The following is a 56,836-nucleotide window of genomic DNA, read 5'->3' as shown; positions in this document are numbered from 1 at the left end:
GGCCGGGATGGTCCGTGCTCACGGGTGTGGCGCTGGGAGTCGGGATGCTGACCAAGCCTCCCTTCGCGTCCTACGTCCTCCCGCCGCTGGCCTGGTGCGCCTGGAACGCCTTCGCGGCCCCGGACCGCGGGCCGCGGCTCCGCCGGCTGCTCCTCGCCGTCGGGATCGGGCTCGTCATCGCGCTGCCCTGGTACGGTCCACGGCTCATCGGGCTGCCCATGCAGGTCCTCAACCGCTCGTTCAAGCAGGCGGCGGAGTCGGGGCATGCCCCCGCGCTCACCCCGGGGTCGCTGCTCTACTATCCGCGAGTGTTCCAGCCCCAGTTCGGGCTCCTGGCGGCTCCACTGGCGGCGTGGGGGCTCTGGGCGCTTCGTCGCATGCCGCGCGCGCGCGGCCTTCTCTGGTCCGCCACGCTGCCGCTCGTAGGTTTCCTTCTGATCCAGAACAAGAACCTGCGCTACACGCTGCCGCTCCTTCCCGCCGCCGCCCTGGTGGCCGCAGCTGGGCTCCAGCGCCTCGCCCCTGCGTGGCGGCGTGGGCTCACCTGGAGCTGCCTGGCGCTCGGGGTGGTGCAAGTCTCGTCTGCCGCCTTCGCGCTACCGCCGCCTCCCGCGGTGCCGCCGCTGCTGGGAACCGTGGTCTTCTCGCGGGCCCCCGACGGGGGCGACTGGCGTCATCGCGAGGTGCTCGAGGCCATCCTGCGCGCAGCCGGCGGGCGATCGGCCAGGGTGGCCGTGGTGCCCAATGACAACTACTTCTCCCTTTCCAACTTCCGCTACACTGCGGTCCGCGAACAGCTGCCGCTGACGCTGACGCGAGCCTGGGACGGCCCCCCCCTCGGTGTCGACTTCGTGATCCTCAAGACCGGGGATCAGGGGCCGGACTTCGCCTCCGAGAGGCCCGACCGCATCATGGCCGCCTTCGGCGGTGGCGATCGGTGGCTGGCGGCGGCCTTTCCCGTGATCGCCGAGTTCTCGCTGCCGGACGGGAGCCGTGGCATGGTCAGGATGAGGCGCCTGGAGCCGTTGGCGGGGATCAGCGCCGAGGAGGTGGCGCGGCGGCTGCGTCAATCAGGCGGGGGTTTCCTCAGCGACCACGCCCGCGAGGTGCTGGGCTTCACGGCGTCGCTCGAGTACCGGGCGGAGGCCCTCCTCCGCGGAGAGGTGGATCGGCTCGTCATCGAGGCCGACTCGGCGCTCGTGGGCGAGTTCGCCCGGAAACGCCCGGCGCTCCGGCTGCGCAACATCCGGCTGTCGGTGGGGGGCCTCCTCTTCAATCCCCGGCGCCTCGTCGACACGGGACGGCTCGAGGTGCTGGACCTCCAGGCGCTGACCGCCGAGCGGCTGACGGTGACCGAGACGGATCTGCTTCACTTCCTTCGCGCCCAGAAGCGTTTCACGCGCGTCGACCTGCGACTGGGGGACGGCTCGGCCGATGTGGGCCTCGGTTGGCCGGGGCCCGCCCTCTCGGGCCGCGTGCGTCTCGTGCCTGGCCTGGACGGGAGCCCCTTCGGGCTCCGCGCCGAGGCCCTGCGCGTGGGAGGTGTGGCGGTGCCCGGGCCGCTGACGGGCTGGGTGATGCGCCACCTGGACCCCGCGCCCCGTCTCAAGCGGCTGCCCATCAAGGTCTGGCTGGCGCCCGTGAGTATCCTTCCAGGGCGCATCGAGGTGGGTTCGTCGGAGAGCCCCGCCGGGAGCCCTCCCGAGGGGCGGAGGGGATGATGGCGGAAGCCGATCGCGAGACGAAGGCGCGGGCACGGGCCATCGTGCGCAAGCTGGGCGCGGCCTATCCCGATGCAGGCATCGAGCTACGCTGGACCACGCCGCTGGAGCTCCTAGTTGCGACGATCCTGTCCGCCCAGTGCACCGACGAGCGCGTCAACCAGGTGACGGCGCCGCTGTTCAAGCGCTACCGGACGGCCAGGGACTGGGCCCGCGTGCCCCCGGCGGCCCTGGAGCGCGAGATCTTCTCCACTGGCTTCTACAAGGCCAAGGCCAGGACCATCCGGGGCATGGCCCAGGCCCTCGTCGAGCGGCACGGGGGCGAGGTCCCGCGGACCGGGGAGGAGCTCACGGCGCTTCCGGGGGTGGGCCGGAAGACCGCCAATGTGGTGCTCGGCAACGCGTTCGGCATCCCGGCGCTCGCCGTGGACACCCACGTCTCGCGTGTCTCCCAGCGCCTTGGCCTCGCGAGGGGGACGGACGCCGAGGCCATCCACGAGGAGCTGTGCCAGGTCCTTCCCCGCGCGCAGTGGACCCGCGCGACCCACCTTCTGATCATCCACGGCAGGCGCGCCTGCCTTGCCCGCAACCCGGCGTGTTCCACCTGTCCGATCCGAACCCTGTGTATGTGGCCCGGCAAGACGGTCCGCCCGCCGCAGGGACCGCAGGGACGAAAGGGTTGACAGTCTGCGAAAGCCCTTTTAGTATGACGTGTTGCCGATCTCTGGCGCGAGATTTACCGGGGAAGCTCCGGACAGGAGCGAGGGACACATGCCGACCGTCATGCCGCGGGAGGACGCAATCGACCGGAAATGGTACGTGGTCGACGCCGGGGGGAAGGTGCTCGGACGCCTGGCCTCGCGGGTGGCCACCATCCTCCGGGGCAAGCACAAGCCGACCTTTGCGCCCCACCTGGACGTCGGGGACCACGTTGTCGTGATCAACGCGGAGAAGGTGCACCTGACCGGGCGCAAGCTCACCGACAAGATCTACCGATGGCACTCCGGGTACATCGGCGGGTTGCGCGAGGTGAGCGCCGAGAAGATGCTCAAGGCGCACCCGGAGCGGGTGATCGAGTGGGCCGTTCAGGGGATGCTGCCCAAGGGACGGCTGGGCCGCGCCATGGCGCGGAAGCTCAAGGTGTACCGGGGGTCGGAGCACCCGCATTCGGCCCAGAAGCCCGAGCCGCTCCCCGGGAGCGTTCGGACATCCTCGTAAGGGGAGGACATGGCTCAGACGATGGCGTATTACGGAACGGGGCGGCGGAAGACCTCCGTGGCCCGGGTGTGGCTCCGGCCGGGCGCGGGCACCATCATGGTCAACCGCCGACCCTTCGAGGACTACTTCCCGCGGGAGACGCTGCGGATGATCATCTGCCAGCCGCTCCAGCTGACGAGCACCCTGGGCCAGTTCGACGCCACGATCAACGTGGGCGGCGGCGGCCCGACCGGCCAGGCCGGGGCGGTTCGCCACGGCATCGCCCGGGCACTGCTTCTCTTCGACGACAAGCTCCGGCAGACGCTGAAGCGTGCGGGGTTGCTCACCCGTGATCCGCGGATGAAGGAGCGGAAGAAGTACGGGCAGCCGGGAGCCCGGTCCAAGTTCCAGTACTCCAAGCGGTAGCCCGGAGGCTGGTGGGTGCTTCGGGTCGCGGTCGCGGGCGCCAGCGGATACATGGGGGCGGAGCTCCTCCGCCTGCTCGGGGTCCACCCGCAGGTCCGGCTCACGGCCGTCACCTCGGAGCGGCTCTCCGGCGAGCGCCTCGATCAGTTCTTCCCCCACCTGCGGGGGCTCTGCTCTCTCGTCTTCCAGGAGGCCGACCCGGAGCGGCTCGCGGGCGAGGCCGACGTGGTGTTTCTCGCGTTGCCGCACATGGAGTCGCAGCGGGCCGTCCCCGTGCTGCGGCGCCGCGGCCGTCGCGTCATCGATCTGTCGGCTGACTACCGCTTGCGGGACGCCTCTCTCTACACGACCTGGTACAAGGCGCCGCACGTGGACGCCGCCGGCCTCGCCGAGGCCGTGTACGGGCTGCCCGAGCTGCACCGAAAGGCCATCGCCCAGGCGGGCCTGGTGGCCTCTCCCGGCTGCTACCCCACGGGCGCGATCCTGGCGACGGCTCCGCTGCTCAAGAGCGGGCTCGGGCGGCCGGAGGGCATCGTCGTGGACGGCAAGTCGGGGGTCACGGGCGCGGGGGCCCAGGGTCGCAAGACGGATCCCATGTACCTCTACACCGAGGCCAACGAGAACGTCCAGGCCTACGGCATCGCCACCCATCGACACACCCCCGAGATGGAGCAGGAGCTCTCGGCCCTCTCGGGCCAGCCGGTGGTGCTGAGCTTCACGCCGCATCTGATCCCGCTGAACCGGGGGCTGTTCACGACGGCCTCGGTTCCGCTCGGGAAGTCGGTCAGCACCACCGAGCTCGTGGCCCTCTACCGGGAGTTCTACGCCGGCGAGCCCTTCGTCCGGGTGCTGCCCGAAGGAGAGCGGCCGACCACCCGGCGGGTGCTCGGATCCAACTTCTGCGATCTCACCGTGGTGGTGGACCCGCGCACCTCGCGCGCCGTCTGCCTCTCCGCGCTCGACAACCTGGGCAAGGGCGGCTCCGCCAACGGGGTCCAGAGTCTGAACATCATGATGGGGTGGGACGAGCGGAGCGGTCTGGAAGCGCCCCCCGTCTACCCCTGACGGGCCCCGCCAGCCGCATGCCAGAGATCCAGTGGCTGGACGGGGGGATCACGGCCGTCCCCGGTGTCCTCGCCTCCGGCGTCGCCGCGGGCATCAAGGCCAGCGGAAAGAAGGACCTGGCGCTGATCTACTCCTCGGCGCCGGCGCGGGCCGCGGCGGTCTTCACCACGAACCAGGTCAAGGGCGCGCCGGTGCTCGTCTCGCAGGAGCACGTGCGCGGCCGGAAGGCCCAGGCCATCGTGGCCAGCAGCGGCTGCTCCAACGTCTGCACGGGCGAGCAGGGACTCAAGGATGCCCGGGAGATGACCCGCGTCGTCGGCGAGTTGCTCCACCTGCCCCCGCAGCAGGTTCTGATCGCCGCCACGGGCGTCATCGGGCAACCGCTGCCGATGGACCGGATCCGGGCCGGCTTGCCGAAGCTGGTGAAGGCGCTCTCTCCCCAGGGCAGCCGCGCCGCCGCCGAGGCGATCATGACGACGGACACGGTGCCCAAGGAGGCGGCGCTGCGCGTCGAGGTCGGCGGGCGTCCCGTCACGCTCGGGGCCATCGCCAAGGGGGTGGGCATGCTCGAGCCGCACCTGGCGACGATGTTCTGCTTCCTCGCCACCGATGCCGTCATCGCCGCCGACGCGCTGCACGGGGCACTCCGGCGCGCCGTGGATCGCTCGCTCAACCGGATCTCGGTGGACGGGGACCAGTCCACCAGCGACACGGTGGCCGTGCTGGCCAATGGACTGGCCGAGAATGCGCCGCTGGAGCAGGGCGGGCGGGGGCTGCGCCAGTTCCGCCGGGCGCTGGAGGCGATCACCGAGCGGCTCGCCCTGATGCTCGTCCGCGACGGGGAGGGCGCCACCAAGCTCGTGGAGATCGTCGTCCGGGGAGCCCGGACTCGACGGGAGGCGCTCGTGGCGGCACGCGCCGTGGCGAACTCGCCGCTGGTGAAGACCGCCTTCGCCGGAGCCGACCCCAACTGGGGGCGGATCATGATGGCCCTGGGCAAGTCCGCCGCCCGCGTGCTGCCCGATCGCCTGGCGATCCGGATCGGCGAGGAGCCCCTCGTGGAGCGGGGTATACTGCGCGCGGGGGCCCGCCTGGACCGGGTCCGCGAGATCATGGGCCGGCGGCAGTACACCATCGCCATCGACCTGGGTCTGGGGCGCGGCGAGGAGCGCGTCTGGACATCCGATCTGTCGGAGGAGTACGTTCGAGTGAACTCGAAGTACACGACCTGACATGGGCGGCCCATCGGCCGCCCGCAACCACGCACGGTCTCGAGCTTCGGTCCCCGGTGGCGCGGTCGCCCGCCGGGGGAGTGCTGCAGTGACCCCCGCGAGGGGGCGTGCGCCGCTCGGGATCGGAGGCCAACCGACGAAAAGAGAGGACCCATGGCGACGCTGACGATGAAGGAATTGCTCGAGGCCGGGGTGCACTTCGGCCACCAGACGAAGCGCTGGAACCCCAAGATGCAGAAGTACATCTTCGGCGAGCGCAACGGCATCTACATCATCGACTTGCAGAAGACCCTCAAGAAGTTCCGCGAGGCCTACGCATTCGTGCGCGATCTCGCCGCCGGCGGCGGCACGGTCCTCTTCGTGGGGACCAAGAAGCAGGCGCAGGAGGCGGTGCTGGAGGAGGCCACGCGCTGCGGGATGTTCTACGTGAACCACCGCTGGCTCGGCGGCACGCTGACGAACTTCGCCACCATCCGCAAGTCCATCGCGCGGCTCAAGAAGCTCGACGAGATGAAGGAGACGGGAGAGTACGAGCGCCTACCGAAGAAGGAGGTCCTCGGGCTCGAGCGTGAGCGCGAGAAGCTCGAGAAGACCCTGATCGGCATCAAGGCCATGGAGCGGCTCGCCTCGGCGATCTTCATCATCGATCCCAAGAAGGAGACCATCGCGGTGGAGGAGGCCAAGCGGCTGGCCATTCCCATCGTGGCCATCGTGGATACCAACTGCGATCCGACCGGCATCGACTACCCCATCCCGGGGAACGACGACGCGATCCGCGCCGTTCGGCTCATCACCTCCCGGATGGCCGATGCCATCAATGAGGGCCGCGGCACCCTGGCGAAGGAGGAGGCGGAGGAGACCCCCGCGGCGCCCGACCTGCCCGTGGTGACCGAGGCGGAGATGGCGGCCCCCGCCGAGGCCGGCGCCTGAGCCGGCGAAGCGGCACACGCGAACAAGGAGAGCGGCCCGCATGGCATCGCACGCTTCGCTGGTCAAGGAGCTCCGGGAGCGCACCGGGGCCGGGGTGATGGACTGCAAGGCGGCACTGGAGTCTTCCCAGGGGGACCTCCAGGGCGCCGTGGAATACCTGCGCAAGAAGGGGCTGGCCGACGCCGCGAAGAAGGCCCACCGTGAGTCCCGCGACGGGGTCGTGGCGTCCTACATCCACCCGGGGAGCAAGATCGGGGTTCTGGTCGAGATCAACTGCGAGACCGACTTTGTCGCCAGGACGGACGAGTTCCAGCAGCTCGTGCGGGACGTGGCCATGCAGGTGGCGGCCGCGAGCCCGGCGTACGTCTCGCGCGAGCAGGTGCCCGGCGCGGTGGTGGAGAAGGAGCGCGAGATCTACCGCCAGCAGATGGCCGGCCAGCAGAAGCCACCCCAGGTCGTCGACAAGATCGTCGAGGGCAAGCTCGAGAAGTTCTACACCGAGCAGTGCCTGCTCGATCAACCCTTCATCCGGGACGCCACGGGCAAGACCCGCGTCAGGGACCTGGTGGACCAGGCGACCGCGAAGATGAAGGAGCGGGTGGCGGTGAGGCGGTTCGCCCGCTTCCAGGTCGGCGAGGGCACGTAGTGGAGGCCGGGGGCCGCCACCCCGCCTATCGCCGGGTGCTGCTGAAGGTCTCCGGCGAGGCGCTCGCGGGCGGACGCGGATACGGGATCGATCCGGAGACCATCGGGCGGATCGCCGACGAGATCCGCGAGGTGGTGGACCTCGGGGTCCAGGTGGCGGTGGTCATCGGCGGCGGCAACATCTTCCGGGGCGTGGCCAGCGCCTCGGTCGGGATCGAGCGGGCCACCGCCGACTACATGGGAATGCTCGCCACCGTCATCAACGCGCTGGCCCTGCAGGACGCCATCGAGAAGGCGGGGGTGGCCACGCGGGTCCTCTCGGCCATCGAGATGCGGGCCGTGGCGGAGCCGTACATCCGCCGGCGGGCGATGCGGCACCTGGAGAAGGGCCGGGTCGTGGTGTTCGCTGCCGGGACGGGCAATCCCTTCTTCACCACCGATACGGCGGGGGCGCTCCGGGCCATCGAGATCGGCGCCGAGGCGATCCTCAAGGCCACCAAGGTGGACGGGATCTACACGGCCGACCCGGCCAAGGACCCGGGCGCCTCGCGGCTCCCGCGTGTGACCTACATCGAGGCGCTGAACCGCGGGCTGCAGGTGATGGACACCACGGCCATCTCTCTCTGCATGGAGAACAAGCTTCCCATCGTGGTATTCGACCTCACGCGCCGCGGAAACATCCGCCGCATCGTGATGGGTGAGCCGGTGGGCTCGGTGGTCTCGGCCGATTCGCCGTCTCCCCGGGAGTGACGGACCATGCACGATGCCCTGCTCAAGGACACGGAAGCCCGCATGCAAGCGGCGGTGGACCTGCTCGGGCGCGAATTCGCCGGCGTGCGGACCGGCCGGGCCAACACGGCCCTGCTGGATACCCTGCGGGTGGATTCCTACGGCACGCCCACCCCGATCAACCAGATGGCCTCCGTGTCCGTGCCCGATCCCAAGACGCTCCTCATCCAGCCGTGGGACGCCTCGCAGATCAGCGCCATCGAGCGCGCCATCCTCAAGTCCGACCTCGGGGTGACCCCGGCCAGCGACGGCAAGGTGATCCGGTTGAGCATGCCGTCGCTCACCGAGGAGCGGAGGAGGCAGCTCGCCCGGACCGTGGGCAAGCTGGCCGAGGACGCGCGCGTGGCGATCCGCAACGTCCGCCGGGAGGCCAACGACAAGCTCAAGGGGCTGGCCAAGGACAAGAAGGTCTCCCAGGACGAGGAGCGGCGCGGTCACGACGTGATCCAGAAGACCACCGATAAGTTCACCACCAAGGTCGACGAGCTGGCCAGGAAGAAGGAGCAGGAAATCCTGACCATCTAGGCGTGTTCCCGGGGCGCCTGCCCAGGCTCTCGCCCTGATTTTCGTGGAAGGGGGCCCGCCCCTCAGGTACACTTGAGGGCCATGGCGTTGACCCCCGGAACAGGCGCCCGCCCGGCGGAGCTCTCCCTTCTGGCCGACAAGGAGCTCCGGGAGCAGGTGCTGGCCCGCTCCCTTCCCCGCCACGTGGCGATCATCATGGACGGCAACGGCCGCTGGGCCACGCGGCGCGGACTGCCCCGCGTGGCGGGCCACCGCCAGGGCGTCAAGGTCGTCCGCGAGATCGTGCGCGCGGCGGGCGAGCTCGGCATCGAGTTCGTCACGCTCTACGCCTTCTCGTCGGAGAACTGGAACCGTCCCGTCGCCGAGGTGTCGACGCTGATGAGTATCCTGGAGCGCAACATCGGGCGGGAGCTCCCGGAGCTCATGGCCCGGAACGTCCGCTTTCGCGTCATCGGTCGCCCCAACGGCGTCCCTTCCGCGGTGCGGCGGCCCATCGACAGGCTCGTGCAGGCGACCGCCGCCAACACGGGGCTCACCCTGGTGATGGCCCTGAACTACGGCGGGCGCGACGAGCTGGTGGATGCCGCACGGCGGCTCGCCGAGGACGTCCGCTCGGGCGCGCTCAGGCCCGAGGAGATCGACGAGGCGCGGCTCTCGCGGGCGCTGTACACCGAGGGCGTGCCGGACCCCGATCTGCTCATCCGTACCGGCGGCGAGATGCGGGTGTCCAACTTCCTCCTCTGGCAGATCGCGTACACGGAGCTGTTGGTGACCCCGACGCTCTGGCCCGATTTCGGCCCCCGCGACCTCTGCCTGGCCGTCGCCGAGTTCCAGCGCCGGCACCGGCGCTTCGGTCGGGTGTAATGGCCCGCGCCCACGACTTGCCGCTCCGGAGCGAGGTGCAGGGAACCGGCGAGACACGCCGGGTGGCCCTCGCCAAGCGCGTCCTGAGCACGCTCGTCCTGCTGCCGCTGTTCGTGGCCGTCGTGGTGGTCGGGCCGGTGTGGCTCTTCGGCGTGCTGATCGTGCTCGTCTCGGGCCTGGGCCAATGGGAGTTCACCGGGATGTTCGAGCGGGCGGGAGTCCGCAGCTTCCGGCTTCTCGGGCTGGCGGGCGGCGTGCTCGTCACCGCCAGCTTCGCCCTGCCCATGTCCGAGCGGCTCGCGCTCACCGCTGTGCTCCTGGCCGTCCTCACCGCGTCGCTCCGGGGACGCGACGGGGCCCGGATCGACTGGCAGCCGGCGGCCGTGACCCTGTTCGGAATCTGCTACGTGAACTGGCTGCTCGGCTACGGCTTCTGGCTGCGGGATCTGGAGGCCGGCACGGAATGGGTGCTGCTGCTCGTGTGGGTGACGTGGCTCGGGGAGACCGCCGCCTATCTCGTCGGTTCGGCCGTGGGGAGGCGGAGGCTGGCGCCGGTGATCAGCCCCAACAAGACGGTGGAGGGGGCCGTGGCCCAGCTGGCGGTCTCGGTGCTGGCGGCGCTGGCGGCCCGGGCGTGGTTCTTCGGGGCGCTCACGCCTCGCGAGGCCGTGACCGTGGGCGTGCTGCTGGGCGTCGCCGGCCAGCTGGGCGACCTCGTGGAGTCAGCCCTCAAGCGGAGCGTTGGCACCAAGGACACGGGGCATGTCATCCCGGGGCATGGTGGCATGCTGGATCGCGTGGACAGCCTGCTCTTCAACGCCCCCGTGCTCTTCTACTACGTCGCCCACGGGAAGCTTCCGGGCGCATGAAGCGCATCATCCTTCTGGGCGCGACGGGCTCCATCGGGCGGCGCACGCTCGAGCTCGTGGACCAGTTCCCGGCGGAGTTCCGCGTGGAGGGGCTCGCGGCCCGGGGGTCCAACCCCGAGCTGGTCGCCGACCTCTGCCTGAAGCACCGGCCGCGGGCGCTGGCACTCACCGATGCCCGGGCCATGGACCAGGTGGCGCGCGCGCTGCCGCGGCCCCGCCCGGAGATCCTCTCGGGTCCCTCGGGGCTCGTGACGCTGGTGACGCAGGTCGAGGCCGACGTGGTCCTCTCCGCCATCGTGGGCGGAGCAGGGCTCCTGCCGACCATGGCCGCCATCCAGTCGGGCAAGGCCATCGCGCTTGCCAACAAGGAAACGCTCGTCATGGCGGGCCCCCTCATGACCCGCGCGGCGCGGGAGCGGCGGGTACCCCTCCTGCCCGTCGACTCCGAGCACAGCGCCATCTTCCAGTGTCTCGCGGGGCACAACCGCGCGGAGGTGTCCCGCATCCTGCTCACCGCCTCCGGCGGGCCCTTCCGCCGGCGGCCGAAGGCCGACCTGGCTCGCGTGACGGTAGCCGAGGCCCTCAAGCACCCGACGTGGAAGATGGGAGCCAAGATCACGGTCGACTCGGCCACCCTCATGAACAAGGGCCTCGAGGTCATCGAGGCGCGGTGGCTCTTCGACCTTGCGCCGGAGCAGGTGCAGGTGATCGTGCACCCGCAGTCCATCGTCCACTCGATGGTGGAGTACGTGGACGGCTCGGTGCTCGCCCAGCTCGGGGTGGCCGACATGGGCATTCCCATTCTCTACGCCCTGAGCTACCCGACCCGTCTGCCCGGAGCATCCGAGCGGCTCGACCTCACGCGCGTCGGCGAGCTGACCTTCGAGGCGCCCGACCTCGAGCGCTTCCCGTGCCTTGGGCTGGCGCGCCAGGCGCTCCGGGACGGCGACTGCGCCCCGGCCATCCTGAACGCCGCCAACGAGGTGGCCGTGGCCGCCTTCCTGGACGGGCGCCTCGCATTCTCCCGGATCTCCGCGCTGATCGAGGAGGCCCTCGCGCGCGTGCCGGGCCGGGGGCTCACGAGCGTCGAGGCATGCGTCGAGGCGGACGCCGAGACCCGCCGCCGCGTGGGGGAGTGGTTGCCCGCCGGCCGGGGGCCCGCCGCCCCCGCGGCGCTCGCCGACGGATGGGCCGGGCGATGACGACGCTCCTGGCGTTCGTGGTGGTGATCGGGGTCCTGATTCTGATCCACGAGCTCGGTCACTTCATCGTGGCACGGCTCTGCGGCGTGGGGGTGGAGCGCTTCTCCATCGGGTTCGGTCCGGTGCTCTGGCGCATCAAGGGCAAGGAGACCGAGTACTGCCTCTCCGCCGTCCCCATGGGCGGCTACGTGAAGATGATGGGGGACGACGAGAACCCGCTGGAGGGCGGCAAGGGGGAGCTGGTCGACCCCGCCAAGTCCTTCCACCTGAAGCCGCTGGTCGCGCGCTTCGGCATCGTGTTCGCGGGACCTGGCATGAACTTCGTGCTGGCGGCGGTGATCTTCGCCGTGGTGTTCATGGTGGTCGGACGGCCCGTCTTCCCCGCCGTGCTCGGGCGCGTGGCCGAGGACGGGCCCGCCGCGCGGGCCGGGCTCCGGCTCGGAGAACGCATGGTGGCCGTGGACGGCCAGCGGGTGCAGTACTGGCACGAGGTGCTGCGCGTGGTCCAGGACGGAGCCGGGCGCCCCATGGCCCTCACGGTTGCGGGCCCCGGCGGCGAGCGAACGGTCACGCTGACGCCCTCGCGCGTCACCACCCGCGACCTGTTCGGGGACGAGCGTCAGGCGTGGGATCTCGGGGCTCGCCCCTTCACGCCCGCCACCATCGGCGATGTGATCGCCGGCTACCCGGCCGCCAAGGCCGGCCTCAGACCGGGCGACACCGTGACCGCCGCCGAGGGAAAGCCGGTCCTGTCCTGGGACGATCTGGCCGAGACGATCTACAAGCGGGCGGGCCAGTCCACACGGCTCGAGGTACGCCGCGGCCAGGAGACCCTCGCGGTCTCGGTCGTGCCGGCCGCCGTCAAGGATCGCGGCCCCGACGGCAAGGAGGTGGAGGTCGGACGCATCGGAATCTCCCCGGCGCCCACGGGGGTCCACCTGCGCTCCAACCCCCTGGTGGCGGTCTGGGAGGGCGTGAGCCGCACCGCCGAGGTGACCGCGCTGACGGCGGTGGGGCTCTACAAGATCGTCCTGGGCCAGATCGACCGCTCCAACATCGGCGGCCCGATCCAGATCGCGGTGGCGGCCGGCGAGCAGGCGCGCCAGGGGCTGCCGAGCCTGGCGTTCTTCACCGCGGTGATCAGCGTCAACCTGGCGCTGCTGAACCTCCTGCCGGTGCCCATGCTCGACGGCGGACACCTGCTCTTCTTCGCGTGCGAAGCGGTCCTGGGACGCCCGCTGTCCCTGCGCAAGCGGGAGGTGGCGCAACAGGTGGGCTTCGCCCTGCTCATGCTCCTGATGGTGTTCGCGGTGTACAACGACCTGGCGCGCATCGATGTCTTCAAGTTCTTCCGCTGAGCGTCCGGTCCGGGTGTCGAGGGAGCCCGGCGGCGCGGGGGGAGCGCGGTCCATGTTCGAACGGCGCAAGACCAGGCAGATCCAGCTGGGCGGGCTCAGGGTGGGGGGCGACGCCCCCGTCACCGTCCAGTCCATGACCAAGACCGACACCCGCGACGTCCAGGCCACGCTGCTCCAGATCTGGGCGCTAGAGGCCGCCGGCTGCGACATCGTCCGCTGCGCCGTGCCGGTCAAGGAGGCGGCGGAGAAGCTGGGTGAGATCCGACGGCAGATCCGCATCCCGCTCGTCGCCGACATCCACTTCAACTACCGGCTCGCGCTCATGGCGCTCGCCCAGGGTGTGGACGGGCTTCGGCTCAACCCCGGCAACATCGGGGGCAAGCCGATCGTGATGGAGGTGGTCGCCGCTGCCAAGGAACGGAGGATCCCCATCCGCATTGGCGTCAACGGAGGCTCTCTCGAGAAGGACCTCCTGGCCCGGCACGGTGGGGCCACGGCCCAGGGCATCGTGGAGTCCGCCCTCCGGCACATCCGCATCCTGGAGGACTGCAACTACCCCGAGATGAAGATCTCCCTGAAGGCCTCCGACCCGGCCATGATGATCGAGGCCTACCGGCTGCTGGCCGACCAGGTGGAGTACCCCTTCCACCTCGGGGTCACGGAGGCGGGGACGCCGGGGGTGGGCACCATCAAGTCCGCCGTGGGCATCGGCACGCTCCTGGCCGAGGGGATCGGCGACACGATCCGGGTCTCCCTGTCTGCCGACCCGACCGAGGAGGTGCGGGTCGGCATCGACATCCTCAAGGCGCTCGGCCTGCGTCAGGGCGGGCTCACCTTCGTGGCCTGCCCGTCGTGCGGGCGCGCGGACGTGGACCTCGTGAGCCTGGCGCGCCAGGTGGAGGAGGAGTTCAGAGGGCTCGACGAGGAGATCCACATCGCCGTGATGGGGTGCGAGGTCAACGGCCCCGGGGAGGCGCGTGCCGCCGATATCGGCGTGGCAGGAGGGCGCGGCATCGGGCTCATCTTCCGGGAGGGCCAGGTGATCCGGAAGGTGCCGGAGGCGGAGATCGTGGCGGCCATGCGCGAGGAAGTGGACCGCTTCCTGGCCGAACGCCGCGCGGCGCATCCCGCCGGCGGGTAGGGACGGCCGTGGGGCAGTTCGAGCGCCACGTGTTCGTCTGCACCTCCGGGGAGACCTGCCCCACCCAGGGCGACGTGGAGCGGTACGTCCAGGTTCTGCGCGCGGGCGTGGCCGCGGCCGGGAAGCGGACGGAGGTCAGGATCAACAAGGCCGGGTGCTTCTCGCAATGCGGTCACGGCCCCATGATGATCGTCTATCCGGAGAACGTCTGGTACGCGGGGGTGCAGGAGGCTGACCTTCCGGAGATCCTCGAGTCCCACATCCTCGGGGGCCAGCCCGTCGCGCGGCTCGTCTACGCCCCTGGCGTGGCGGGCCCCAACAAGCGCCCGGGGGCCCGGTAGCCTCCATGCGCTGGCACCGATCGCTCATTCCCACGCTCCGGGAAGATCCGGCCGACGCCGAGGCCATCAGCCACCGCCTCATGGTGCGGGCGGGGCTGGTGCGGCAGCTGGCCGCCGGCATCTACGTGTACCTGCCCGCCGGCCTGCGCGTGCTGAACAAGGTCACCGCCATCATCCGCGAGGAGATGAACGCCATCGGGGGGCAGGAGCTGACCATGCCGGTGCTCCACCCGGCGGAGATCTGGCAGCAATCGGGCCGCTGGGAGGCCATCGGCGGGGAGATGTTCCGGCTCAAGGACCGCAACCAGCGGGACATGTGTCTCGGCATGACTCACGAGGAGGTCGTGGCGTGGCTCGCGGCGCGCGAGATCCGCTCTTACCGGGATCTCCCTCAGGTCTGGTACCAGATCCAGACGAAGGAGCGCGACGAGGCCCGGCCCCGATCGGGCGTGCTGCGGACCCGCGAGTTCCTCATGAAGGACTCCTATACCCTCGATCCCGACCCAGCGGCGCTGGACAAGTCCTACAACGACCACAAGGCTGCGTACTGCCGCATCTTCGACCGCTGCGGCATCCGGTACGCCGTGGTGGACTCGGACCCCGGCATGATGGGGGGGGCGGGCTCGCATGAGTTCATGGCGCCGAGCGCGGCCGGCGAGGACGAGGTCGCGCTCTGCGGGTCCTGTGGCTACGCGGCCAACGTGGAGCTTGCCCGCGGCCTGCCGGCGCCGGTGCCGGCGCCGGCCTGGACGCTCGGGGAGGTCGCCACGCCCGAGGCGCGGACCATTGCCGAGGTCTGCGCGCTGCTGGGCATCGAACCGGCGCTGACGATCAAGTCCCTGGTCTTCATGGGGCCCGAGGGGCCGGTGCTGGCCCTCGTGCGGGGCGACCACGCGCTGCACGAGCGCAAGCTGGCGCGCGCGCTCCGTGGGGAGGCCCGTCCGGCCCAGGCCGGAGAGGTGCGGGAGCACCTGGGGGTCCCGGCGGGCTTCGTCGGGCCTGTCAAGGTCAGCGGTGTCGCCCGCATCGTGGCCGACGAGTCGCTCCGGCAGGGATCGTACCTGGCCGGCGCCAACCGGGAGGGCTTCCACCTCACCGGCGTCGTGGCGGGCCGCGACTTCCAGTGCGAGTGGGCGGACCTGCAGGCTGTCCTGCCGGGCGAGGCGTGCCCGTCGTGCGGCGCCCCGCTCCGGGTGGAGCGGGTCATCGAGGTCGGCAACATCTTCAAGCTGGGCACGAAGTACTCCGTCCCCCTGGGGGCCGTCTATCTCGACGAGCAAGGCCGGGAGCACCCCATCGTCATGGGCTCCTACGGCATCGGGCCGGCGCGCATCGCCGCAGCGGCCGTCGAGCAGCGCCATGACGCCGACGGCATCGTCTGGCCGTGGAGCATCGCGCCCTTCCAGGTCCACCTGATTCCCGTGGCCTCCCGCGACCTGGCCCAGGCCGCGGCTGCCGAGGATGTCTACCGGGAGCTGGTGGCGGCGGGATTCGAGGTGCTGATGGACGACCGCGACGAGCGCGCCGGCGTGAAGTTCAAGGATGCTGATCTGCTGGGCGTGCCGATCCGGGTGACCGTGGGACAGGGGTTCGTCAGGGAGGGGCTAGTGGAGATCCGCGAGCGCGCCAGTCGGCGGGAGCGGAAGGTGCCGCGCGCGGAGGTGCTGGCAACCCTCCGGGTGGTCGCTGGAGAGGTATCCCGAGGCTGATCCGGCCGGGCTCCCTTGCGGGGGCGCCCGGGCATGTGCTAAAGTGTTGTGAAAAGTGGGCGAAGCCCACTTTTTTTTCTGAAGGTTTCTGGGGGGCATGAGGCGTGAGCGACCCGGCAGGCCGCCTCGAGCGCATCGAGACTGTCTTGCTCCCGGTGGTGCAGGCGCACGGGCTGTCCCTGGTGGATGCCGACTGGCGCAGGGAAGGCCGGCGATGGGTGCTCAGGCTGTTCGTGGACCGGTCCGGCGGTGTCACCGTCGGCGAGTGCCAGCGTCTCAGCCACGAGGCCGGGGACGTGCTGGACGTCTCGGGGCTGATCCCGGAGGCGTACGACTTGGAGGTGTCCTCGCCAGGGCTCGACCGCGAGCTGCGGAAGGACCGCGAGCTCGCCTGGGCCATCGGCAAGGAAGTGCGGTGCTGGGTGCGCGAGCCCGTGGGGGGGCGTACCGAGTTCTCCGGCAAGCTGGTGGGCGTCACAGCCGCGGAGCTGAGGGTGGAGGGCGCCCAGGGGGAGACGAGCATGCTGCCGCGCCACCTGGTGACCAAGGCGCGTCTCGTGCCCGTGTTCCCAGGCAGGCAGGTGCGGCAGAGGCCATGATCAACAAAGAGCTCATCTACGTGATCCAGCAGATCGGCAACGAGAAGGGGATCGGGACCGAGGTCCTCTTCGAGGCGCTGGAGTCTGCCCTCCTGTCGGCGTCGAAGAAGACCATGGGTCTGGGCGACAACGTGCGCATGCACCTGAATCGACAGACGGGTGCGCTCCAGGTGTTTGCTCGGAAGAAGGTCGTCGAGGAGGTTTCCGACCCGCGGCTCGAGATCAGCCTGGCCGAGGCCGGGCGGCTGAACAGCGACGCTCGCCTGGACGACGAGCTGGAGCTCGAGCTGCCGCACCAGGAGTTCGGCCGCATCGCGGCGCAGACGGCCAAGCAGGTGATCCTCCAGCGGGTCCGCGACGCCGAGCGCGACGCGATCTACTCGGAGTTCATCGACAAGGAAGGCAAGATCGTCCGCGGCCTTGTGCACCGCATCGAGAAGCGCAATGTCATGGTCGAGCTGGGCAAGGCCGAGGGCGTGATCACGGAGCGCGAGCAGATCCCCGGGGAGCGCCACAACCCCGGAGACCGGGTGCGGGCCTATGTGCTGGAGGTCAAGAAGACGGCCAAGGGCCCGCAGATCATGCTCTCGCGGACCCACCCGGGGCTCCTGGCACGGCTCTTCGAGGCCGAGATCCCGGAGATCGCCGAGGGAATCGTGCAGGTGCGGGCAGCGGCACGGGAGCCGGGGGAGCGGGCAAAGGTGGCCGTGGCCTCCACCAAGCGCGACGTGGATCCTATCGGGGCCTGCGTGGGGCTTCGCGGCACGCGGATCCAGGTCATCAGTCGGGAGCTGCGAGGCGAGAAGATCGACATCGTGGAGTGGTCGCCCGAGCCGGCCACGTTCGTCGGCAGGGCCCTCTCCCCGGCCAAGGTGGCGTCGGTGACGGTGGGCGACCTCGAGGAGGAGGGGGACCAGCGCTCGGTCCTGGTAGTGGTGCCGGACAACCAGCTCTCGCTGGCCATCGGCAAGCGGGGCCAGAACGCGCGGCTCGCTGCCAAGCTGACGGGCCTCAGGGTGGACATCAAGAGCGAGAGCGAGGTGGAGGAGGACCGGCGGCGCGAGGAGGAGGAGCGGGTCCAGGGCAGGGAGGCCCTGGCCGAGCTCGCCGGGGTGGGTCCTCAGCTCGTGGAGCGGCTTGCAGAGGCGGGGCTCTACTCGCCTGCGCGCATCGTGCGGGGGGGGCTCGGCGCTCTCGAGGCCCTGCCCGGGGTCGGCGAGAAGAAGGCCGCCAGCCTGCTCGCGGCTGCCACCGAGTGGGTCGACCAGCACCCACCGCCGCCGCCGGCCTCCGAGGGCGGCGAGGTCGCCGGAGATGAGACGCGCGACGCCGAGGCCGCCCGGCAGGCGGTTGTTGAGAGTGGTGCGGCGGGATCGGCCGATGACGATGCGCGGAAGGATGCCTCGCGAGCCTCAGCGGGGTGAGTCGGGGCCGGAGCGCACCTGTCTCGGATGCCGGCAGGTTCGACCCAAGAAGATGCTCATCCGGCTGGTTCGAGGAGCAGACGGGCGCGTGCGGGCGGAGGCAGCGGGGATGGGACGCGGCGCCTATGTGTGCCCGACGGAGGAGTGCCTGAAGCAGGCGCTCAGAGAGGGCCGGCTCGGGCACGCGTTCAAGCGGCCGACCGAGCTTCCTGCTGGCGGTCCGGCGGAGGTGTGCGCGGCCCCAGGTGATCTGACCCGGGGCAAGGAGGGAGACAGGCTGTGGCAGGACGCGTAAAGGTCATTGACCTGGCGAAGGAGCTCGGCGTGACGAGCAAGGACCTGCTCGTGGCGCTCGAAGGGATGGGGCACAAGGGAAAGCGGGCCATGACCCCGCTGGATACGGCCACCGCCAACGAGCTCCGCATCAAGCTCGGCCGCGGGCGCGAGTTGCCCATCGAGGCCAAGCCCAAGCGCGCGGCTCGGCCGAAGCCCGTGCCGGCGGGAGAGGAGGGCGCCGCTCCCGGCGAGCCTGGCCCCAAGCGGGCGGCCCCGGGCGCCCGCGCGGCGAAGACTCCGGCTCGGAAGGCGACCAAGGGGTCCAAGCTGGAGCCGGAACTGGCTTCGGAGGTGATCAAGCCGGCGGCCACCATCTTCCGGCCGGCCCCGGTGGTGCCCGCGGCTGAGGCAACGGGCGCGGCTTCCGTGGCACCGGCTCCTCCGGCCGAGACGATCAGGGTCGAGATCCCGAAGATCGAGCCGCCGAAGGCCGAGCCGGCGTGGATGGAGCCCCAGAAGGTCGAGCCACCCAAGCCGCCCGCGGCGAAGCCCGCTCCCGTGGTCCCCGTGCGGCCTGCCGCGGTGGTCCCGGGAGCTCCCGCAGCCCCGGCTGTACCGAAGCCGCCGCCGGCGCCGCCGAGGGTCGTGACGCCCGCTGTGGCGCCCACTGCCCCGGCCATCAGGCCGCCGGCAGCGGCGGCCCCTGCCCGTCCCGTGGTTCCGAGCCGCACAGGGGTGCCGGTGCCGCCGGCCCGTCCGGTCGCAGAGGTTGCCCCCCTGGCGCCCGCCAAGGTCGAGCCCATGCTGGCGGCGGCCGCGCCGCCGGCCGAGCCGGAGCCGCCCGTCGAGGTCAAGCGCGAGCTGATCAAGCTGCCTGAGTCCGTCACGGTGGGGGAGCTGGCCGCGGCGATGCGCCGGAAGTCCGGCGAGGTGATCAAGGCGTTGCTCGAGCTGGGCGTCATGGCCACGCTCAACGAGGTGCTCGATCCCATGGCGGCGAAGCTCGTGGCCGACAAGTTCAGCTTCGACGTGGAGGTGCGGTCGCTCGAAGGAGAGATCCTGGAAGAGGAGGAGACCGACCCGAGCCAGCTCGCCGCGCGGCCCCCCGTCGTCACCGTCATGGGCCACGTCGACCACGGCAAGACGTCGTTGCTGGACGCCATCCGCACCACGAAGGTGGCGGAGAAGGAGCACGGCGGCATCACGCAGCACATCGGAGCCTACCAGGTGGAGACCTCGCACGGCAAGGTGACCTTCCTCGACACGCCCGGTCACGAGGCCTTCACCGCCATGCGGGCGCGCGGAGCCCAGGCCACCGACATCGTCATCCTGGTGGTGGCCGCCGACGATGGCGTGATGCCCCAGACGATCGAGGCGGTGAACCACGCCAAGGCCGCGAACGTGCCCATCCTCGTGGCCGTGAACAAGATCGACAAGCCCGGCGCCGATCCCGACCGGGTCAAGCGAGAGCTCGCCAACCTCGGACTCGTGCCCGAGGACTGGGGCGGACAGACGATCTTCGTGCACACCTCGGCCAAGAAAGGCGACGGCATCCCGCAGTTGCTGGAGATGACGGCCCTGCAGTCCGACATCCTCGAGCTCAAGGCCAATCCGAACCGCGCCGCGCGCGGGGTCATCGTGGAAGGGCGCCTCGACCGCGGCCGGGGCCCCGTGGCCACCGCCCTGATCCAGGCGGGAACGCTGAAGGAGGGCGACGCCGTCGTCGTGGGGTCTCAGTCCGGCCGGGTCCGGGCCATGTTCAACGACCGCGGAAAGAAGGTCCAGAAGGCAGGGCCCTCCGACCCCGTCGAGCTCCTCGGCCTGTCAGGGGTACCCCAGGCGGGCGACACGCTGCTCGTGGTGGCCGACGAGCGCAAGGCCCGCCAGATCGCCACCGTGCGGGCGGATCGAGACCGCCTCAAGGGCAAGGGCACCGCGCGCATCACGCTGGAGGAGCTGCACAAGCAGATCGCGGCCGGCGAGGTCAAGGAGCTCAGGCTCATCCTCAAGGCCGACGTCCAGGGCTCGGTGGAGGCCCTGACGGAGTCCCTGGAGCGGCTCTCCACCGACGAGGTGAAGCTCAAGGTCATCCACGGGTCCGTGGGCGCAGTGAACGAGTCCGACGTCATGCTGGCCTCGGCCTCCAACGCCATCGTGCTCGGGTTCAACGTGAAGGCCGATCCCAAGGCCGCCTCGCAGGCGCAGACGGACGGGGTGGATCTCAGGAGCTACAACGTCATCTACGATGTGATCAACGACGTGCGCGCCGCCCTCTCCGGGATGCTCGCTCCCGAGATCCGCGAGGTGATCCTCGGGCGGGCGCAGGTGCGTCAGCTCTTCCCCATCACCAAGGTGGGCCTCATCTTCGGGTCCGCAGTGACCGAGGGCAAGATCGTGCGCGGCGCGCGGGTGCGGGTGAAACGCGGCGACACCGTGGTAGGTGAGGGGACGGTCAGCTCGCTCAAGCGCTTCAAGGACGATGTCCGCGAGGTCCTGCAGGGGCTCGAGTGCGGCATCGGCGTGGACGGCGTCAAGAATGTCCAGACCGGAGACCTCGTCGAGGCCTTCACCACCGAAGAGGTGGCCCGGACGCTCTGAGATGTCCGCCGCGCGCGTCGCGGTCGGCACGGTGGAGATCCACCTGCCCGACGTGGGCTCGCTGAAGGGCAAGCGGCACGCGCTGAAGGGGCTCCAGGAGAAGCTCCGGCAGCGGTTCCAGATCTCGGTGGCCGAAGTGGATCACCAGGATTCCTGGCAGCGCGCCACCCTGGCCCTGGCGTGTGTCTCTGCCGACTCTCGCCACGCCAACGAGGTCATCTCGAAGGCGCTCGACTTCGTCGAGGACAACGTGGACGGCTACGTGATGGACGTCCAGGTGGAGATTCTCTGAGGGCGGGCACCATGGGAGCGAGGCGCCAGCCCGGGGGCCCGCGCTGCGGGGGGGGCGAGCGGAGCGAGGCGCCAGGCGCGGGCGGGCGCCAGCCCGGGGGCCCGCGCCATGGTGACAAGGGCCCCCGGCCACACGGAGAACGATCAGAGTGCAAGGCAAACGATTGGAACGCGTGAACCAGCTCGTGAAGGAGGAGATCTCGACGCTCCTGCAGCGCGAGTTGAAGGACCCGCGCCTCGGCTTCGTCACGGTGACCGAGGTGGATGTCACCCCGGACCTCAAGCAGGCCAAGGTGTACGTCTCCGTCCTCGGCACGGAGCAGCAGTGGGTGTCCTCCTTCAAGGCTCTCGAGAGCGCGCGGGGCTTCGTGTGGAGCTGGCTGCGGAAGCACCTGGCCCTCCGGGTGACGCCCGAGCTGGTCTTCCGCCCCGACCGCTCCATGGAGCATGCCGCCCGCATGCAGGCCCTCCTGGCGGGCCTCCAGCGGGAGGCGGCGCCGGAGCGTGAGGGGGAATGAGCGGCCTTGTGACTGAGCCGCTCTCGGCGCCTCCCCCGGCCCTGCTCGACGTCCTGGCGCGTCCGGCCGGGCAGGAGGCGCTTCTGCTCGGACACGTGCATCCGGACGCCGACGTGCTGGGTACCCTCCTCGGGCTCGGCCTCGCGCTGGAAGGCGCGGGGTGGCCGGTCACCTTCGCCGGGCCGGATCCCGTTCCCGAGGTGCTCGGCTTCCTGCCGGGGGCCACCCGCTGGGAGGTGTGGAGCGCGGCGCCGCGCACCTTCGACGTCATCGCCCTCACGGACTGCCCGGACCCCTTCCGGACCAACGGGCTCCTCGAGCAGGCGCGCGCCACCGGGGCTCGAGTCCTCAACATCGATCACCACCCGGACAACCGGCGCTACGGGACGGTGAACTGGATCGACCCGTCCGCGGCGGCCGCCGGCGAGATGATCCACGATCTGCTCGGCGCGCTGGGGCTCGCCATCACGCCCGAGATCGCGCTGGCGCTCTTCACGGCCCTCCACACGGACACGGGCTCCTTCCGCTACTCCAACACGACGGCCCGCACCTTCCGCATCGCCGCCGAACTCACGGCCGCCGGGGCGCAGCCGGCCCTGGTGTCCGACCGCCTCTACCAGCAGCGCCCCCCGGGAACCCTCCACCAGCTCGGGCAGGTGCTCGAGCGGCTCACGGTCAGCGACGGCGGCCAGGTGGCGTGGCTCACGGTGCCGCAGGGGCTCGTCTCCGAGTCGTTCATGGCGGCCGAGGACGTGGTCAGCTACCCACGTTCGCTTCGCGGCGTCCGGGTCGCGCTGGTCTTCCGGGAGGAGGCTCCCGGTGTGGTCAAGGTGAGCCTGCGGGGCAAGGGGGAGGTCCGCGTGAACCGCATCGCGGCGCGCTTCGGCGGCGGAGGACACGAGAACGCGGCGGGCTGCAGCGTGGCGGGGACCCTCGACGAGGCGGTCGCCGCCGTGCTTGGTGCCGTGCGCGAAGCCCTTCCGTCCCCCGCGCGGTGAGCCACGCGCAGCGCTCCGGCGTGCTGTCGGTGGAGAAGTGGCGCGGCGTCACCTCGTTCCAGGTCGTCGCCCATCTCCGCCGCCTCCTCCGGGCTCCGAAGGTCGGCCACGGCGGCACGCTGGATCCCGACGCGACGGGCGTCCTGCCCATCCTGATCGGCGAGGCCACCAAGCTCACCCCGTACCTGGTGGAGCTCGACAAGGAGTACCTCGCCACCGTCACGCTCGGCCTCGTCACCGACACCCAGGACGCCGCGGGCACCGTCCTCGAAACGCGCGCGGTGCCGCCGCTGACGGAGGCGCAGCTCCGACAGGCGCTCGAGGGGTTCGTCGGGGAGATCGCGCAAGTGCCGCCCATGTACTCGGCCCTGCACCACGGCGGCAGGCGCCTCCACGAGATCGCCCGGGCGGGCGGCGAGGTGGAGCGCCGGCCCCGCCGGGTCAGGGTGCACGCCATCACGCTCGAGTCGCTGGCCCTCCCCCACTTTACCATGCGCGTCCACTGCGGCAAGGGCACCTATGTCCGGACGCTCGCCGCCGATGTCGGGGAAGCGCTGGGGTGCGGGGGCGCTCTGTCGGCGCTGGTGCGGACCCGCGTGGGACCGTACGACCTCGCGGCGGCCGTGCCGTGCACCGAGGTGCGGGAGGCCCGGGACGGCACCCGGCTCTGGGAACGCCTGCTCCCGGTGGATTCACCGATCCAGGGGTTCCCGGCGATCACGCTGGCGGCCGCCGTCGTGCCGGCCTTCCTCCACGGGCAGGCTGTGCCGGTTCCGGGCGCCGCCGAGGGCCTGCTGCGCGCGTTTTCTCCCGATGGAGCGTTCCTCGGTCTCGGGCTCGGCCGCGGCGGCGACGTCAAGCCCGAGAGACTCCTCCATGCGGATCGTCCACGGCCTGGCGTCCTTCCCGGCTGATCTCGCGCCCTCGGTCACGGCCCTCGGCGCCTTCGACGGCATCCACCTGGCCCACGCCAAGATCCTTGCCACGGCCGTGGAGCGCGCGCGCGCGCTCGGCGTCACGGCGCTCGCGTGCACCTTCGATCCCCACCCGGCGGCGGTGCTGCGCCCGGACCGCGCGCCGGCCCCGATCGCGAGCCGCGAGGAGAACCTGTCGCGGATGGCGGAGACGGGGTTGGACGCCACTGTGGTCATCCCGTTCACCATGGAGTTCTCGCGGCTCGAGGCCGAGCCCTTCGTCAAGGCGGTGCTCGTGGACACGCTGCGGGTCCGGGAGGTGGTTGTGGGATTCAACCACACCTTCGGGCGGGGGGCCCGCGGGACGGCCGCGCTGCTGCACGAGCTGGGCCAGCGGCATGGCTTCCTCACGCACGTCGTGCCCCCGCTCCAGGTCGAAGGGCTCACCGTCTCCTCGAGTGCTATTCGGGAGGCGCTCCGTGACGGAGATCTGGCGCGCGCGCGCGCGTTCCTGGGCCATCCCTACACGGTGCGGGGTCCCGTGTTGCGGGGGGCCGGGCGCGGGCGACGGCTGGGCTTTCCCACGGCGAACCTGAGGCCCGACCGCGCGCTCATCCTGCCGCCCGGAGTCTACGTCGCCCAGGCCACCTGGTCCGGCGGGCGCGTGCCGGCCCTCGTCAACGTCGGATACCGTCCGACCTTCGGCGAGAACGAGTACTGGGTGGAGGCGTACCTCCTCGACTTCGACGGCGACCTCTACGACCAAACGCTCACGCTCGGCTTCGTGGAGCGGATCAGAGACGAGCGGAAGTTCGAGAGCGTGGAGGCGCTCAGGCGGCAGGTGGCGGCCGATATCCAGGCCGGTCGGCGGATCGCCGAGGCGTGGCCCTCGGAGGCCGGTGACGGCTGACGCCGGCCCTCGCCTTTACACTCGAGCGGGCCCATGGTAGCCTGAACCGGACCGTACAAGGGTCGTGCGCATTTCTCTCGGAACCCGTCTCGGCGGAGCCGCAGCCTGGACTCTGGGGGCGTGGCGATTGGGGGGGGACCCCCCGGAAGGAGATCCTCATGCGCCTGTCCACCGACAGGAAGAAGAGCCTCATCGAGCAGTTCAAGGTTCACGATGGGGACACGGGCTCACCTGAAGTTCAGATCGCTCTTCTCTCCGAGCGCATCAGCAGCCTCACCGACCACTTCAAGACCCACCAGAAGGACCACCACTCCCGGCGCGGACTGCTGATGCTGATCGGAAAGCGCCGAGGGCTCCTGGAGTACCTCCGCAAGAAGGACGTGGAGCGGTACCGCGCCCTGACCGAGAGGCTCGGGATCCGCAAGTGACCGCGGCCTCAGACCTCGCTCTGTCGTACCGAGCCCGGCGGGGCCGGGCCCCTCACATCCACGCGTCACCCCGAGTTGGAGGTTCACTCAGCATATGACTCACTCCGTGCAGACCGAGATCAACGGTACCGTCCTGTCCATCGAGACGGGCAAGGTGGCCAAGCAGGCCGATGCGGCGGTGGTCGTCCGCTGCGGCGGGACCATGGTGCTCTCGACGGTGGTCGCGACCAAGACGCCGATGGAGGGGCGCGATTTCCTCCCGCTCACGGTCGAGTACCGCGAGCGCGCCTACGCCGGCGGGAAGATCCCGGGGGGATTCTTCAAGCGCGAAGGGCGGCCGGACGAGAAGGAGACGCTGACGTGCCGGCTGATCGACCGCCCGGTGCGTCCGCTCTTCCCCAAGGGCCTGCGCAACGAGATGCAGGTCATCAACCTCGTCATCTCCGCCGACAACGAGAACGATCCCGACGTGCTGGCCATGCTGGGTTCCTCCGCCGCCCTGTCGCTGTCCGGGCTCCCCTTCGACGGGCCCCTGGGCGCCGTCCGCGTGGGCCTCGTGGGCGGCAGGCTGGTCGCCAACCCGACCTATGCCCAGGTCGCCGCCTCGCCGCTCGAGCTCGTCATCGCCGGCACCGAGGACGCGATCCTCATGGTCGAGTCCGGCGGCAAGGAGATCAGCGAGGAGCAGATGCTCGAGGCCCTGGCCTTCGGCCACGAGGAGTGCAAGCGGCTCGCCCGGATGCAGAAGGATCTCACGGCCAAGGCGGCCAAGCCGCGCTGGGCCTTCGACGCCGCCGCCGGAGCGGACCCGGCTCTCGAAACCAGGGTGAGGGAGGCCGCCACGGCCAAGGTGATCCAGGCCCTGTCCGTGCACGAGAAGCAGGCCCGGGGGCAGGCGCTGGAAGCCGTCTTCGACGAGGTCTGCCAGGCCCTGGGCGTCGACGAGGCGGGGCGTCCCAAGGCGCGCGAGTACTTCGAGAAGGTGGAACGGGCGCAAGTCCGGCGGCTCATCGTGGAGAAGGGGATCCGGGTGGACGGCCGCAGCGTGAAGGAGGTCCGGCCCATCTGGAGCGAGGTCGCGTACCTGCCCCGCGCCCACGGCTCGGCGCTCTTCACGCGCGGGGAGACCCAGGCGCTCGTGGCCGCCACGCTCGGCACCAAGAACGACGAGCAGAAGATGGAGTCCTTCGAGGGGGACAGCTACCGGCGCTTCATGCTCCACTACAACTTCCCCTCGTTCTCCACGGGCGAGGTGAAGCGCTTCGGCACCCCCGGGCGCCGCGAGGTCGGGCACGGGGCGCTCGCCCACCGGGCCATCGAGGCCGTGCTGCCGAGCAAGGAGGAGTTCCCGTACACGATCCGGGTCGTCTCCGACATCCTCGAGTCCAACGGCTCGTCCTCCATGGCCACCGTCTGCGGCGCCTCCATGGCGCTCATGGACGCCGGCGCGGCCATCAAGGCGCCCGTGGCGGGCATCGCCATGGGTCTGGTGAAGGAGGGGGACAGGGTCGGTATCCTCACGGACATCATGGGGAGCGAGGACCATTACGGCGACATGGACTTCAAGGTCGCCGGCACCGAGCGCGGCATCACGGCGCTCCAGATGGACATCAAGGTCAAGGGCGTCTCGGTGGACATCATGCGCCAGGCCCTGGCGCAGGCCAGGGAGGCGCGGCTCTTCGTGCTCCAGAAGATGGCCGAGACCATCAAGGCGCCGCGGCCGCAGCTGTCGCCCTTCGCCCCCCGCTTCGTCACCGTCAAGATCCGCCCCGAGAAGATCCGCGAGATCATCGGTCCGGGCGGCAAGGTCATCCGCGGCATCCAGGAGAAGACCGGCGCCAAGATCGACGTGGAGGACGACGGCAAGGTCACGATCTTCTCGTCGAGCAACGACGCCGCCCAGATGGCTCTCGGGATGATCCAGGACATCTGCCGCGAGGTGGAGCTGGACCGCATCTACGTCGGCCGGGTGAAGAGCATCAAGGAGTTCGGTGCCTTCGTGGAGGTGATCCCCGGCTCGGAGGGACTGCTGCACATCTCGCAGATCGCCGAGAGCCGCATCCGCGCCGTCGGTGACGTCCTCACCGAGGGCGACGAGGTGCTGGTGAAGGTGATCGAGATCGACGGCAACGGCAAGGTGCGGCTGTCGCGGAAGACGGCCCTGCGCGAGCAGCCCGCGCTGGCAGACCGTGAGAAGCTGAAGCTGGCGCCGGCGGGAGGTCAGGCCTAGTGCCGGAGGGGTACCGCAAGCACGTCCTGCCCTGCGGCATCCGCGTGGTGGCTGAGTCCATCCCCCACGTCCGGTCGGTGGCCGTCGGCATCTGGGTGGAGACCGGCTCGCGTGCCGAACCCGAGGGCCGCGGCGGGATCTCCCACCTCATCGAGCACCTGGTCTTCAAGGGGACCGCCACGCGATCGGCCGAGGAGATCGCCCGCGCCATCGACGGGGTCGGGGGGCACATGGATGCCTTCACCGCCAAGGAGCACACCTGCTTCTACGTGAGCGTGCTCGACGAGCATCTCCCCCTGGCCACCGAGCTCCTGACGGACATCCTCATGCGCCCGCGCTTCGCCGCGGACGACATCGAGAAAGAAAAGGCGGTCGTGTTCCAGGAGATCAAGATGGTGGAGGACACGCCCGACGATCTCATCCACGATCTCTTCGCCGAGCGGATCTGGGCGGGCCACCCGCTGGGGCGATCCATCCTCGGCAGCTGGGAGTCGGTGCGGGGGTTCGGGCGCGAGACGATCCTTGCCCACTTCGAGGAGGAGTACGCCCCGACGAATATCACGGTGGCCGTGGCGGGGCACGTCGAGCCGCAGCAGGCGGTGGACCTATTCGCCCCGCGCTTCGAGGGCTTCCAGCGCGCAGCGGTCCCCCGGCGGAGCGCCCCCCCGGCGCTCCAGCCCGGCGTGGACGTCGTGCACAAGCCGCTGGAGCAGGTGCACGTGGTGCTGGGCTTCCCGGGGATCCCCGACGGCGCGCCGGAGCGCTACGCCCTCTACCTTCTCAACGACATCATCGGCGGCAGCATGTCCTCCAGGCTGTTTCAGGAGGTCCGGGAGCGCCAGGCCCTCGCCTACTCCGTGCACTCGGGGACCCAGGCCTTCCACGACGCCGGGATCCTCTACGTCTACGCGGGCACCGACGCCGCCAACTTCGGCAAGGTGCTCAAGGCGCTTCTGAAGGAGCTGCGCGCGCTCAAGAAGGACGGCGTGACGGCGGCGGAGCTCCGCCGGGCCAAGGACCACCTCAAGGGCAACCTGATCCTCTCCCTCGAGTCCACCTCGAGCCGGATGAATCGCCTCGCCAAGCAGGAGCTGCGCTTTGGCTCCTTTCTGTCGGTGGACGACATGCTCGCCGCCATCGACGCCGTGAGGCTCGAGGAGCTCGACGCGCTCATCCACCGCGTGCTCGACGACGAGCGGCTCTGTCTGCTGGCGCTGGGGCCCGTGGATCGGCGCCACCTCCCGCGCGACCTCACCCTGCGCTAGCATGATCGAGCGCTACAGCCGGCCGGAGATGGCACGTCTCTGGACGCAGGAGGCGAAGTACGCGGCCTGGCTGCGCGTGGAGCTCGCGGTGTGCGAGGCCTACGGCCGGCGCGGGCTCATCCCGCCAGAGGCGCTGGGGCGACTCAGGGCGCGCGCCGCCGTCGACGCACGCCGGATCGACGAGATCGAGGGGACCACGCGCCACGACCTCATCGCCTTCCTCACCAATCTCGAGGAGGCCGTCGGCGCCGATTCCCGCTACGTCCACATGGGCCTCACCTCCTCCGACGTGGTGGACACGGCCCAGGCCTGTGTGCTCGTGCAGGCATGCGAGATCCTGCTCGACAGCCTCGAGGCATTTCGCCGCGCCGTCGGGGCGCTCGCCGTCTGCCACAAGGACACGCTGTGCGTGGGCCGCACCCACGGGATCCACGCCGAGCCCATGGCGTTCGGGCTCAAGGCGGCGGCCTGGCATGCCGAGGCCGGCCGGAACCTCGAGAGGCTACGCCGCGCCCGCGAAGTCGTCCGGGTGGGCAAGATCTCGGGGGCGGTCGGCACGTTTGCCCACGTGCCTCCGGACGTGGAGGAGGAGGTGTGCCACCTGCTCGGGCTCGAGCCGGCGCCCATCTCCACCCAGGTGCTCCAGCGGGACCGGCACGCCGAGCTGTGCGGCACGCTGGCCATCATCGCCGCCTCGCTGGAGAAGGTGGCGCTGGAGATCCGGTCCCTGCAACGGACCGAGGTGCTGGAGGCGGAGGAGCCGTTCGCCGAGGGGCAGAAGGGCAGCAGCGCCATGCCCCACAAGCGCAACCCGGTCTCCTGCGAGCAGGTCTGCGGGCTGGCGCGCGTGGTGCGGGCGAATGCCCACGCCGCGCTGGAGAACGTGGCGCTGTGGCACGAGCGCGACATCAGCCACTCGTCCGTGGAGCGGGTGATCCTGCCGGACTCCACGCTCCTGGTGGACTACATGCTGTCCCAGATGACGCGGATCATCCAGGGGCTGCGCGTCTCCCCGGAGCGGATGCAGGAGAACATGGAGCGGAGCTTCGGGCTCATGTTCTCCCAGCGGGTGCTCCTGGCGCTCACGGACAAGGGCCTGCCCCGCCAGCAGGCCTACGAGCTGGTCCAGCGCAGCGCTATGCGGGCCTGGCAGGAGCGGACCGCCTTCCGAGACCTGCTCGCCGCCGACCGCGAGGTCATGGCGCGGCTCGGCCCCGCGGAGCTGGAGGCCTGCTTCGACGCCGCCTGGTACGTGAGACACGTGGACGCCATCTACAAGCGGCTCGGCCTGGGCTGAGGAGACCCTCCTGATGGAAGAGCCGGACACGCGTTGCACGGGCAGCAGGCTGACCGTCCGGGCGCGCCGCCGGCTGGCGGGCCGGCCATGAGGGCGCGGGTACTGGTGCGCCTCAAGCCGGGGATCCTGGACGTGCAGGGTGCTTCCGTGAAGCGCGCGCTCGGCGGGCTCGGCTTCGACGAGGTGCGGGACATCCGCATCGGGAAGGTCATCGAGCTGGACCTGGACGGGCTCGACGCCGCCGCGGCGCGCCAGCGGGTCCAGGAGATGTGTGCCCGCCTCTTGGCCAACCCCGTCACCGAGGACTTCACGGTCGAGCTCCTGCCAGGCCGCTCCTAGCTTCCGCGTGCGTCGGTCGAGTGTGTCCCGAAACCCGTCACCGAGGGTGTCACCGGCGGGCCCCGTCGCCACGATGTTCCCTCGGGCCGCGATCACCTGCGCAACCGTCACGGGATCCCACCTCGAGAGATCTGCGGTCCTGGGCCCCTCCTCGGCGTCGTGGCCCTTGCCAGAATCCCGCCTGCACGGTAGAGTGAGACTGTAGCCTGTAGCTTGAAAGGAGGAGCACCCAGCCCCATGAAATTCGGCGTCGTCGTCTTCCCCGGGACGTGGAGTGACTGCGACTTCCACTACGTCATCGGCGAGGTACTCCATCAACCGGTGAGCTATGTCTGGCACCGCGAGACGAACCTGGCCGACTTCGACTGTCTGGTCCTTCCGGGCGGCTTCTCCTACGGCGATTACCTGCGGGCGGGTGCCGTGGCGGGCCGGTCACCCGTGGTGGAGGCGCTCCCGGAGTTCGTGGCTCGCGGCGGCCTGGTGCTCGGCTCCTGCAACGGCTTCCAGATCCTCTGCGAGGCCAGGCTCCTTCCCGGCGCCCTGATGCGCAACGAGTGTCTCCAGTACCGCTGCCAGTCCACCTGGCTGCGGGTGGAGAGCGCCGAGACGGCGTTCACGCGCGCGCTCCGGCCCGGCCAGGTCCTGCGGATGCCCATCTCCCACGGCGAGGGGAAGTACTACGCCGACTGGGAGACGCTCCAGGCGCTCAGGGCCAAGAAGCAGATCGTGTTCCGGTACTGCACCGAGGACGGCCGGATCACCAAGGAGTCGAACCCCAACGGCTCCCTGGAGAGCATCGCGGGCCTCGTCAACGAGGACGGCACGGTGCTGGGCATGATGCCCCACCCGGAGCGGGCCGCCGAGAACGCCATGGGCGGCACCGATGGCCTGCTCATCTTCCACTCCCTCCTCGGCAGCCTCGTCGAGGACGGCAGCTTCCTCAAGCACTAGGAGCCTGGCCCATGGAGTGGGGACGGAGTGACCGGGGCCGAGCCTAAGGTCACGCAGGAACTCGCCCTCGCCCACGGCCTCACGGCCGAGGAATACGATCGCATCATCCGGCGGCTCGGTCGCGAGCCGTCCTTCACCGAGCTCGGGCTGTTCTCCGCGCTGTGGTCCGAGCACTGCGCCTACAAGCACTCGCGCGTCTTCCTGCGTGCGCTGCCCACGCAGGCGCCGCACGTGCTGCAAGGGCCCGGGGAGAACGCCGGGATCGTGGACCTCGGCGGGGACCTGGCGCTTGCGTTCAAAATGGAGAGCCATAACCATCCCTCGTTCATCGAACCCTTCCAGGGGGCGGCCACGGGTGTGGGGGGGATCCTCCGCGACATCTTCACCATGGGTGCCCGGCCCATCGCGATCCTGGACTCGCTGCGCTTCGGCGAACCGGAGGAGCCGAGGACCCGCCGGCTCATCGACGGCGTCGTGGCCGGCATCAGCTGGTACGGCAACTGCTTCGGTGTGCCCAACCTCGGCGGCGAGGTAGGCTTCGGGCCCGAGTACGCCGGCAACCCGCTCGTGAACGTCATGGCGGTCGGGCTGGTGCGGAAGGACCGCATCCTGCGCGCGCGCGCCGAGGGGCCCGGCAACCCCGTCCTCTACGTCGGCGCCAAGACCGGCCGCGATGGGATCCACGGTGCCACCATGGCTTCGGCCACCTTCGACGAAGGGGCCGAGGAGCGGCGTCCCACCGTGCAGGTGGGGGATCCCTTCACCGAGAAGCTCCTGCTCGAGGCCTGCCTGGAGGCCATGCAGACCGGGGCCGTGGTGGGCATCCAGGACATGGGCGCCGCCGGCCTGGCGTGCGCCTGCTCCGAGATGCCCGCGCGGGCGGGGACGGGGATGGAGGTGGAGCTCTCCCGCGTTCCCCAGCGCGAGGCGGGCATGACCCCGTACGAGATCATGCTCTCCGAGTCCCAGGAGCGAATGCTGCTGGTGGCCGCCCGCGGGCGCGAGGACGAGATCCGTCGCCTCTTCGCCAAGTGGGACCTGGACGCCGTCGAGATCGGCACGGTGACGGACGACGGGATGCTGCGGGCGCGCATGCACGGCGAGGTGGTGGCCGAGGTGCCCGTCAAGGCGCTGGCCGACGAGGCGCCTGTCTACGAGAAGCCCACGGCCCGGCCGGGCTGGCAGGATGAGCTCGCGGCGTTCGACCCGCTGGCGCTGCCTCCCGGGATGGATCCGGATCGGGCGCTCCTGGCCCTCGTGGGGGCGCCCACGGTGGCCTCGAAGGAGTGGGTCTACCGGCAATACGATCAGCAGGTGGGGATCAACACGCTGGTCCTGCCGGGTTCCGACGCCGGGATCCTCCGCGTCAAGGGAACCCCGAAGGCCGTCGCCGTAACCGCCGACTGTAACGCCCGTCTCACCTATCTCGACCCCCGCCGGGGAGCGGCCATGGCCGTGGCCGAGGCCGCCCGTAACCTGACCGTGAGCGGGGCCCGACCGCTGGGGCTCACCGATTGCCTGAACTTCGGCTCGCCGGAGCGCCCCGAGATCCTGTGGCAGTTCAAGGAGGCCGTGGCGGGTATCGCCGAGGCCTGCGATGCGCTGCAAATCCCTGTGGTGGGCGGAAACGTGTCCTTTTACAATGAGACCATGGGGCGGGCGATCCTGCCCACTCCCGTGATCGGGATGGCCGGGGTGATCGAGGAGGCCGAGAGCCACTGCACCCAGTGGTTCAAGGAGTCCGGAGACCGGGTGGCGCTCCTGGGCCCGGAGGGGGTGAGCCTCGGGGGGTCGCAGTACCTGTGGACGCTTCACCGGATGCTCGCAGGCCGGCTGGCCCCGCTTGACCTGGACGTCGAGCGGGCTGTCCAGGAGGCCTGCCTCGCGGCGATCGAGGCGCGACTGCTCAGGTCGGCGCACGATTGCTCGGAGGGGGGACTCGCGGTAGCGGTGGCCGAGGCCTGCACCAGCGGGCCCGAGGTGATCGGCGCCGAGATCGACCTGCCAGGGAGCGCGCAGCCGGAGCTGGCGCTGTTCGGAGAGGGGCCGTCGCGCATCGTCGTCTCGGTTCCCGCGGATGCCGGCCGGGCCCTCGAGACCCTGATGGGGGAGTTCGCGGTGCCGTGGCGCTGGATCGGCGTGGTAGGCGGCCCCCGGCTCGTTATCCGGATGGGCGGCGCGGGCGCGGTGAGCCTGCCGGTGACGCAGGTCGCGCAGGAGTGGAGGACCGGCTTTGAGCGTCATGTCAGCTGACAAGCTCCACGACGAGTGCGGCCTCTACGGGATCTGGAACCACCCCGAGGCGGCCAATGTCACCTACCTCGGGCTCTACGCCCTCCAGCACCGCGGCCAGGAGTCGGCCGGCATCGCGGCCACGGACGGCGACAGGTTCCACGTCGAGAAGGCCATGGGCTGGGTGGCGGATGTCTTCGGCCGCGAACGCCTCCGGCGACTCCCCGGCAGCCGCGCCATCGGGCATGTCCGCTACTCCACGGCTGGCAGCTCCAACCTGCGCAACGCCCAGCCCATCAGCGCCAAGACGGCCCACGGGCCCGTGGCTATCGGCCACAACGGCAACCTGGTCAACGCCGAGGAGCTGCGGCGGCAGCTCTCGCAGGAAGGCGCCGTCTTCCAGTCCTCCTCCGACACCGAGGTGATCCTCCACCTCCTGGCCCGTGCCGAGGGCGCCACGCTGGTGGAGCAGCTGGCCCTGGCGCTGTCGCAGGTGCGAGGCGCCTACAGCCTGCTCCTGCTCACGCGCTCCTCCCTCGTCGCGGTGCGGGACCCGTCGGGCTTCCGCCCGCTGTCGCTGGGCCGGCTGGGGGAGGCCTGGGTGGTCGCTTCCGAGACCTGCGCGCTGGACCTCATCGAGGCGAAGTTCGTGCGGGACATCGAGCCCGGCGAGGTGCTCGTCATCGACGACAGCGGGCTCACGAGCTACCGGCCGTTCCGTCCGCAGGAGCGCCTGCAGTGCGTCTTCGAGTACGTCTACTTCGCGCGCCCGGACTCCGTGCTCTGGGGGCGCAACGTGCACGTGGTCCGCAAGGCGCTGGGCCGCCAGCTCGCGCGCGAGCACCCGGTGCCGGCCGACCTCGTGATCCCGGTGCCTGACTCGGGAGTGGGCGCCGCGCTGGGCTTCTCCGAGGAGGCGGGCATCCCCTACGACAGCGGGCTGGTGCGCAACCACTACGTGGGGCGCACCTTCATCGAGCCGAGCCACGGCATCCGCCATTTCGGGGTGAAGGTCAAGCTGAACCCCAATCGGGAGGTGCTGGGTGGCCGGCGGGTGGTCGTGGTGGACGACTCGATCGTCCGCGGCACCACCAGCCGCAAGATCGTCAAGATGATCCGGGCCGCCGGGGCGCGCGAGGTGCACATGCGCATCTCCTCGCCGCCCATCCAGTGGCCCTGCTATTACGGCATCGACACGCCGACGCGGAAGGAGCTGATCGGCGCCAGCCACGACGTGCGGGAGATCCAGCGCTACGTCGGCGCCGACTCCCTGGGCTACCTCTCGCTCGAGGGGATGCTCAAGGCCACGGGGAACGATCCCCACGACTTCTGCCACGCCTGCTTCAGCGGGCAGTACCGCGTGGGCTTCGAGTCCCCCGACCGCTCCCAGCTCCAGCTCTTCGAAGGATGAGCTGCCGTCGTGGCGCCCGCGCGCCCGACGCTCGAGGAACAGGCTCCTGAGTCCAGATCCGCTCACCTACCGGGCTGCCGGCGTGGACATCACGGCCGGGGACGAGGCGGTCCGGCGCATCGCGCGGCTGGCCGCCACCACCCAGCGACCGGAGGTCCTCGGGGGCATCGGCGCCTTCGGCGCCTTCTGCCGGATCCCCGCGGGGTACCGCGAGCCGGTCCTGGTCTCTTCCACGGATGGCGTGGGCACCAAGCTCCGCCGGGGCGCCCGCGGGGTGGAGTATGCCTGAGGGCTCGCGGCTTCGCATCGGCGTGCTGGCCTCGGGCCGCGGCTCCAACCTCTGCGCCATCCTCGCCGCCGTCGAGGGCGGACGGATGCGGGCGCAGGTCGTGGTCGTCGTCTCGGATCGCGCCGGGGCGGGGGCGCTCGGGATCGCGCGGACTCACGGCGTCGAGGCGCTGTTCGTGGATCCGGAGCTGCATCCCGGCCGCGAGGCCTACGACCGAGCCCTGGCTGCGGCTCTGGAGGAGCGGGAGGTGGGGCTCGTGTGCCTGGCGGGATTCATGCGCATCCTGAGCCCGGGCTTCGTCCGCCACCTCCAGGGCCGGCTGCTCAACATCCACCCCGCGCTCCTTCCCGCCTTCCCGGGGCTGCACGCCCAGCGGCAGGCGCTCGCCCACGGCGTCCGCGTCTCGGGGGCGACCGTCCACTTCGTGGACGACGGCGTGGACACGGGTCCCATCGTGCTCCAGGCCGCGGTCCCGGTGCGCCAGGACGACACCGAGGAGACGCTGTCCGACCGCATCCTGGCAGAGGAGCACCGCCTCTATCCCGAAGCGATCCGCCTCTTCGCCGAGGGCCGACTCCGCGTCGAGGGTCGCCGCGTCCGCATCGTGGAGGAGCCATGAGCAGGGTGCGCCGCGCGCTCATCAGCGTGCACGACAAGCGTGGCATCGTGGACTTCGCCAGGGGGCTCGCCGCCCTCGGCGTCGAGATTCTCTCCACGGGGGGCACGGCTGCGCTCCTGCGCGGGGCCGGCATCGCCGTGGTGGATGTGGCCGAGGTCACCGGTTTCCCCGAGCTGCTGGACGGGCGCGTCAAGACGCTGCACCCGAAGATCCACGGTGGCATCCTCGCCCGGCGCGCGTCGCCGGAGCACATGGCGGCGCTCGAGGCTCATCGGATCCAGCCCATCGACCTCGTCGTGGTGGCGCTCTACCCGTTCGAGCAGACGGTGGCCCGCCCCGACGTGACGCTGGCGGAGGCCGTCGAGAACATCGACATCGGGGGCCCCAGCATGATCCGCGGCGCCGCCAAGAACCACGACAGCGTGGGCGTCGTGACCGACCCCGCGCAGTACCCGGGCGTGCTCGAGGAGCTCGGGCGGGGCGACGGGGCGCTGTCGCCTGAGACCCGGTATCGGCTGGCGCAGGAGGCCTTCAGGCGAACGGCCCAGTACGACGCAGCCATCGCCGCCTATCTGCGCGATCCCGGCGCTCGCGGCGGGCGACGCCCGGTCTCGGGCGCGGATGAGGAGGAGCCTGGCGTGGGGGAGGCACTCCTGCCTCCCCGGCTGGTGCTGGAGGCCGAGCGCGTCCAGCCGCTCCGCTACGGCGAGAACCCGCACCAGTCGGCGGCCTTCTACCGGCTGCCGGGCGTGCCGGCCGGGCTCGCGGCCGCCGAGCACCTTCACGGCCCCGCGCTGTCCTACAACAACCTGCTCGACTGGTCGGCGGCGCTCTCGCTCCTGCTCGAGTTCGACGACCCGGCGGCCGTGGTCATCAAGCACACGAACCCCTGCGGCGTCGCGCTGGGCGGGAGCGCCGGCGAGGCCGTCCGCCGGGCCAAGGCCTGCGACCCGATCTCCATCTACGGCGGCATCGTCGGGGTGAACGGACGGCTCGACCTCGAGGTGGTGAAGGAGCTGTCGGGGATCCTGCTGGAGATCCTCTTCGCTCCGGACTTCGCCCCCGAGGCGCTGGAGGAGCTGCGGCGCACCAAGAAGAAGTGCCGGGTCTTCCGGCTGCCGTGTCGCCGTTCGGACTACCCGGCGCGCTTGATGGAGACGCGCAGCGTCCTGGGCGGGCTTCTCGTCCAGGACGCCGACCTCGCTGACCTCGATCCCGGCGCGCTCAAGGTCGTCTCCCGGCGCCCGCCCACCGAGGCCGAGGGGCGCGCGCTCCGCTTCGCCTGGCGCGTGGCCAAGCACGCCAAGTCCAACGCGATCGTGCTGGCCTCGGCGCAGCAGGTGATCGGCGTGGGGGCGGGGCAGATGAACCGCGTGGACTCCGCCCGCATCGCGGTGATGCGGGCCAGGGCGGTCGGGCTCGAAACGCGGGGCACCGTCTGCGCCTCCGACGCCTTCTTCCCCTTCCGGGATGGCCTCGATGTGGTGGCGCAGGCCGGGGCCACGGCGGCGCTGCATCCTGGAGGATCGGTCCGGGACGAGGAAGTCATCGCCGCCGCCGACGAGCACGGCATGGCGCTCGTCACCACTGGCATCCGCCACTTCAGGCACTAGCGCCGTGCGAGCGGACGTCGCCGGGAGTTGAGGCCGTGAACGAAACCCAGCCCGAGCGCGTCTTCACCCTCAGGGAGCTGACCCGGCTGCTGAGGCTCACTGCCCGGCGGGCGACCCAGCTCCGGCGCCTCGGGCTCCTGCGCGCCGAGGGCGAGCGCTACCGCTTCCGTGACCTCGTCGCCTGCCGGGTCGCCGCCGCACTCCTGGAGGCCGGGGCCAGCGTGAAGCAGGTGCGCGAGGGGCTCGAGGGCGCCCGCCGGCTCGCCCCCGACACGGAGATGCCGCTGACCGAGCTTCGGCTCGTGGTGGCGGATCGGCGCATCGTCGTCGAGCAGGGCCGCCTTCGGTTCGACGCGCGCACCGGCCAGGGGCTGCTCGGGTTTCCGGAGACGGACCTTGCCCGCGAGGCCGCCGAGTCCCTCTCATGGGGGATGGTCCGCCCGCTGATCCCGCCGGCGGAGGCCGCGGAAGCATGGTTCGCGCGCGCCTCGGCCTGGGATGGCGATCCCGAGCAGTGGGAGGCCGCGGTGGACGCCTACGAACGCGTCCTGGCCGTCGACCCCGGCTACGCGGCGGCGTGGAACAACCTCGGGTTGCTCCAGCACCGCATGGGCCATTATGAGCGAGCGGGGCAGTGCTACGAGGCCGCGTTCGCCGCCGACGAGACGTGCGCCCAGGCGGCCTTCAACCTCGGCTCGCTCCACGAGGATCTGGGCGACGTCCCCGCCTCCATCACGTGGTACCGCAGAGCGCTCGAGATGGACCCCGACTACGCCGACGCGCATTTCAACCTCGCCGGAGTGCTCGGGAAGGCCGGCCGCGCGGAGGCCGCGGTGGTCCACTGGCGGCGCTACCTCGACCTCGACGCCGGCAGCGCGTGGGCGCAGATCGCCCGCTCCCACCTCTGCGAGACCGAGGGGCGATCCGATGGCGAGGCGCCCGCCGGGGAGGGGGACGAATGAAGGTGCTCGTGGTGGGTGGGGGCGGGCGCGAGCACGCCCTCGCCTGGGCCATTGCCCGGAGCCCCCGGCTGAGCGGGCTCGTGGTCGCGCCGGGGAACCCCGGCATCGCGCAGCATGGCCGCTGCGTGCCCGTGCGCGATACGGCCGTGGAGGAACTGGTGGCGCTGGCGGTGGCGGAGAGTCCGGAGCTCGTGGTCGTGGGGCCCGAGGCGCCGCTGGCGGCCGGACTCGGGGATCGCCTGCGGGCGGTGGGTTTTCCCGTCTTCGGCCCCGGCGCCGCAGCCGCGCGCCTCGAGAGCAGCAAGGCCTTCGCCAAGGCGCTCATGGCTCGCCACGGCATCCCCACCGCGCCCTTCCGCGTCTTCGACGCCCCGGCGCCTGCGCGCGCTTACTGCCGGGAGCTGGGGGCTCCGCTGGTGGTCAAGGCCGACGGGCTCGCCGCGGGCAAGGGCGCCATCGTCTGCCGGAGCCTGGAGGAGGCCGACCGCGCGGTGGCGCGCTGCCTCGAGGAGCGTGCCTTCGGCGAGGCCGGGCTCCGTCTCGTCGTGGAGGAGTTCGTGGCGGGCGAGGAGGCCTCGTTCTTCGCGCTCTCCGACGGCGCCGCCGTGCTGCCGCTGGTGGCCGCCCAGGACCACAAGACGGTCTTCGACGACGACCGGGGGCCCAACACGGGGGGCATGGGGGCCTACTCGCCGGCGCCGGTGATCGACGAGGCGATGACCGCCAGGGTCATGGCCGAGATCGTGCGGCCCACCATCGCCGCCATGGCGAAGGAGGGCACGCCGTACAGCGGCGTGCTCTTCGTGGGGCTCATGATTACCGGTGACGGCCCGCGCGTGGTGGAGTTCAACTGCCGCTTCGGCGATCCCGAGTGCCAGGCGATCCTGCCACGACTCGACGAGGACCTCCTGCCGCTCCTCGAGGCCGTGGCCCGTGGGCACGGGCTGCCGGCCGCCATCCGCTGGCGCGCGGAGGCGTCGGCATGCGTCGTGATGGCCTCCGGCGGCTACCCGGGTCATTACGAGACGGGGCGCGAGATCTCCGGCCTGGACCCCGCCGGGTCCCTGCCAGACGCCGAGGGCGTGCAGGTGTTCCACGCGGGAACCGCGCTCCGCGCGGGCCGGCTCGTCACCGCCGGCGGCCGTGTGCTCGGCGTGCAGGCCCTCGGCCACGACATCCGCGAGGCCGTCGCGCGCGCCTATGCCGCCGCGGCGCGCATCCGCTTCGACGGGGCGCACTTCCGCCGGGACATCGGTCGGCGAGCGCTCGCCCGGCAGGAGCTCCGGTGACCCGGCTCCTCGTGGTGGCCCCACGATCTCCCGAGCCGGCCGTGCTCGACGAGGCGGCGGCCGTGCTCAAGTCCGGCGGCCTCGTGGCCTTTCCCACCGAGAGCTTCTATGGTCTCGGCGCCGACGCCCTCAACGCGGCGGCGGTGGCGCGGGTCTTCTGTGCCAAGGGCCGCGCCGAGTCCAAGCCCCTGCTCGTGCTGGTGGACTCGGCCGAGCGAGTGGAGGCGCTCTGCGTCGAGATCCCGGAGGGCGCGCGCAGGCTCATGGCGCGCCACTGGCCCGGCCCGCTCACACTCGTGCTGCGCGCGGCACCCGCGGTGCCCGCCGCGCTCACCGCCGGGACGGGAACCCTGGGCGTGAGAGTGCCAGGCCATCCGGTGGCGCTGGGCCTCGTTCGCGCCGCGGCACTCCCTGTCACGGCGCCCAGCGCCAACCCCAGCGGCGGCGAGCCGGCCACCACGGCCCGGGCCGTGCGCGCACACTTTCCCGGGCAGCTCGACCTGATCGTCGACGGCGGGCCAACCGCCGGCGGGACCGGGTCCACGATCGCCGACTGCACCGTGTGGCCGCCCCGGCTGCTGCGCCCCGGGCCGGTGGTCATCTGACAGCCATGCGTGTCACGGGCGTGATCCAGGCGGGCGGCAAGAGCACGCGCATGGGCGGGCAGCCCAAGGCGCTGCTCCCGCTGGGCGGGCGCCCCATCATCGAGCGCGCGCTGGGCGTGGTGCGGGCCGTGACCGGGGAGGTGCTGATCGTCACCAACACGCCCGAGGTGTACGCCCACCTGGGCCTGCCCATGGTGCCCGACGTCTTTCCCGACCACGGCTCCCTCGGCGGCATCTACTCTGGGCTCGCGGCCGCGCCCGGGGATGCCGCCTTCACCGTCGCCTGCGACATGCCCTTCCTCTCGGAAGAGGTGGCACGCCTCGTCACGTCGCGCGCCGGCGAGGCGGACGTGGTCATCCCGCAGATCGGCGGGCAGTGGGAGACGCTCCATGCCTGCTACGCCAAGGCTTGCCTCGCGCCGATGGAGCGCCGGCTCCGCGCCGGCCGGCTGAAGATCGTCGGCTTCTTCGACGAGGTGCGGGTACTGGCGGTCACCGAGCCGGAGATCGCGCGCCTGGGTGACCCCAGCACCATCTTCCTGAATGTCAACACGCCGGAGGACCTGGCCCGCGCGCGGGCCCTGGCCGGCTCCGCCGAGGCGCGATAGGGTGGATGCCCGCGTCGAGGGGCTCGGCCTCGGCTCGATCCAGGAGATCAACGCGCTGCCGCGCGAGGTGCTCCACGCGCCCTACCTGCGCCTCGTCCCGGACGACCTCCTCCGGCGCTTCCAGATCGATCCCGCCACGCTCTGCGGGCCGGACGGGACGCGACTGGTCCGTGTCACGGCGCCCGGGGACCAGTCCTGGGTGCGCGTGGAGGTGCGCGCGACCGAGGAGGACCGCGACCCGGCGCTCCTCGTGGACGTGGAGATGTCCTCGCTCTCCGTGCCCGAGCTCGCCTTCGTGCAGATCAACGATCCCGCGGCGTCGCGCTATGCGATCGACCGCGACCAGGACGGGCTCGATACCCTCTTCGGCACGGCCTCGCGCAACCTGCCCGAGGAGCTGCGTGCCCTGCGGGACGGGCTGGCACCCGGGCAGGTGCGCCGCGGACTGCGCATGCTGGCGCAGGTGCTCGAGGCGATGGAGCGGTTCTGCTCCCTCATCGGCAAGGAGATCTACCTGATCGACCCGCTCTTCTACCACTCGGCCATCCTCTACGAGCGCCACGGCTGCGGGTACCTCATGGGGCGCGAGATCATGGAGGGCATTCACGAGAGCTTCGCCCCCGGCGGCGAGCTCGCCGCGCGGCTCGACGGCTCGTCGGCGTTCCGGCAGCCGCAAGCCGCGCGCACGGTGCGCGGGAGGAGCTGGGCGCTCCACGACGGGGTCGCCGGTCACCCCTGGGGCGGCGTGAAGATGTACAAGGCAGCCGGGCGCGAGGCGCGGGTGAGCACCTGCCCCGGCGCGTTATACTGACGGCACCATGCCACGCCGGAAGCCGGTGCATGCGCGCGTGCGCAAGCCGATGCCGCGCAAGCCGCCCAAGGTGGAAGTCCCCAAGACCGTCTACCAGCGGCGCCCGAAGCACCCGCGGCCGCCCCAGTCGGAGGCGTGATGCCGGCGGTCCGCGCCCGCTGCGTCATCGTCCACTATCACGAGATCAGCCTGAAGCGGGGGAACCGCCCGCTCTTCCTCCGGCACCTGCAGCAGAACCTTTCCCGCGCGCTCGCGGATCTGGGCGCCCCGCGCGTGACCCAGCTCACCGGGCGTATCGTGCTGGAGCCGGCTCCAGGCGTCGAGGCCGCGGCGGTGGCGGAGCGAGTGGGGAGGGTCTTCGGCGTGGCCAACGTCGCTGTGGCTGAACGGGCGGGAACGTCCCTCGAGGCGCTCAGGCAGGCGGTGGACCGGGTGACCGAGGGGCGCGCCTTCGCCTCCTTCCGCATCACGGCCCGCCGCGCGTTCAAGACGCTGCCCCACACCTCGGTGGAGCTCAACCGCGAGCTGGGGGCGCATGTGCTGGCGCGGCACGCGACGCGGGTGGACCTGGAGCACCCGGAGCTGAACGTGCACGTCGAGGTGCTCCCGGGGCAGGCCTTCGTCTACGGCGACCGCCGGCCGGGCCCGGGCGGGCTGCCGGTGGGAGCGAGCGGGACGGTGGTGGCGCTCCTCTCGGGCGGTATCGACTCGCCGGTGGCGGCGTGGCGCCTCATGAAGCGCGGCTGCCGCGTGCTCTTCGTCCACTTCCACAGCCTGCCGTATCTCCCGGACGACTCCATCCGGAAGGCGCGCGAGCTGGCGCGGCGGCTGACGGCGTTTCAGTACTTCTCCCGGCTCCACCTCGTGCCCTTCGGAGAGATCCAGCGCACCGTGGTGCTGGCCGTGCCGGCCGCCGCCCGCGTGGTGATCTACCGCCGGCTCATGCTTCGCATCGCCGAGGCCCTCGCCCGCCGCGCGGGAGCGGCGGCGCTCGTGACCGGCGAGAGCCTCGGGCAGGTGGCCTCGCAGACGCTCCAGAACCTGTCGTGCATCGACGGGGCGGCGAGCCTTCCCGTGCTGCGGCCGCTCATCGGCATGGACAAGCTCGAGATCACGGCGCAGGCGCAGGCCATCGGCACCTTCGAGATCTCCATCGAGCCCGACGCGGACTGCTGCACGCTCTTCGTCCCCAAGCACCCAGGCACGCGCGTCAGCCGCGAGGAGGCCCTGGCCCTGGAGGCGCCGCTCGACATCGCGGGGCTGGTGGCCCAGGGTGTCGAGGGCACCCGCGAGGAAACCTTCGACTTCCCCCCCGGCTTCGGCCCCTTCCCCTCGCGGCGGGGCCAGGGCGCCCACGCCGCACCCCCACCGCCCCGATGAGCGCCGGAGGCGCGAAGAGGCCCAACCGCCACCCGAAGTCCTCCACATTCAAGCGAGATGGAGAAAGCGCCGGAGGCGCGAAGAGGCCCAACCGCCACCCGACGTCCTCCACATTCAAGCGAGATGGAGAAAGCGCCAGAGGCGCGAAGAGGCCCAACCGCCACCCGGAGTCCTCCACGTTCAAGCGAGATGGAAGAACCGGCCATCTCACCTTCCTCGGCGCCGCCGGCACGGTCACCGGCTCCAAGCATCTCCTGGAGGCCGGCGGCGCACGCCTGCTCCTGGACTGCGGCCTCTTCCAGGGGCTCAAGGAGCTGCGCCTGCGCAACTGGCAGCCGCCCCCCGTGGACCCGGCGCGCCTGGGTGCGGTCCTCCTCAGCCACGCCCACATCGACCACGCGGGCTATCTGCCGCGGCTCGTGCGCTCGGGCTTCACGGGACCCGTGTTCTGCACCCGCGGCACGGCCGATCTGCTGGCCGTCATGCTGCCCGACGCCGCGAGCCTCCAGGAGGAGGAGGCGGCCTTCGCCAACCGCCACAAGACCTCCCGCCACGCGCCTGCGCTGCCGCTCTTCACCACGGAGGATGCCCGGCGCGCGCTCCAGCTGATCCGCACCGTGCAGTTCGGTGAGCCCTTCCAGCCAGCGCGCCCGGTCCGGGCCCGCTTCCTGCCAGCCGGCCACATCCTCGGCGCCGGGCTCGTGGAGGTCTCCGCCGGAGGGCGGGTGGTCGTCTTCTCGGGCGATCTGGGACGCTACACCGTGCCCATCTTGCGCGATCCGGACCCCGTGGCCGAGGCCGACGTGCTCCTGGTGGAGTCCACCTACGGCGACCGGCTCCACCCCGACGGCGACCGCGCCGCCGGGATCGCGGAGGCCGTCGAGCGAGCGACCCGCCATCGCGGCTGGCTCCTCGTCCCGGCCTTCGCCGTGGGGCGCTCCCAGGAGCTGCTCTACACGCTGCGCGAGCTGGAGGAGGCCGGGCGCATCCCCTCGCTGCCGGTGTACCTCGACAGCCCCATGGCCATCGAGGCGACGGCCATCTACGCGCGCCATCCCGAGGAGCACGACACGGCGCTCCGCGGCGCCGAGGCCGCCGGCAAGCGCCCCTTCGCGCCGCGGCGCTTCCACCTGGCGCGGTCCGTGGAGGACTCCAAGCGGCTCAACGCCGTGGACGGGCCCGGCATCATCATCGCCGGCAGCGGCATGGCCACGGGCGGGCGCATCCTGCACCACCTGCGGCGCCTGCTGCCGGCGCCGGCGACCACGGTGCTCTTCGTGGGCTACCAGGCGGCCGGGACGCGCGGGCGGCTGCTCCGCGACGGCGTCCGCGAGGTCAAGCTGCTCGGCGAGATGGTGCCGGTGCGGGCGACGATCCTGACCAGCGACGCGTACTCGGCCCACGCGGACCGGAGCGAGATCCTCCGGTGGCTCGGCGGCTTCCGGCGTCCGCCCGCCATGACCTACGTGGTGCACGGCGAGCCGGAGGCGGCCGAGGCCCTGCGCGAGGCCATCCGGCGGGAGCGCGGCTGGACGGTCGAGGTGGCCCGGGACGGCCAGCGGGTGCCGCTCCCGTGACCAGCGCGTCGGGCGGGACGAGAACCGCGGCAAACCGGCGCGCCGTCGTCGCCTGGACGCTCTACGACTTCGCCAACTCGGCCTTCGTCGCCGTGATCCCCGCCACCGTGTACTCCAAGTACTATGCGCTGGCGGTGGTGGGGAACGAGCGGGGCGAAGGGGATTTCTGGTGGGGCCTCTCGGTGACCACCTCCATGGTCCTCGTGGCGCTGTCGGCGCCCCCCATGGGCGCCATCGCCGACCACACCGGCCTGCGGAAGCGCTTCCTGTTCATCCTGACGTATGCGAGCGTGGCGGCGACGGCGCTCATGGCCACGGTGGGGCCCGGCGACGTGCTCCGGGGATGGGTCCTGGCTGTGATCGGGACGGTGGGCTTCGAGGCCGCCATCGTCTACTACAACGCCTACCTGCCCGGCCTCGCGCCCCGCCAGCGTCAGGGCAGACTGTCGGCGTACGGCTTCGCCGTGGGCTACCTGGGCTCGGCCGTGGCGCTCGGCGCGGCGCTGCCCTTCGCCCTCCGGGGAAGCTACGCCGGCGCCTTCCTGTCCGCGGCGGCGCTCTTCGGTGCCTTCGCCATCCCCGCCTTCGTGTGGCTGCCCGGCGATCGGCCGGGCGCGCTGAGCCTCCGCGAGGCCGTGGGGGTTGGCTTCACGCGCACCCAGGCCACCCTGCGACGCATCGCGCGGATGCCCGACCTGCGCCGGTTCCTCCTCGCCTACCTCTTCTTCGAAGACGGCGTCAACACGGTGGTGTACTTCTCCGCGGTGTTCGCGGGGCACACGCTCGGCTTCTCCACCACCGAGGTGATCCTCCTCTACTTCGTGGTGCAGCTCACAGCGCTCGGAGGGGCATGGGCGTGGGGGCGCCCCACCGACCTCAGGGGCCCCAAGTTCGTCGTGACCTGCACGCTCGTCCAGTGGTGCGTCGTGGTGGTGGCGGCCTACGTCGTCCAGACCAAGGCACAGTTCTTCATTCTGGCCATCGTGGCGGGCACGGGGCTCGGCGCCATCCAGGCTGCCAGCCGCACGTTCATGGCGACGCTCATCCCGCCGGGCCAGGAGGCGGAGCTGTTCGGCTTCTACGCGCTCTGCGGCAAGGCCGCGGCCGTCTTCGGCCCGATGGTGTTCGGCCTGGCCTCCCGGCTCACCGGCGGCAACCAGCGCATCGCCATCGTCGCGATCGGCGTGTTCTTCCTGGCGGGTCTGGGCCTCCTGCGCGGGGTCCGGGCGGGGGGCCCCACTCACGCGCCCGCGCACGCAGCGCCGGCCTCGACGGGCCCGTGAGGAGCTCCCTCGCCAGACGACTCGTCGGCGCCGCCTCGCTCCTCGTCACCGTCGCCGCGACGGTCGGGCTGGAGATCCGCCTCCGCCCGCCCCCGCTCGACGACTTGCCGGCGATCGACCTCGGCGGGGCGGGCGCCCCCGGCCTGGTCGATCCCATCTGGCGCAGGTGCGTGGGCCCTGCGCCGAGGGCATGGCCTCGGGGGAAGGCCCCCCGCGCACAAGATGTGGGGGCCGCTTGACACCCGCCCGCGACGGAGCGTAACGTTGGGCCGCGATGAGCGCCGTTGCCCTGGGGGCCGATCACGCGGGCTGGGAGCTGAAGGAAGCCCTCAAGGCCTGGCTCATCGACCAGGGCCGGCCCGTGCTCGACTTCGGCACCCACTCCCCCGACGCGGTGGACTACCCGGACTACGCCGCCCAGGTGGCCGAGGCGGTGGCGGTCGGCAAGGTGGAGCGCGGCATCCTCGTCTGCGGCACCGGCGTCGGCATGGCTATCACGGCCAACAAGGTCCCCGGCGTTCGCGCGGCGGCCTGCGCCGATCTCTACACCGCCCGCATGAGCCGTGAGCACAACGACGCCAACGTGCTGGCTCTCGGTGGCCGCCTGATGGGGGCGGAGATGGCGCTGGAGATCGTCAAGGTGTGGCTCGACACCGGCTTCGCCGGCGGGCGCCACAGCGGACGCGTGGAGAAGATCACCGCCGTCGAGCGCCGCCATGCCGACCGGGCGACGGGCGAGGCGTAACGGGGGCGGACATGGGCTGGCTCGAGCAGGTGGACCCGGAGGTCGCCAAGGCCATCCGCGCGGAGACGGAGCGGCAGGCGCGCAACCTGGAGTTGATCGCCTCCGAGAACTTCGTCTCCGAGGCCGTGCTCGAGGCCACGGGCTCCGTCCTCACCAACAAGTACGCCGAAGGCTACCCGGGCCGGCGATACTACGGTGGCTGCGAGATCGTGGACATCGCCGAGGAGCTGGCCATCGCGCGCGCCAAGGAGCTCTTCGGCGCGGAGCACGTCAACGGGCAGCCGCACTCGGGCTCCCAGGCCAACATGGCGGTCTACATGACGCTGCTCCAGCCCGGGGACACGGTCCTCGGGTCGAACCTCGCTCACGGCGGCCACCTCACGGCCGGCCACCCGCTGAACTTCTCCGGCAAGCTTTACCGCATCGTCGCCTACGGCGTGACGCGCGAGACAGAGCGTATCGACCTCGACCAGGTGCGCGACCTCGCGCGCCAGCACCGCCCGAAGCTCATCATCGCCGGCGGGTCGGCCTTCCCGCGGGCCATCGACTTCCAGCCGTTCCGCCAGGTCGCCGACGAGGTGGGCGCGGCCCTCATGGCCGACATCGCGCATCCAGCCGGCCTCGTGGCGGCGGGCCTCCACCCCTCGCCCATCCCGTACGCCGACTTCGTGACCACGACGACGCACAAGACGCTGCGCGGGCCTCGCGGCGGCATGGTCATGTGCCGGGCGCAGCATGCCGCGGCCCTGGACCGGGTCGTGCTTCCCGGCATCCAGGGCGGCCCGCTCATGCACGTCATCGCGGCCAAGGCCGTGGCCTTCCGCGAGGCGCAGAGCCCCGAGTGGCGCGGCTACCAGGGGCAGATCGTCCGCAACGCCCGCGCGCTGGCCGAGGCCCTCGCGGGGCGCGGGTACCGCCTCGTCTCGGGCGGCACCGACACGCACCTCATGCTGGTGGACCTCACGCCCAAGGGGATCACGGGCAAGGAGGCGCAGGAGGCCCTCGACCGGGCGTGGATCACGGTCAACAAGAACGGTATCCCCTTCGACACCAAGAGCCCGATGGTGACCAGCGGGATCCGGGTCGGGACCCCCGCGGTGACCACCCGCGGCATGCGGGAGCCGGAGATGGCCCAGATCGCGGCGCTGGTGGACCGGGTCCTGACCAATCTCGGCAACGCCTCCGTGGAGGCCGCGGTGCGGGCCGAGGTCCAGGGCCTCACCGCCCACTTCCCGCTCTACGCCGAGCGCCTCCGCGCATGAAGTGCCCCTTCTGCGGCCACAGCGAGGACCGGGTGGTGGACTCGCGCGTGGGACGCGACGGCGAGTTCATCCGGCGCCGGCGCGAGTGTCTCAAGTGTCACCGCCGCTACACCACCTACGAGTACGTCGAGGACGTGCTCCCGCACGTGGTCAAGCGGGACGGACGGCGCGAGTCCTTCGACCGGCAGAAGCTCCGCGGTTCCATCCTCAAGGCTTGCGAGAAGCGCTCCGTGGGAGTCCAGGCGGTGGACGACGTGGTGGCCGAGATCGAGGCCAGGCTCCACGAGCGGGCCGAGAAGGAGATCACGAGCAAGGAGCTCGGCGAACTGGTGATGGAGCACCTCCAGAAGCTCGACCAGGTGGCCTATGTCCGCTTCGCCTCCGTCTACCGCCAGTTCAAGGACATCTCGCAGTTCATGGACGAGGTGAAGGGGCTCATCAAGGACGGGGAGAAGGGCAAGCTCGCGAAGCCCGTCAAGGGCGCTCCCCGCCGCTGATCACCGGGCCGCCTTGACCTGGCTCGCCCGGCGCCGGTAGCATACCTGCCACCCCATGCGCAGCTACGTGCTCCGGCGCCTCGGGCTCTTCATCCCCACCCTCGTCGGGGCCTCGGTGCTGGTCTTCGTGCTGATGCGGCTCGTGCCCGGCGACATCGCCGAGATCCTCGTCTATCAGAGCGGCTCCGAGTCGAGCGCGATCCAGCGGAGGCAGATCCAGGAGATCCGGCAGGAGCTCGGACTGGACCGCCCCGTCGTCAGCCAGTACCTGGCCTGGGCCGGCGGCGCCGTGCGCGGCGACTTCGGCCAGTCCTACACGCAGCGGCGGCCGGTCGGCGACATCCTCCGCGAGCGCTTCCCGCGCTCCATGGAGCTGGCGCTCCTGACGCTGGCCCTCGCCGTGGCCTGGGCCGTGCCGCTCGGCGTCGTCTCGGCCGTGCGCCAGAACGGCGCGCTCGACTACCTGGCGCGCGCCGTGAGCCTGAGCGGGCTCAGCCTGCCGCTCTTCGTCACCGGCGCCCTCATCCTCTACGGCCTGGGGCGGCTCTTCCGGTGGATGCCGCCACTCGAGTTCGTCGCCTTCACGGAGAGCCCGCTCGAGAATCTCAAGCAGCTCATCTGGCCGGCGCTCTGCCAGGCCTACTACATCAGCGCGCCCATCACGCGGCTCACGCGCTCCGAGATGCTCGAGGTGATCCGCCAGGACTATGTCCGCACGGCGCGGGCCAAGGGCCTGCGGGAGCGGGCGGTGGTGTACCGGCACGCGATGCGGAACTCGCTCCTGCCGGTGGTGACCTTCGTCGGGTGGTGGGGCGGCCGGCTGCTCGGCGGGCTCGTCATCATGGAGATCATCTTCGTCGTGCCCGGCATGGGCACGGCGCTGGTGCACGCGGTGGCGCAGCGGGACTACCCGACGGTGCAGGCCATGATCTTCGTGATGGCCGTGGTCTTCCTCACGGTGAACCTCCTCGTGGATCTGACGTACGCCTGGCTGGATCCGCGGATCCGCTACGCCTGACATGCTCGCCGCCGCCGGGCGCCTCGCCCTCCGCCAGCCCCTCGGCGCCGCCGGCGCCCTGGTGGTCCTCGTGCTGGTGGGCGTGGCCCTCCTGGCGCCGCGGCTGGCGCCCCACGGGCCCAAGGAGACGGCCTTCGCCCCCTACCTCGCCCCGAGCGCGGAGTTCCTCATGGGCACGGATCAGGTCGGGCGTGACGTGCTGAGCCGGGTGATCTGGGGGGCGCGCCTGTCCCTCTACGTGGGGCTTGCCTCGGTCGTCGTCGGGATCACGCTGGGCGCGCTGTGGGGCGTCGCGACGGCCTACCTCGGCGGGCTCGCCGACATCGGCAGCCAGCGGGTGGTCGACAGTCTCATGGCGCTGCCGCCCATCATCCTTGCGCTGGCCCTGATGGCGGCGCTGGGCCAGTCGGTGACCAATGTCATCCTGGCCCTGATCATCCTGCTCACCCCCACGGCGGCGCGGACGGTGCGCGCCGTGGCCCTGGGCGTCGCGGCGGCGCCGTATGTCGAGGCGGCACGGGCGGCCGGCGGCTCGCACTGGCGCATCATCTCTCGCCACCTGCTCCCCAACTGCCTGGCGAGCTACATCGTGCTCCTCACGACCAACGTCTCCTACGCCATCGTGGTGGAGGCCTCGCTCTCCTTCCTCGGCGCCGGGGCCCCCCCGGACGACCCGTCCTGGGGGGGCATGCTCACGGCCGGCGTGCAGGCCATCGAGACGGCCCCGTGGATGGTATTCTTCCCTGGCCTGGCCATCAGCCTGGCTGTCTTCGGGCTGAACCTGCTCGGGGACTCGATCCGTGACGTCACCGACCCGCGCCTGCGCGGGGGTCTCGGCTAGCCGGGACCGAAAGGAGAGGGAGCCATGAGGACCTCGCGGGTGATCGGTGTCATCGCCGCGCTCCTGCTGCTCGCCGCGCTCGGGACGCCCTGGACGGCGGCCCAGGAGAAGCCGCGCCGCGGCGGGGTGCTCACCTGGTTCGACTATGGCGATCCCGGCCGGCTGGACGTCCACGCCGAGTCGCCGCTGGTCGTCCAGCAGGCCACGGCGGGTGTCTACAGCGGGCTCCTCCACTACGATCCCGACGAGCCCACCAAGGTGATCGGTGACCTTGCCGAGCGCTGGACCGTGTCACCCGATGGGAAGACCTACACCTTCCATCTGCGCAAGGGGGTCAGGTGGCATGACGGCCAGCCCTTCTCCTCGGCCGACGTGAAGGCGACCTTCGACCGCGTCCTGCGGCCTGATTTCAAGAGCCCCAAGTGCGGCGCCTCGCTCAAGCCCATGGTGGCGAGCGTGGAGGCGGTGGACCCGCACACGGTGACCTTCCAGCTGAAGTTCCCGGCGGCGCCCTTCGTGCCCTCGGTGGCCTCCGCGTGGTGCCGGATCGCGGCCAAGCACATCCTCGCCAAGTACGGCGATCTCAACGGGCCCGAGGCACAGATCGGCACGGGGCCGTTCAGGTTCAAGAAGTACGAGCGCGGCAGCGTGATCGAGTGGGAGCGCAACCCGAACTACTTCATCCCGGGGCTCCCGTATCTGGACGGCGTCAAGCAGTTCATCCTGGTGGGCGGACCCACCCAGGTGGCCGCTGCGAAGGCGAGCAAGATCATGCTCTGGGATGCCTGGCCGGCCATGCGGAAGACGCAGGCCGACGAGCTCAGGCGCGCGCGGGACGACGTGGAGATCTTCCAGACGTCGATCAATACCCTCTTCCTCATCTACCTGAACGCCACGAAGCCGCCCTTCAATAACCCCGACCTCCGGCGCGCCGTCAACCTCGCTGTCGACCGCCAGGAGCTGGTCGGCAAGGCGCTGGAGGGCGCGGGCGTGCCCTGCGCCATCCTCGACCCGAAGCTGGTCGGCGACTTCGCGCTGCCGCTCGAGGAGGTGAGCAAAGTGCCGGGCTGCCGCCAGCCCAAGGACGCGGACGTGGCCGAGGCCAAGCGGCTGGTCGAGAAGCACCACCCGGGAGGCCTCGACATCGAGGTGGCCACGCGCTCGGTGGGCAACTACGTGGACAGGGCGCAGCTCGTGCTGGCCCAGCTCAGGCGGATCGGCATCCGCGGCACACTCAAGACCCACGAGAGCGCGGCGGGCTTCGCGGCCTTCGGCAAGGGGGACTTCCTCCTGATCGCCACCCAGGACCGGAGCATGGACGTCAACGACCCCTCCGCCGTCTTCCACATCGCCTACACGACCGAGGCGGGCAGCAACTGGGGCCGCTGGTCAGACTCGAAGGTGGACGATCTCGCCGCCCGCGCGCTCCGGGAGTCGAATCGCGACAGGCGCAAGGCGCTGTACTGGGAGCTCCAGCGTCACATCCTCGGACGGGGCGACCACTCCTCCCTCGCAGTGGGCTGGGTGGAGGGGTGGTTCTTCAAGGACAAGCGGCTCCGGAACTACAGGCCGGGTGTGACCACCTACGACAACAACACGTTCATGAAGGTCTGGCTCGCCCCGTAGCAGGCCGGGCGGGGGGTCAGAGGACGCCGAGGGCGTGGCCGACCTTGACGAAGGCGGCCACCGCTCGCTCGAGGTGGGCGGGCTCGTGCGCGGCGCTCAGCTGGACGCGGATGCGGGCCTGACCTTTCGGCACGACGGGGTAGGCGAAGCCGACCACGTAGATCCCTTCCTGGAGGAGCGCGGCGGCCATCCCCTGGGCGAGGTGCGCGTCGCCCAGCATGATGGGGACGATCGGGTGCTCGCCCGGGCGGATGGCGAAGCCGGCCTGGGTCATGGCGCGGCGGAACCAGCGGGTGTGGGCCTCGAGCCGGTCGCGCCGCGTGGTGCTCCCCGAGAGGATCTCGAGGCAGGCCAGGGAGGCGCAGACCAGTGCCGGGGGCAGCGTGTTGGAGAACAGGTAGGGGCGCGAGCGCTGGCGGAGGAGGGCGACCACCTCGCGGCGGCTGGCCGTGAAGCCGCCGCTGGCGCCGCCGAGCGCCTTGCCGAGCGTGGAGGTGACGATGTCCACGCGGCCGGCGACCCCGCAGTGCTCGGGGGTGCCCCGACCGGTGGGGCCGAAGAAGCCGGTGGCGTGGCTGTCGTCCACCATCACGAGGGCATCGTAGCGGTCGGCCAGGTCGCAGATCTCGCGGAGGGGCGCCACGTCGCCGTCCATGGAGAAGACACCGTCGGTGGCGATGAGCCGCGTGCGGGCCTCCCGCGTGGCGTGCAGGGCGCGCTCGAGATCGGCCATGTCGGCGTGCTCGTAGCGGTGGCGCTGGGCGCGGCAGAGGCGGATGCCATCGATGATGGAGGCGTGGTTGAGCGCGTCGGAGATGACGGCGTCCGGCTCGCCCATGAGCGTCTCGAAGAGCCCGCCGTTGGCGTCGAAGCAGGAGGTGTAGAGGATCGCGTCCTCCGTGCCGAGGAAGCGCGCCAGGGCGGCTTCGAGCTCCGTGTGGACGCGCTGGGTGCCGCAGATGAAGCGCACGCTGGCCAGGCCGAGGCCCCAGCGCTCGAGCCCCTCCCGGGCGGCGCGGAGCAGTGCGGGGTCGTTGGCCAGGCCGAGGTAGTTGTTGGCGCAGAAGTTCAGCACTTCCCGGCTGGCGACGGCCACCCGCGCTCCCTGCGGCCCTTCGATGACCCGCTCGCCCTTCCAGAGTCCCGCCTGGCGGATCTCGTCGAGCTCGCTCTCCAGCCGCCTCCTGACCTCCCCGTACATGGTCGCCCTCCCTGGGGGCGGCGGCGCGCGCCGGCCCCCCTCCTCGCTCAGGGCCCGGCGTAGCGGCGCCGGACATTGGGCAGCAGGTACTCGCCGAAGGCGCGCCCGAGATCGTAGGCCGGCCGGAAGCCCCAGTCGTGCCGGGCCCGCGCGTCATCGACATCCTCCGGCCAGGAGTCCACGATGGCCTGGCGGCGCGGATCCGGCGCGAAGGCGATCTGCCCGGCCGGGAAGGCCGCGTGTACCAGATCGGCGATCTCGCCGGCGCTCGGGCTGAAGGCCCCGACGTTGTACACGAGGGTTGTCAGCGACTCGCCTGGCGCCTCCATCAGGGCGAGCAGGGCTCCGATGGCGTCGGGCATCGCCATGAAGGGGAGCCGTGTGTCTTCGCGGACGAAGCAGGTATAGGAGCGCCCCTGGGCGGCGGCGTGGAGCATCTCCGAGGCGTAGTCACTGGTCCCCCCGCTGGGCAGCGTGAAGGCCGAGATGAGCCCGGGGAACCGGATGGCGCGGAAGTCGACGCCCCCGAGCCCGCCCGGCGCGGCGAGCTGGCGGTAGTGGCGGGCGAAGTAGCGGCCCAGGTGCTCGCAGTAGAGCTTGTTGCAGCCGTACATCGTGATGGGGCCGAGCCAACGGTCCTCGGCGACCCGGCCGGCCGCGCGCTTGGCCGCGAGGTCCGGCAACCCGTAGACGGCGATGGAGCTCGGGAAGAGGACCTTCACCGGGCGGCCCAGCGAGCGGGCCTCCTCGAGCGCCAGGCGGAGCACGCCCAGCGTGCCCTGCACGTTGACCTCATGGGCGGTCTCGGGGATGAACTCGGCGCGGGTGGAGAGAAGGGCCGCCAGATGGAAGACGACGGAGATCTCGAACTCGCTCCTCAGGCGGTCGAGGAGATGCCGGTCGAGGATGTCCCCGATCCGCACCGCCGCGCAGCGGCGCGCAAGAGCCGGGTCCAGACCCCGGACGTCCAGGGCGAGGACATCGAAGGCGCCCAGGTCGGCGAGGCGGTGGATCAAGCCATGCCCCATCTCCCCGCTGGCGCCGGTCACGAGCACGACGGGCTTGCGCGCCACCCGCTCTCCTCCTGCGTGGACTCCCGGCCCATCATACCGGGACGATCCCCCGTTCCGCTGGCCTCCTGTGCGGGTCAGCGGGCCGTGGCCAGCGCGACGCCGCCGATGACGACCGTGGCTCCCGTCAGGTGGTACCAGCGGATCGGCTCGCCCAGGATCAGCCATGACAGCGCGATCACGACGAACGGGACGAGGTTCATGAAGACGGCGGCCCGGCCCGCCCCCACGATGCGGATCGCCTGGTAGTACCAGATGTGCCCCAGCGCGATGGGCCCGGCCGCGTAGACGATCACTCCCCAGCCCACCCAGGATGCTGCCGCCAGGGATTGCCACGGGCGCTCAAGGAGCGCCAGGGGCGCCAGCACCGCCAGCGACACCACATGCGCCCCGGCCTGCACGGTCAGCGACGGCAGCTCCGAACGGCTCGCCCGGCTGAACACGGTGTAGCCGACCCAGGCGATCTGGGAGACCAGGATGATCAGGTCGCCCCGGTTGAAGGACAGCGTCAACAGGGCCTCCGGGGAGCCGTGGGACATCGTGAGGAGCACGGCCCCCATGGTGACCGCGATGCCGAGGATGTGCCGCGGGGCGAGAGGATCGCCGAGCCAGACGGCGCCCGCCAGCGCCACGATCACGGGGGCCGCGGCGCCCAGGATCCCGGCGTTCACGGGGCTCGTGTGAGAGAGGCCCCAGTACCAGATCGTGGTGTTGCCGACGAGCCCCGTGAGGGAGATCACGACGAAGGTCCAGCGATCCCGCCGCGCGAACGCGGGGAAGGGGCCGTGGGTGAGGCGCGCGAGGAGGACGAGGCCCGGCGCGGCCAGCGTGGCCCGCGCGGCCGTGAGCGTGATGGGGCCGAGCTCCAGCAACGCAAGCTTGCCGAGGGGGAAGTTCCCGGCCCACAGGAGGGTCACCAGCAGGAGCAGGCCGTACGCGCGGGCGGGAGTCATCGTCGGAGATGGTTCGGCCCTGCCGGGATGGGGCCGACAGGGCCGAGCGCCAGATCGGGCGCCTTACTTCTTCTTCTTCTTGGCCGCCTTCTTCTTCGCCATCTTGTCACCTCCCTCCCGTTCCGCGCGTCCTTGCGCTTGATCGTCTGTCCGGACTCTACGGGGAGGGTGGAAAGGCTGTCAAGCGGAAAATACCGGATGGAGGGTTCCACGCGCACCGGAGGGGCGAGATATGGGGGCCGGCCCCGGATTGGCCGGGGGGCTAGGAGGTCTCGTGCTCCTGGGCCGAGGAGGGCCGGCGCGCCTCGCGCCGCTTCACGAACTCCTGATTGAGAGGGACGCCCTTCTTGCAGAGGGGGCAGGTCTCGGGCGCATACGTCGGGAAGTCGCGGCTCACCAGGCTGAAGATCGGCTTCCCGTCCACCTCGGCCCTCCTCGTGCGGCGCCAGAGCGCGCCGATGCCGACCACCTGGGCGCCACGCTCCTCGACGAGCTGGGTCAGGAGACGCACCGTCTGTCCGGAGCTCACCAGGTCCTCGACGATGAGCACCTTCGTCCCGGGGCGCACGAGGCGGTGGAACTCCGCCGGCAGGGTGACGCGACGCTTGCCCGCGCTGACGCCCTTGGTGCCGTACATCACGGTGGGACGGGAGGGATGCGCCCGGGCCACGCAGTGCGAGAGGATCAGGGCCCCGGGCCCGGTGGACAGCACCACGTCCAGGGGCCAGGGGGCGAAGTGCTTGGCAATCACCGCCCCGAGTCCCTCCGTGAAGGCAGGCTCGGTGGTGACGAGCGTCTTCTCGATGTACTCGGTGGTGTGGTGACCCGAGGGAAGGAGAATGTGGTCATTGGCGTGGTAGGCTCCGGTGCGCTTCAGGATCTCCAGGTGGATCTTCTCGCGGACCTCGGCGTCCATGAGGGCGGCTTCCTTGCGGGCCTGCGGGGTCATCGAGGCCTCCTCCTCGGTGGGTGGTGAGCGTCCCTCGAGCCCTGACAGGCTCGCTGGCATTATACCGTGAGTCGAGGTGTTACACTGAGCCGGCGATGAAAGTGCTGGCCCTCGAGAGCGCGACCCTGAGCGGCGGCGCGGCGCTCCTGGACGGCGACCGCCTCGTCGGGGAGAGCGTGCTCTCGGTAGCGCTCACGCACTCCGAGCGGCTCATGGCCACGGTGGACCGGCTGCTCCAGGATTGCGGGTGGGGCGCGAGGGACCTGGAGGGTCTGGCCGTCTCGATCGGGCCAGGCTCCTTCACCGGGATCCGCGTCGGGGTGGCGACGGCGAAGGGGCTGGGCCTCGCGCTGGGCCTCCCCGTGGCGCCCGTGCCGACACTGGATGCCCTGGCGTCCGCGCTGCCCTTCGCGGATGCGCCCGTGTGCCCGCTCCTCGATGCGCGCAAGGGCGAGGTGTACCTCTCGCTGTACCGGTGGAGCCGGGACCGGATGGTGCGAGTCTGGGACTATCTCGCGCTGCCTCCCGCGGCGGCGGTCGCGCGCCTCGAGCCTCCCGTGATCGTGCTCGGCGACGGCGTGGAGCCCTGCCGTTCCTTCCTCGCTCCGCTCGGCGACTCCCTGCGCGTGGCCCCGCCCGGGAGGCGGCTGCCGGCTCCTGGTGTCGTTGCCCAGCTCGGTCACGCGATGCTCGAGGCCGGCCAGGGCGTGGCCCCCGAAGCGCTGCTCCCCTTCTACCTCCGCCCCTCCGAGGCCGAGCTGAAGGTGGGGCGAGCCGTAGCCGGGGGCGAGGCGAGCGGACATGGGAGGTAAGGCGAGCGTGAGCGAGCCAGGGCGAGCCGGAGCCGGAGGCGAGGCGAGCGGATATGGGAGGTAGGGCGAGCGTGAGCGAGCCAGGGCGAGCCGTAGCCGGAGGCGAGGCGACGTGGCCGAGACCCTGACCC

General features: G+C 71.2%; 54 protein-coding genes and 2 pseudogenes (1 of these 56 cut by a window edge). 52 read left to right on the top strand and 4 right to left on the bottom strand.

The window, feature by feature from the left end; genetic code table 11:
- The 51 genes and pseudogenes from HYV93_17075 to HYV93_16825 form a co-directional block, all read left to right on the top strand.
- On the top strand, window positions 1-1,721 hold the 3' portion of the coding sequence (locus HYV93_17075; GenBank protein MBI2527681.1) for a glycosyltransferase family 39 protein. Its footprint begins 484 nt before the window's first position; only the last 1,721 of its 2,205 coding nucleotides appear in the window; its start codon lies off the left edge, out of view; the stop codon is at window positions 1,719-1,721.
- Window positions 1,721-2,404, top strand: a complete 684-nt coding sequence (gene nth, locus HYV93_17070; GenBank protein MBI2527680.1) for an endonuclease III — start codon at window positions 1,721-1,723, stop codon at window positions 2,402-2,404. Before HYV93_17075 ends, nth begins: the two co-directional genes overlap by 1 nt.
- An 88-nt stretch (window positions 2,405-2,492) precedes the next feature.
- Window positions 2,493-2,939 carry a 50S ribosomal protein L13 gene (rplM, locus tag HYV93_17065; GenBank protein MBI2527679.1) on the top strand — a complete coding sequence of 149 codons (447 nt, stop codon included), beginning with the start codon at window positions 2,493-2,495 and terminating at the stop codon, window positions 2,937-2,939.
- A 9-nt stretch (window positions 2,940-2,948) separates the two neighbouring features.
- Window positions 2,949-3,344, top strand: a complete 396-nt coding sequence (gene rpsI, locus HYV93_17060; protein ID MBI2527678.1) for a 30S ribosomal protein S9 — start codon at window positions 2,949-2,951, stop codon at window positions 3,342-3,344.
- A 15-nt stretch (window positions 3,345-3,359) separates the two neighbouring features.
- Window positions 3,360-4,409: an N-acetyl-gamma-glutamyl-phosphate reductase gene (locus HYV93_17055; GenBank protein ID MBI2527677.1), complete on the top strand. Its 1,050-nt coding sequence runs from the start codon at window positions 3,360-3,362 to the stop codon at window positions 4,407-4,409.
- 17 nt (window positions 4,410-4,426) lie between these two features.
- Window positions 4,427-5,641, top strand: a complete 1,215-nt coding sequence (gene argJ, locus HYV93_17050) for a bifunctional glutamate N-acetyltransferase/amino-acid acetyltransferase ArgJ (protein MBI2527676.1) — start codon at window positions 4,427-4,429, stop codon at window positions 5,639-5,641.
- 153 nt (window positions 5,642-5,794) lie between these two features.
- Window positions 5,795-6,571, top strand: coding sequence for a 30S ribosomal protein S2 (rpsB, locus tag HYV93_17045; protein MBI2527675.1), 777 nt, complete (start codon window positions 5,795-5,797; stop codon window positions 6,569-6,571).
- Between the two features lie 40 nt (window positions 6,572-6,611).
- Entirely contained in the window at window positions 6,612-7,217 is a 606-nt protein-coding gene (tsf, locus tag HYV93_17040) for a translation elongation factor Ts (GenBank protein ID MBI2527674.1), read from the top strand.
- On the top strand, window positions 7,217-7,966 hold the full coding sequence (locus HYV93_17035; GenBank protein ID MBI2527673.1) for a UMP kinase: 750 nt from the start codon (window positions 7,217-7,219) through the stop codon (window positions 7,964-7,966). The genes tsf and HYV93_17035 overlap by 1 nt, the downstream gene beginning before the upstream one ends.
- A gap of 6 nt (window positions 7,967-7,972) precedes the next feature.
- A complete protein-coding gene (gene frr / locus HYV93_17030) occupies window positions 7,973-8,530 on the top strand; it encodes a ribosome recycling factor (GenBank protein ID MBI2527672.1) in 558 nt (185 codons plus the stop codon).
- Window positions 8,531-8,611: 81 nt separating this feature from the next.
- Window positions 8,612-9,394, top strand: coding sequence for an isoprenyl transferase (locus HYV93_17025; GenBank protein ID MBI2527671.1), 783 nt, complete (start codon window positions 8,612-8,614; stop codon window positions 9,392-9,394).
- Window positions 9,394-10,263 (top strand): phosphatidate cytidylyltransferase, encoded by an 870-nt coding sequence (locus HYV93_17020; GenBank protein MBI2527670.1) that lies wholly within the window; start codon window positions 9,394-9,396, stop codon window positions 10,261-10,263. Before HYV93_17025 ends, HYV93_17020 begins: the two co-directional genes overlap by 1 nt.
- Window positions 10,260-11,465 (top strand): 1-deoxy-D-xylulose-5-phosphate reductoisomerase, encoded by a 1,206-nt coding sequence (locus HYV93_17015; protein ID MBI2527669.1) that lies wholly within the window; start codon window positions 10,260-10,262, stop codon window positions 11,463-11,465. The genes HYV93_17020 and HYV93_17015 overlap by 4 nt, the downstream gene beginning before the upstream one ends.
- The gene (rseP, locus tag HYV93_17010) at window positions 11,462-12,823 is read left to right on the top strand and encodes an RIP metalloprotease RseP (GenBank protein MBI2527668.1); all 1,362 of its coding nucleotides are present in this window, start codon (window positions 11,462-11,464) and stop codon (window positions 12,821-12,823) included. The genes HYV93_17015 and rseP overlap by 4 nt, the downstream gene beginning before the upstream one ends.
- A 52-nt stretch (window positions 12,824-12,875) precedes the next feature.
- Window positions 12,876-13,964: a flavodoxin-dependent (E)-4-hydroxy-3-methylbut-2-enyl-diphosphate synthase gene (gene ispG / locus HYV93_17005; protein MBI2527667.1), complete on the top strand. Its 1,089-nt coding sequence runs from the start codon at window positions 12,876-12,878 to the stop codon at window positions 13,962-13,964.
- 8 nt (window positions 13,965-13,972) lie between these two features.
- The gene (locus HYV93_17000; protein MBI2527666.1) at window positions 13,973-14,305 is read left to right on the top strand and encodes a (2Fe-2S) ferredoxin domain-containing protein; all 333 of its coding nucleotides are present in this window, start codon (window positions 13,973-13,975) and stop codon (window positions 14,303-14,305) included.
- A gap of 5 nt (window positions 14,306-14,310) precedes the next feature.
- Complete coding sequence (locus HYV93_16995) at window positions 14,311-16,014, top strand: proline--tRNA ligase (protein ID MBI2527665.1); 1,704 nt, start codon at window positions 14,311-14,313, stop codon at window positions 16,012-16,014.
- A gap of 104 nt (window positions 16,015-16,118) precedes the next feature.
- Window positions 16,119-16,613, top strand: coding sequence for a ribosome maturation factor RimP (locus HYV93_16990; protein MBI2527664.1), 495 nt, complete (start codon window positions 16,119-16,121; stop codon window positions 16,611-16,613).
- Entirely contained in the window at window positions 16,610-18,037 is a 1,428-nt protein-coding gene (nusA, locus tag HYV93_16985) for a transcription termination/antitermination protein NusA (GenBank protein ID MBI2527663.1), read from the top strand. Before HYV93_16990 ends, nusA begins: the two co-directional genes overlap by 4 nt.
- Entirely contained in the window at window positions 18,012-18,332 is a 321-nt protein-coding gene (locus HYV93_16980; protein MBI2527662.1) for a YlxR family protein, read from the top strand. Before nusA ends, HYV93_16980 begins: the two co-directional genes overlap by 26 nt.
- A 2-nt stretch (window positions 18,333-18,334) precedes the next feature.
- Window positions 18,335-20,911, top strand: a pseudogene (infB, locus tag HYV93_16975) (translation initiation factor IF-2).
- 1 nt (window position 20,912) lies between these two features.
- Window positions 20,913-21,203 (top strand): DUF503 domain-containing protein, encoded by a 291-nt coding sequence (locus HYV93_16970; GenBank protein ID MBI2527661.1) that lies wholly within the window; start codon window positions 20,913-20,915, stop codon window positions 21,201-21,203.
- A 148-nt stretch (window positions 21,204-21,351) separates the two neighbouring features.
- Window positions 21,352-21,720: a 30S ribosome-binding factor RbfA gene (rbfA, locus tag HYV93_16965; GenBank protein MBI2527660.1), complete on the top strand. Its 369-nt coding sequence runs from the start codon at window positions 21,352-21,354 to the stop codon at window positions 21,718-21,720.
- Between the two features lie 8 nt (window positions 21,721-21,728).
- Window positions 21,729-22,718 carry a bifunctional oligoribonuclease/PAP phosphatase NrnA gene (locus HYV93_16960; GenBank protein ID MBI2527659.1) on the top strand — a complete coding sequence of 330 codons (990 nt, stop codon included), beginning with the start codon at window positions 21,729-21,731 and terminating at the stop codon, window positions 22,716-22,718.
- The gene (gene truB, locus HYV93_16955) at window positions 22,715-23,632 is read left to right on the top strand and encodes a tRNA pseudouridine(55) synthase TruB (GenBank protein MBI2527658.1); all 918 of its coding nucleotides are present in this window, start codon (window positions 22,715-22,717) and stop codon (window positions 23,630-23,632) included. The genes HYV93_16960 and truB overlap by 4 nt, the downstream gene beginning before the upstream one ends.
- The gene (locus tag HYV93_16950; protein MBI2527657.1) at window positions 23,595-24,542 is read left to right on the top strand and encodes a bifunctional riboflavin kinase/FAD synthetase; all 948 of its coding nucleotides are present in this window, start codon (window positions 23,595-23,597) and stop codon (window positions 24,540-24,542) included. The genes truB and HYV93_16950 overlap by 38 nt, the downstream gene beginning before the upstream one ends.
- A gap of 158 nt (window positions 24,543-24,700) precedes the next feature.
- Window positions 24,701-24,970: a 30S ribosomal protein S15 gene (gene rpsO / locus HYV93_16945; GenBank protein MBI2527656.1), complete on the top strand. Its 270-nt coding sequence runs from the start codon at window positions 24,701-24,703 to the stop codon at window positions 24,968-24,970.
- Between the two features lie 94 nt (window positions 24,971-25,064).
- Window positions 25,065-27,200 (top strand): polyribonucleotide nucleotidyltransferase, encoded by a 2,136-nt coding sequence (gene pnp / locus HYV93_16940; protein ID MBI2527655.1) that lies wholly within the window; start codon window positions 25,065-25,067, stop codon window positions 27,198-27,200.
- Window positions 27,200-28,465: an insulinase family protein gene (locus HYV93_16935; protein MBI2527654.1), complete on the top strand. Its 1,266-nt coding sequence runs from the start codon at window positions 27,200-27,202 to the stop codon at window positions 28,463-28,465. The genes pnp and HYV93_16935 overlap by 1 nt, the downstream gene beginning before the upstream one ends.
- A gap of 1 nt (window position 28,466) precedes the next feature.
- Window positions 28,467-29,762: an adenylosuccinate lyase gene (locus tag HYV93_16930; GenBank protein ID MBI2527653.1), complete on the top strand. Its 1,296-nt coding sequence runs from the start codon at window positions 28,467-28,469 to the stop codon at window positions 29,760-29,762.
- Window positions 29,763-29,849: 87 nt separating this feature from the next.
- Window positions 29,850-30,101 carry a phosphoribosylformylglycinamidine synthase subunit PurS gene (gene purS / locus HYV93_16925; protein MBI2527652.1) on the top strand — a complete coding sequence of 84 codons (252 nt, stop codon included), beginning with the start codon at window positions 29,850-29,852 and terminating at the stop codon, window positions 30,099-30,101.
- Window positions 30,102-30,338: 237 nt separating this feature from the next.
- Window positions 30,339-31,052 carry a phosphoribosylformylglycinamidine synthase subunit PurQ gene (gene purQ / locus HYV93_16920; protein MBI2527651.1) on the top strand — a complete coding sequence of 238 codons (714 nt, stop codon included), beginning with the start codon at window positions 30,339-30,341 and terminating at the stop codon, window positions 31,050-31,052.
- A gap of 27 nt (window positions 31,053-31,079) precedes the next feature.
- The gene (gene purL / locus HYV93_16915; GenBank protein MBI2527650.1) at window positions 31,080-33,305 is read left to right on the top strand and encodes a phosphoribosylformylglycinamidine synthase subunit PurL; all 2,226 of its coding nucleotides are present in this window, start codon (window positions 31,080-31,082) and stop codon (window positions 33,303-33,305) included.
- Window positions 33,295-34,695, top strand: coding sequence for an amidophosphoribosyltransferase (locus HYV93_16910; protein ID MBI2527649.1), 1,401 nt, complete (start codon window positions 33,295-33,297; stop codon window positions 34,693-34,695). Before purL ends, HYV93_16910 begins: the two co-directional genes overlap by 11 nt.
- Window positions 34,696-34,741: 46 nt before the next feature.
- A pseudogene (locus HYV93_16905) lies at window positions 34,742-34,954 on the top strand (phosphoribosylformylglycinamidine cyclo-ligase).
- Window positions 34,955-34,976: 22 nt separating this feature from the next.
- Entirely contained in the window at window positions 34,977-35,603 is a 627-nt protein-coding gene (locus HYV93_16900) for a phosphoribosylglycinamide formyltransferase (GenBank protein MBI2527648.1), read from the top strand.
- On the top strand, window positions 35,600-37,216 hold the full coding sequence (gene purH, locus HYV93_16895; protein ID MBI2527647.1) for a bifunctional phosphoribosylaminoimidazolecarboxamide formyltransferase/IMP cyclohydrolase: 1,617 nt from the start codon (window positions 35,600-35,602) through the stop codon (window positions 37,214-37,216). The genes HYV93_16900 and purH overlap by 4 nt, the downstream gene beginning before the upstream one ends.
- Before the next feature lie 35 nt (window positions 37,217-37,251).
- A complete protein-coding gene (locus HYV93_16890) occupies window positions 37,252-38,178 on the top strand; it encodes a tetratricopeptide repeat protein (protein MBI2527646.1) in 927 nt (308 codons plus the stop codon).
- Window positions 38,175-39,467 carry a phosphoribosylamine--glycine ligase gene (gene purD, locus HYV93_16885; protein MBI2527645.1) on the top strand — a complete coding sequence of 431 codons (1,293 nt, stop codon included), beginning with the start codon at window positions 38,175-38,177 and terminating at the stop codon, window positions 39,465-39,467. Before HYV93_16890 ends, purD begins: the two co-directional genes overlap by 4 nt.
- A complete protein-coding gene (locus HYV93_16880) occupies window positions 39,464-40,072 on the top strand; it encodes a threonylcarbamoyl-AMP synthase (GenBank protein ID MBI2527644.1) in 609 nt (202 codons plus the stop codon). The genes purD and HYV93_16880 overlap by 4 nt, the downstream gene beginning before the upstream one ends.
- A 5-nt stretch (window positions 40,073-40,077) precedes the next feature.
- A complete protein-coding gene (locus tag HYV93_16875) occupies window positions 40,078-40,680 on the top strand; it encodes a molybdenum cofactor guanylyltransferase (GenBank protein ID MBI2527643.1) in 603 nt (200 codons plus the stop codon).
- A gap of 1 nt (window position 40,681) precedes the next feature.
- Complete coding sequence (locus HYV93_16870; GenBank protein ID MBI2527642.1) at window positions 40,682-41,491, top strand: hypothetical protein; 810 nt, start codon at window positions 40,682-40,684, stop codon at window positions 41,489-41,491.
- 138 nt (window positions 41,492-41,629) lie between these two features.
- The gene (gene thiI / locus HYV93_16865; GenBank protein MBI2527641.1) at window positions 41,630-42,871 is read left to right on the top strand and encodes a tRNA 4-thiouridine(8) synthase ThiI; all 1,242 of its coding nucleotides are present in this window, start codon (window positions 41,630-41,632) and stop codon (window positions 42,869-42,871) included.
- Window positions 42,868-44,448: an MBL fold metallo-hydrolase gene (locus tag HYV93_16860; GenBank protein ID MBI2527640.1), complete on the top strand. Its 1,581-nt coding sequence runs from the start codon at window positions 42,868-42,870 to the stop codon at window positions 44,446-44,448. The genes thiI and HYV93_16860 overlap by 4 nt, the downstream gene beginning before the upstream one ends.
- Window positions 44,445-45,731, top strand: coding sequence for an MFS transporter (locus HYV93_16855; GenBank protein ID MBI2527639.1), 1,287 nt, complete (start codon window positions 44,445-44,447; stop codon window positions 45,729-45,731). Before HYV93_16860 ends, HYV93_16855 begins: the two co-directional genes overlap by 4 nt.
- A 274-nt stretch (window positions 45,732-46,005) precedes the next feature.
- Window positions 46,006-46,476, top strand: coding sequence for a ribose 5-phosphate isomerase B (rpiB, locus tag HYV93_16850; protein ID MBI2527638.1), 471 nt, complete (start codon window positions 46,006-46,008; stop codon window positions 46,474-46,476).
- An 11-nt stretch (window positions 46,477-46,487) separates the two neighbouring features.
- Window positions 46,488-47,738 carry a serine hydroxymethyltransferase gene (locus tag HYV93_16845; GenBank protein ID MBI2527637.1) on the top strand — a complete coding sequence of 417 codons (1,251 nt, stop codon included), beginning with the start codon at window positions 46,488-46,490 and terminating at the stop codon, window positions 47,736-47,738.
- Window positions 47,735-48,235 carry a transcriptional repressor NrdR gene (nrdR, locus tag HYV93_16840; GenBank protein ID MBI2527636.1) on the top strand — a complete coding sequence of 167 codons (501 nt, stop codon included), beginning with the start codon at window positions 47,735-47,737 and terminating at the stop codon, window positions 48,233-48,235. Before HYV93_16845 ends, nrdR begins: the two co-directional genes overlap by 4 nt.
- 55 nt (window positions 48,236-48,290) lie before the next feature.
- A complete protein-coding gene (locus HYV93_16835) occupies window positions 48,291-49,253 on the top strand; it encodes an ABC transporter permease (protein MBI2527635.1) in 963 nt (320 codons plus the stop codon).
- A gap of 1 nt (window position 49,254) precedes the next feature.
- Entirely contained in the window at window positions 49,255-50,094 is an 840-nt protein-coding gene (locus tag HYV93_16830; GenBank protein MBI2527634.1) for an ABC transporter permease, read from the top strand.
- A gap of 24 nt (window positions 50,095-50,118) precedes the next feature.
- Entirely contained in the window at window positions 50,119-51,720 is a 1,602-nt protein-coding gene (locus tag HYV93_16825) for an ABC transporter substrate-binding protein (GenBank protein ID MBI2527633.1), read from the top strand.
- 16 nt (window positions 51,721-51,736) lie between these two features.
- Here the strand turns inward: HYV93_16825 and kbl are convergent, their stop codons facing one another.
- The 4 genes from kbl to HYV93_16805 all read right to left on the bottom strand — a co-directional run bounded on the left by kbl (window position 51,737) and on the right by HYV93_16805 (window position 55,893).
- On the bottom strand, window positions 51,737-52,921 hold the full coding sequence (kbl, locus tag HYV93_16820; GenBank protein ID MBI2527632.1) for a glycine C-acetyltransferase: 1,185 nt from the start codon (window positions 52,919-52,921) through the stop codon (window positions 51,737-51,739).
- Window positions 52,922-52,968: 47 nt separating this feature from the next.
- The gene (locus HYV93_16815) at window positions 52,969-54,159 is read right to left on the bottom strand and encodes an NAD-dependent epimerase/dehydratase family protein (protein MBI2527631.1); all 1,191 of its coding nucleotides are present in this window, start codon (window positions 54,157-54,159) and stop codon (window positions 52,969-52,971) included.
- A complete protein-coding gene (locus tag HYV93_16810; protein ID MBI2527630.1) occupies window positions 54,069-54,944 on the bottom strand; it encodes a DMT family transporter in 876 nt (291 codons plus the stop codon). Before HYV93_16810 ends, HYV93_16815 begins: the two co-directional genes overlap by 91 nt.
- Before the next feature lie 262 nt (window positions 54,945-55,206).
- The gene (locus HYV93_16805; protein ID MBI2527629.1) at window positions 55,207-55,893 is read right to left on the bottom strand and encodes a hypothetical protein; all 687 of its coding nucleotides are present in this window, start codon (window positions 55,891-55,893) and stop codon (window positions 55,207-55,209) included.
- 95 nt (window positions 55,894-55,988) lie between these two features.
- Between HYV93_16805 and tsaB the strand changes: the two genes are divergently transcribed.
- Entirely contained in the window at window positions 55,989-56,705 is a 717-nt protein-coding gene (tsaB, locus tag HYV93_16800; protein ID MBI2527628.1) for a tRNA (adenosine(37)-N6)-threonylcarbamoyltransferase complex dimerization subunit type 1 TsaB, read from the top strand.
- The last annotated feature ends 131 nt before the right edge of the window (window positions 56,706-56,836 follow it).

Source organism: Candidatus Rokuibacteriota bacterium (assembly GCA_016188005.1).
Classification (GTDB): domain Bacteria; phylum Methylomirabilota; class Methylomirabilia; order Rokubacteriales; family CSP1-6; genus UBA12499.
This window is presented reverse-complemented; position numbering and strand designations above follow the sequence as displayed.

Bases quoted from the DNA above. Each gene is read 5' to 3' on its own strand.
- HYV93_16825 (MBI2527633.1), top strand. From the start codon at position 50,119: ATGAGGACCTCGCGGGTGATCGGTGTCATCGCCGCGCTCCTGCTGCTC.
- HYV93_16910 (MBI2527649.1), top strand. From the start codon at position 33,295: ATGTCAGCTGACAAGCTCCACGACGAGTGCGGCCTCTACGGGATCTGG.
- pnp (MBI2527655.1), top strand. From the start codon at position 25,065: ATGACTCACTCCGTGCAGACCGAGATCAACGGTACCGTCCTGTCCATC.
- HYV93_16845 (MBI2527637.1), top strand. From the start codon at position 46,488: ATGGGCTGGCTCGAGCAGGTGGACCCGGAGGTCGCCAAGGCCATCCGC.
- HYV93_16815 (MBI2527631.1), bottom strand. From the start codon at position 54,159: ATGGCTGATCCTGGGCGAGCCGATCCGCTGGTACCACCTGACGGGAGC.
- rpsB (MBI2527675.1), top strand. From the start codon at position 5,795: ATGGCGACGCTGACGATGAAGGAATTGCTCGAGGCCGGGGTGCACTTC.
- HYV93_16980 (MBI2527662.1), top strand. From the start codon at position 18,012: ATGCCTCGCGAGCCTCAGCGGGGTGAGTCGGGGCCGGAGCGCACCTGT.
- purD (MBI2527645.1), top strand. From the start codon at position 38,175: ATGAAGGTGCTCGTGGTGGGTGGGGGCGGGCGCGAGCACGCCCTCGCC.
- tsf (MBI2527674.1), top strand. From the start codon at position 6,612: ATGGCATCGCACGCTTCGCTGGTCAAGGAGCTCCGGGAGCGCACCGGG.
- kbl (MBI2527632.1), bottom strand. From the start codon at position 52,921: ATGTACGGGGAGGTCAGGAGGCGGCTGGAGAGCGAGCTCGACGAGATC.
- HYV93_16995 (MBI2527665.1), top strand. From the start codon at position 14,311: ATGCGCTGGCACCGATCGCTCATTCCCACGCTCCGGGAAGATCCGGCC.
- HYV93_16860 (MBI2527640.1), top strand. From the start codon at position 42,868: ATGAGCGCCGGAGGCGCGAAGAGGCCCAACCGCCACCCGAAGTCCTCC.
- HYV93_16805 (MBI2527629.1), bottom strand. From the start codon at position 55,893: ATGACCCCGCAGGCCCGCAAGGAAGCCGCCCTCATGGACGCCGAGGTC.
- HYV93_16950 (MBI2527657.1), top strand. From the start codon at position 23,595: ATGCGGATCGTCCACGGCCTGGCGTCCTTCCCGGCTGATCTCGCGCCC.
- nth (MBI2527680.1), top strand. From the start codon at position 1,721: ATGGCGGAAGCCGATCGCGAGACGAAGGCGCGGGCACGGGCCATCGTG.
- ispG (MBI2527667.1), top strand. From the start codon at position 12,876: ATGTTCGAACGGCGCAAGACCAGGCAGATCCAGCTGGGCGGGCTCAGG.
- HYV93_16835 (MBI2527635.1), top strand. From the start codon at position 48,291: ATGCGCAGCTACGTGCTCCGGCGCCTCGGGCTCTTCATCCCCACCCTC.
- HYV93_17020 (MBI2527670.1), top strand. From the start codon at position 9,394: ATGGCCCGCGCCCACGACTTGCCGCTCCGGAGCGAGGTGCAGGGAACC.
- HYV93_16830 (MBI2527634.1), top strand. From the start codon at position 49,255: ATGCTCGCCGCCGCCGGGCGCCTCGCCCTCCGCCAGCCCCTCGGCGCC.
- purS (MBI2527652.1), top strand. From the start codon at position 29,850: ATGAGGGCGCGGGTACTGGTGCGCCTCAAGCCGGGGATCCTGGACGTG.
- purQ (MBI2527651.1), top strand. From the start codon at position 30,339: ATGAAATTCGGCGTCGTCGTCTTCCCCGGGACGTGGAGTGACTGCGAC.
- HYV93_17025 (MBI2527671.1), top strand. From the start codon at position 8,612: ATGGCGTTGACCCCCGGAACAGGCGCCCGCCCGGCGGAGCTCTCCCTT.
- rseP (MBI2527668.1), top strand. From the start codon at position 11,462: ATGACGACGCTCCTGGCGTTCGTGGTGGTGATCGGGGTCCTGATTCTG.
- rpsI (MBI2527678.1), top strand. From the start codon at position 2,949: ATGGCTCAGACGATGGCGTATTACGGAACGGGGCGGCGGAAGACCTCC.
- frr (MBI2527672.1), top strand. From the start codon at position 7,973: ATGCACGATGCCCTGCTCAAGGACACGGAAGCCCGCATGCAAGCGGCG.
- tsaB (MBI2527628.1), top strand. From the start codon at position 55,989: ATGAAAGTGCTGGCCCTCGAGAGCGCGACCCTGAGCGGCGGCGCGGCG.
- HYV93_16930 (MBI2527653.1), top strand. From the start codon at position 28,467: ATGATCGAGCGCTACAGCCGGCCGGAGATGGCACGTCTCTGGACGCAG.
- HYV93_16875 (MBI2527643.1), top strand. From the start codon at position 40,078: ATGCGTGTCACGGGCGTGATCCAGGCGGGCGGCAAGAGCACGCGCATG.
- thiI (MBI2527641.1), top strand. From the start codon at position 41,630: ATGCCGGCGGTCCGCGCCCGCTGCGTCATCGTCCACTATCACGAGATC.
- HYV93_16810 (MBI2527630.1), bottom strand. From the start codon at position 54,944: ATGACTCCCGCCCGCGCGTACGGCCTGCTCCTGCTGGTGACCCTCCTG.
- rplM (MBI2527679.1), top strand. From the start codon at position 2,493: ATGCCGACCGTCATGCCGCGGGAGGACGCAATCGACCGGAAATGGTAC.
- rpsO (MBI2527656.1), top strand. From the start codon at position 24,701: ATGCGCCTGTCCACCGACAGGAAGAAGAGCCTCATCGAGCAGTTCAAG.
- argJ (MBI2527676.1), top strand. From the start codon at position 4,427: ATGCCAGAGATCCAGTGGCTGGACGGGGGGATCACGGCCGTCCCCGGT.
- nusA (MBI2527663.1), top strand. From the start codon at position 16,610: ATGATCAACAAAGAGCTCATCTACGTGATCCAGCAGATCGGCAACGAG.
- rpiB (MBI2527638.1), top strand. From the start codon at position 46,006: ATGAGCGCCGTTGCCCTGGGGGCCGATCACGCGGGCTGGGAGCTGAAG.
- nrdR (MBI2527636.1), top strand. From the start codon at position 47,735: ATGAAGTGCCCCTTCTGCGGCCACAGCGAGGACCGGGTGGTGGACTCG.
- purH (MBI2527647.1), top strand. From the start codon at position 35,600: ATGAGCAGGGTGCGCCGCGCGCTCATCAGCGTGCACGACAAGCGTGGC.
- HYV93_16900 (MBI2527648.1), top strand. From the start codon at position 34,977: ATGCCTGAGGGCTCGCGGCTTCGCATCGGCGTGCTGGCCTCGGGCCGC.
- HYV93_17015 (MBI2527669.1), top strand. From the start codon at position 10,260: ATGAAGCGCATCATCCTTCTGGGCGCGACGGGCTCCATCGGGCGGCGC.
- HYV93_16970 (MBI2527661.1), top strand. From the start codon at position 20,913: ATGTCCGCCGCGCGCGTCGCGGTCGGCACGGTGGAGATCCACCTGCCC.